The 57671-nt window shown below is 49.7% G+C and carries 41 protein-coding genes and 5 tRNA genes (2 of these 46 running past the window's edge); 26 read left to right on the top strand and 20 right to left on the bottom strand.

Annotation, left to right across the window (positions count from 1 at the left end; all coding sequences use genetic code 11):
- From pdxJ to rpoE, 12 genes are all read right to left on the bottom strand, one after another.
- Positions 1-352, bottom strand: partial view of a pyridoxine 5'-phosphate synthase gene (gene pdxJ, locus ACO6UX_RS13395; protein WP_422448350.1) — the 5' end (the start) only. 398 nt of this gene lie to the left of the window's left edge; the window shows 352 of its 750 coding nt (coding positions 1-352); the start codon lies at positions 350-352; its stop codon lies beyond the left edge, outside the window.
- A 246-nt stretch (positions 353-598) separates the two neighbouring features.
- Positions 599-1354: a DNA repair protein RecO gene (gene recO / locus ACO6UX_RS13400; RefSeq protein ID WP_422448352.1), complete on the bottom strand. Its 756-nt coding sequence runs from the start codon at positions 1352-1354 to the stop codon at positions 599-601.
- Positions 1351-2322 carry a GTPase Era gene (era, locus tag ACO6UX_RS13405; protein WP_422448354.1) on the bottom strand — a complete coding sequence of 324 codons (972 nt, stop codon included), beginning with the start codon at positions 2320-2322 and terminating at the stop codon, positions 1351-1353. Before era ends, recO begins: the two co-directional genes overlap by 4 nt.
- A 15-nt stretch (positions 2323-2337) precedes the next feature.
- Positions 2338-3024, bottom strand: coding sequence for a ribonuclease III (rnc, locus tag ACO6UX_RS13410; RefSeq protein WP_422448356.1), 687 nt, complete (start codon positions 3022-3024; stop codon positions 2338-2340).
- Positions 3021-3395, bottom strand: a complete 375-nt coding sequence (locus tag ACO6UX_RS13415; protein ID WP_422448358.1) for a DUF4845 domain-containing protein — start codon at positions 3393-3395, stop codon at positions 3021-3023. Before ACO6UX_RS13415 ends, rnc begins: the two co-directional genes overlap by 4 nt.
- Positions 3396-3416: 21 nt before the next feature.
- Positions 3417-4226, bottom strand: a complete 810-nt coding sequence (gene lepB, locus ACO6UX_RS13420; protein ID WP_422448360.1) for a signal peptidase I — start codon at positions 4224-4226, stop codon at positions 3417-3419.
- Positions 4227-4258: 32 nt separating this feature from the next.
- Positions 4259-6058, bottom strand: coding sequence for a translation elongation factor 4 (gene lepA / locus ACO6UX_RS13425; RefSeq protein WP_422448362.1), 1800 nt, complete (start codon positions 6056-6058; stop codon positions 4259-4261).
- A gap of 252 nt (positions 6059-6310) precedes the next feature.
- A complete protein-coding gene (locus tag ACO6UX_RS13430) occupies positions 6311-7753 on the bottom strand; it encodes a DegQ family serine endoprotease (RefSeq protein WP_422448364.1) in 1443 nt (480 codons plus the stop codon).
- A 123-nt stretch (positions 7754-7876) separates the two neighbouring features.
- The gene (locus ACO6UX_RS13435) at positions 7877-8341 is read right to left on the bottom strand and encodes a SoxR reducing system RseC family protein (protein ID WP_422448366.1); all 465 of its coding nucleotides are present in this window, start codon (positions 8339-8341) and stop codon (positions 7877-7879) included.
- Between the two features lie 110 nt (positions 8342-8451).
- A complete protein-coding gene (locus tag ACO6UX_RS13440; RefSeq protein WP_422448368.1) occupies positions 8452-9453 on the bottom strand; it encodes a MucB/RseB C-terminal domain-containing protein in 1002 nt (333 codons plus the stop codon).
- A gap of 4 nt (positions 9454-9457) precedes the next feature.
- The gene (locus tag ACO6UX_RS13445; RefSeq protein WP_422448370.1) at positions 9458-10183 is read right to left on the bottom strand and encodes a sigma-E factor negative regulatory protein; all 726 of its coding nucleotides are present in this window, start codon (positions 10181-10183) and stop codon (positions 9458-9460) included.
- A gap of 38 nt (positions 10184-10221) precedes the next feature.
- Complete coding sequence (rpoE, locus tag ACO6UX_RS13450; RefSeq protein WP_101746214.1) at positions 10222-10809, bottom strand: RNA polymerase sigma factor RpoE; 588 nt, start codon at positions 10807-10809, stop codon at positions 10222-10224.
- A 581-nt stretch (positions 10810-11390) separates the two neighbouring features.
- Between rpoE and nadB the strand changes: the two genes are divergently transcribed.
- A complete protein-coding gene (gene nadB / locus ACO6UX_RS13455; protein ID WP_422448372.1) occupies positions 11391-13016 on the top strand; it encodes an L-aspartate oxidase in 1626 nt (541 codons plus the stop codon).
- 84 nt (positions 13017-13100) lie between these two features.
- Here nadB and ACO6UX_RS13460 read toward each other — a convergent pair whose 3' ends face one another.
- Complete coding sequence (locus ACO6UX_RS13460) at positions 13101-13568, bottom strand: protein YgfX (protein WP_422448374.1); 468 nt, start codon at positions 13566-13568, stop codon at positions 13101-13103.
- Positions 13540-13806: a succinate dehydrogenase assembly factor 2 gene (locus ACO6UX_RS13465; RefSeq protein ID WP_422448376.1), complete on the bottom strand. Its 267-nt coding sequence runs from the start codon at positions 13804-13806 to the stop codon at positions 13540-13542. The genes ACO6UX_RS13460 and ACO6UX_RS13465 overlap by 29 nt, the downstream gene beginning before the upstream one ends.
- Positions 13807-13928: 122 nt before the next feature.
- Here ACO6UX_RS13465 and ACO6UX_RS13470 point away from each other — a divergent pair, with 122 nt between their 5' ends.
- On the top strand, positions 13929-14975 hold the full coding sequence (locus ACO6UX_RS13470; RefSeq protein WP_422448378.1) for a YgfZ/GcvT domain-containing protein: 1047 nt from the start codon (positions 13929-13931) through the stop codon (positions 14973-14975).
- Between the two features lie 56 nt (positions 14976-15031).
- On the opposite strand, the gene ACO6UX_RS13475 is transcribed toward ACO6UX_RS13470, so the two are convergent.
- Positions 15032-20839 (bottom strand): response regulator, encoded by a 5808-nt coding sequence (locus ACO6UX_RS13475; protein ID WP_422448380.1) that lies wholly within the window; start codon positions 20837-20839, stop codon positions 15032-15034.
- Between the two features lie 133 nt (positions 20840-20972).
- Between ACO6UX_RS13475 and ACO6UX_RS13480 the strand changes: the two genes are divergently transcribed.
- The 4 genes from ACO6UX_RS13480 to recD all read left to right on the top strand — a co-directional run bounded on the left by ACO6UX_RS13480 (position 20973) and on the right by recD (position 30355).
- Positions 20973-21260 carry a hypothetical protein gene (locus tag ACO6UX_RS13480; protein WP_422448382.1) on the top strand — a complete coding sequence of 96 codons (288 nt, stop codon included), beginning with the start codon at positions 20973-20975 and terminating at the stop codon, positions 21258-21260.
- A gap of 79 nt (positions 21261-21339) precedes the next feature.
- Positions 21340-24651, top strand: a complete 3312-nt coding sequence (recC, locus tag ACO6UX_RS13485) for an exodeoxyribonuclease V subunit gamma (protein WP_422448384.1) — start codon at positions 21340-21342, stop codon at positions 24649-24651.
- Entirely contained in the window at positions 24648-28358 is a 3711-nt protein-coding gene (recB, locus tag ACO6UX_RS13490; protein ID WP_422448386.1) for an exodeoxyribonuclease V subunit beta, read from the top strand. The genes recC and recB overlap by 4 nt, the downstream gene beginning before the upstream one ends.
- Positions 28352-30355, top strand: coding sequence for an exodeoxyribonuclease V subunit alpha (gene recD, locus ACO6UX_RS13495; RefSeq protein ID WP_422448388.1), 2004 nt, complete (start codon positions 28352-28354; stop codon positions 30353-30355). Before recB ends, recD begins: the two co-directional genes overlap by 7 nt.
- 82 nt (positions 30356-30437) lie before the next feature.
- Here the strand turns inward: recD and ACO6UX_RS13500 are convergent, their stop codons facing one another.
- Positions 30438-31667: a cation:dicarboxylate symporter family transporter gene (locus ACO6UX_RS13500; RefSeq protein ID WP_422448390.1), complete on the bottom strand. Its 1230-nt coding sequence runs from the start codon at positions 31665-31667 to the stop codon at positions 30438-30440.
- A gap of 281 nt (positions 31668-31948) precedes the next feature.
- Here ACO6UX_RS13500 and nhaC point away from each other — a divergent pair, with 281 nt between their 5' ends.
- The 8 genes from nhaC to ACO6UX_RS13540 all read left to right on the top strand — a co-directional run bounded on the left by nhaC (position 31949) and on the right by ACO6UX_RS13540 (position 41736).
- Positions 31949-33379, top strand: coding sequence for a Na+/H+ antiporter NhaC (gene nhaC, locus ACO6UX_RS13505; RefSeq protein ID WP_422448392.1), 1431 nt, complete (start codon positions 31949-31951; stop codon positions 33377-33379).
- 175 nt (positions 33380-33554) lie between these two features.
- Positions 33555-34568, top strand: coding sequence for an asparaginase (gene ansA, locus ACO6UX_RS13510; protein WP_422448394.1), 1014 nt, complete (start codon positions 33555-33557; stop codon positions 34566-34568).
- 642 nt (positions 34569-35210) lie between these two features.
- Positions 35211-35381 carry a hypothetical protein gene (locus tag ACO6UX_RS13515; RefSeq protein WP_422448396.1) on the top strand — a complete coding sequence of 57 codons (171 nt, stop codon included), beginning with the start codon at positions 35211-35213 and terminating at the stop codon, positions 35379-35381.
- A 396-nt stretch (positions 35382-35777) separates the two neighbouring features.
- Complete coding sequence (locus ACO6UX_RS13520) at positions 35778-36035, top strand: hypothetical protein (RefSeq protein WP_422448398.1); 258 nt, start codon at positions 35778-35780, stop codon at positions 36033-36035.
- Between the two features lie 91 nt (positions 36036-36126).
- Positions 36127-37431 (top strand): homoserine dehydrogenase, encoded by a 1305-nt coding sequence (locus ACO6UX_RS13525; protein WP_422448400.1) that lies wholly within the window; start codon positions 36127-36129, stop codon positions 37429-37431.
- Between the two features lie 77 nt (positions 37432-37508).
- A complete protein-coding gene (gene thrC, locus ACO6UX_RS13530) occupies positions 37509-38897 on the top strand; it encodes a threonine synthase (RefSeq protein ID WP_422448402.1) in 1389 nt (462 codons plus the stop codon).
- Positions 38898-39278: 381 nt separating this feature from the next.
- A complete protein-coding gene (recJ, locus tag ACO6UX_RS13535) occupies positions 39279-41015 on the top strand; it encodes a single-stranded-DNA-specific exonuclease RecJ (protein WP_422448404.1) in 1737 nt (578 codons plus the stop codon).
- Between the two features lie 100 nt (positions 41016-41115).
- Complete coding sequence (locus tag ACO6UX_RS13540; RefSeq protein ID WP_422448406.1) at positions 41116-41736, top strand: paraquat-inducible protein A; 621 nt, start codon at positions 41116-41118, stop codon at positions 41734-41736.
- Here the strand turns inward: ACO6UX_RS13540 and dinB are convergent.
- Entirely contained in the window at positions 41720-42847 is a 1128-nt protein-coding gene (dinB, locus tag ACO6UX_RS13545) for a DNA polymerase IV (RefSeq protein WP_422448408.1), read from the bottom strand. The genes ACO6UX_RS13540 and dinB overlap by 17 nt on opposite strands.
- A gap of 194 nt (positions 42848-43041) precedes the next feature.
- Between dinB and ACO6UX_RS13550 the strand changes: the two genes are divergently transcribed.
- On the top strand, positions 43042-43689 hold the full coding sequence (locus ACO6UX_RS13550) for a lysophospholipid acyltransferase family protein (protein ID WP_422448410.1): 648 nt from the start codon (positions 43042-43044) through the stop codon (positions 43687-43689).
- A gap of 103 nt (positions 43690-43792) precedes the next feature.
- Here ACO6UX_RS13550 and ACO6UX_RS13555 read toward each other — a convergent pair whose 3' ends face one another.
- Entirely contained in the window at positions 43793-44521 is a 729-nt protein-coding gene (locus tag ACO6UX_RS13555) for a hypothetical protein (protein ID WP_422448412.1), read from the bottom strand.
- A gap of 168 nt (positions 44522-44689) precedes the next feature.
- Between ACO6UX_RS13555 and ACO6UX_RS13560 the strand changes: the two genes are divergently transcribed.
- Positions 44690-45358, top strand: coding sequence for a response regulator (locus tag ACO6UX_RS13560; protein ID WP_422448414.1), 669 nt, complete (start codon positions 44690-44692; stop codon positions 45356-45358).
- Here the strand turns inward: ACO6UX_RS13560 and ACO6UX_RS13565 are convergent.
- A complete protein-coding gene (locus ACO6UX_RS13565; protein WP_422448416.1) occupies positions 45355-48858 on the bottom strand; it encodes a PAS domain-containing hybrid sensor histidine kinase/response regulator in 3504 nt (1167 codons plus the stop codon). The genes ACO6UX_RS13560 and ACO6UX_RS13565 overlap by 4 nt on opposite strands.
- Positions 48859-49192: 334 nt before the next feature.
- Between ACO6UX_RS13565 and acs the strand changes: the two genes are divergently transcribed.
- The 9 genes from acs to ACO6UX_RS13610 all read left to right on the top strand — a co-directional run bounded on the left by acs (position 49193) and on the right by ACO6UX_RS13610 (position 54179).
- Positions 49193-51142, top strand: a complete 1950-nt coding sequence (acs, locus tag ACO6UX_RS13570; RefSeq protein WP_422448418.1) for an acetate--CoA ligase — start codon at positions 49193-49195, stop codon at positions 51140-51142.
- 124 nt (positions 51143-51266) lie between these two features.
- Positions 51267-51343 (top strand) — tRNA-Met (locus ACO6UX_RS13575).
- Positions 51344-51393: 50 nt separating this feature from the next.
- Positions 51394-51470, top strand: a tRNA-Met gene (locus tag ACO6UX_RS13580).
- A gap of 57 nt (positions 51471-51527) precedes the next feature.
- Positions 51528-51604: transfer RNA gene (locus tag ACO6UX_RS13585), tRNA-Met, on the top strand.
- Positions 51605-51661: 57 nt separating this feature from the next.
- Positions 51662-51738, top strand: a tRNA-Met gene (locus ACO6UX_RS13590).
- A 58-nt stretch (positions 51739-51796) separates the two neighbouring features.
- Positions 51797-51873: transfer RNA gene (locus ACO6UX_RS13595), tRNA-Met, on the top strand.
- A 34-nt stretch (positions 51874-51907) separates the two neighbouring features.
- Positions 51908-52789 (top strand): patatin-like phospholipase family protein, encoded by an 882-nt coding sequence (locus ACO6UX_RS13600; RefSeq protein ID WP_422448420.1) that lies wholly within the window; start codon positions 51908-51910, stop codon positions 52787-52789.
- 278 nt (positions 52790-53067) lie between these two features.
- Positions 53068-53646 carry a DJ-1 family glyoxalase III gene (locus ACO6UX_RS13605; protein ID WP_422448422.1) on the top strand — a complete coding sequence of 193 codons (579 nt, stop codon included), beginning with the start codon at positions 53068-53070 and terminating at the stop codon, positions 53644-53646.
- Between the two features lie 134 nt (positions 53647-53780).
- Positions 53781-54179, top strand: coding sequence for a hypothetical protein (locus ACO6UX_RS13610; protein ID WP_209275073.1), 399 nt, complete (start codon positions 53781-53783; stop codon positions 54177-54179).
- Between the two features lie 148 nt (positions 54180-54327).
- Here ACO6UX_RS13610 and ACO6UX_RS13615 read toward each other — a convergent pair whose 3' ends face one another.
- Positions 54328-56010 (bottom strand): AMP-binding protein, encoded by a 1683-nt coding sequence (locus ACO6UX_RS13615; RefSeq protein WP_422448425.1) that lies wholly within the window; start codon positions 56008-56010, stop codon positions 54328-54330.
- 306 nt (positions 56011-56316) lie between these two features.
- Here ACO6UX_RS13615 and sctD point away from each other — a divergent pair, with 306 nt between their 5' ends.
- Positions 56317-57671: the 5' portion of a type III secretion system inner membrane ring subunit SctD gene (sctD, locus tag ACO6UX_RS13620; RefSeq protein ID WP_422448427.1), read on the top strand. It continues 82 nt past the right edge of the window; the window shows 1355 of its 1437 coding nt (coding positions 1-1355); it begins with the start codon at positions 56317-56319; its stop codon lies off the right edge, out of view.

Here is a 57671-nt window from a genome sequence, read left to right on the forward strand (position 1 = left end):
TGTCAAACAGGCCTTTCACATCCAGTCCGCCTTCAGTGGTGACTTCTTCCCGCTTCTCCGGAACCAGGCAGACATGTTCAGGTTTGAGCTTTTCCGCAATGCCAACCATTTCATCGGTCACTGCCATCTCCAGATTCATTCTGGTCTGCAGAACGTCACAAATCCGGAATACATCATGGTCCTGAATATGTCGGCGATCCTCGCGCAGGTGCAATGTGATGCCATCTGCCCCGGCCTCTTCAGCTTCAATTGCCGCCTGAACAGGATCAGGATAACGAATCCCCCTGGCCTGCCGGATGGTTGCAATATGATCAATGTTGACACCCAGCAAAATACGCTGATGAGGAATCATAAATACACCTGTTGTAGAAAATGTAGAAAATGGCGCAGTGAATTGTGCGACCGTTATCGGGGTTTGGAGAGTGCGCCATTTTCTACTAATGGCCTCTCCGGTGGCGATTGAGATTTTCTGCTGGGAGGCTGACCGAGAATAGCGCCCGTCTAGGCGACCCCGTAGCGAGGATGGCAGAAAATTGAGGATAAAAAGTCGGAAATTTTTAGCGAATAGTGGTTCTATTTGCTAAAAATTTCCGGCTTTTTAGACCAATTTGCTGCCACCGCAGTAGGGCAGTCTATTCTCGGTCAGCCTCCTGGTAAACAGCATGCGGCTCTGCATCGGCCTGTCTCCGATAAGCGGTTTCATGGCCTGCCTGGTAAAACGCTTGAAACCAGGATAGAAATCAGCATTGGTGAAATCCCTGGCCGAGAGTGCTTGCAGCAACTCTGCGGTGTAGCAAAACGGTCTCTCATGGTAGCTGACTTGTCCATGGGTCGGTACCAGCCCATGCTCAGGTTCAAAGCGGTAAACCATGCCTTGTTTTAAAGGCGCGCCGCTGACCACGTCCCAGTCAAGCGGTGGAGCATAGCCGCAGAGTTCCAGCAAATCCAGTTCAAAGGAACGGAGCAATGGCTCAAGAGGCACGTTCTGATGAAGATGGGCCAATAGGTCCCGGTATAATTCCGTCACGCCATCCACCAGCTGCCCCGGAATCATTGATCGCATCAGCAACTCATTGGCATAGAACCCGCAATAAAGCCGTTCACCAGTCAGAAAGGTAAAGCGATCAAGCTCCAGATCAACCAGTGTTTTCAGCTCACTTCGCCCTTTCCAGCGCACCAGTACCTGATGAAAAGGCTGTAACAGCGAAGCCAGCCGGGACTTTGACTGCCTGACTCCCCGAACCACCATGGCCACACGGCCATGACCTTCCACTAAGAACTCAGCAATCACTGAGCGCTCTTTATAAGAGCGCCGATGCAGTAACCAGGCTTTATGGAATTCATTACCAATCACAGGTTGTGATCATACCCCAGACTTTTCAGGGCACGCTCATCGTCAGACCAGCCTGCCTTGACCTTAACCCAAAGGTTCAGCATGACTTTTGAGTCGAACATGTGCTCCATATCTTTGCGGGCCTCCTGTCCGATTTTTTTCAGTCGTGCTCCCCGGTCACCAATAACAATGGCTTTCTGGCCCGCTCTCTCCACAAGAATCAAGGCACTGATGGTCAACAGTGGACCTTTCGGCCGCAACTCATGCTTGAACTCTTCAATCTCCACCGTCACGTCATAAGGCAGCTCATCACCCAGCTGACGCATGACCTTCTCCCGCACCAGCTCAGCGGCAAGAAAACGGGAACTGCGGTCCGTCAGCTGATCTTCAGGAAAATGATGGACGCCTGCCGGAATCAGCCGGGTAATCATTCCATCCAGCTGTTTCAGATTATGGCCGTGCTGCGCAGAGATGGGCACCACCCCATGAAAATCCATTTTTGTTGACAGAGACTCAAGGTGCGGGATCAATTGCCCCTTATCCGTGATCTTGTCCACTTTATTAATCGCAAGAATAACCGGACAGCGGGCACCCTGTACCTTTTCAAGGACCATCTGATCCTCTTCATTCCAGGTCAGGCGGTCAACCACAAAAACAATGGCATCAATACCCGCCAGGGCACTGCTGGCCGCTTTATTCATATAGCGGTTGATCGCTTTTTTCTGCACCTTGTGCATGCCCGGCGTATCAACATAGACCGTTTGAACCCCCTGCTCCGTCTTGATACCCAGAACCTGATGGCGGGTAGTCTGGGGGCGGCGGGAGGTAATGGAAAGCTTCTGGCCGAGAAGGTGATTCAACAGGGTTGATTTGCCAACATTGGGTCTGCCAACAATGGCGACGTAGCCACAGCGGCTGTGTTCCGAAACGGTATCGGAAAGGCTGAGTTCATGAGCAGCTGGCTCTTCTCGATTTACATCAGATGTCATCTGTTTTCTGCGCTCTTAATGATCAACGCCAAGCAACTTCAATGCATTGCGAGCCGCCTGCTGTTCAGCACCACGACGACTCGACCCTTCCCCCTTCGACGGCTCATCCAGACATTCCAGTTCACAAATCACTGAAAAGTGCTGGTCATGAGCTTCCCCCTGAATATCTGTCACTTGATATTTTGGCAGTGACTGCTGCCGCGCCTGCAGATATTCCTGCAAGCGGGTCTTCGGATCTTTATTCTGCTCATCCGTCGTGGTCAGTTGATCCAGACGAGTGGTAAACCAGATGCGAATTCGCTGGTGACAAACGGCCATACCGGCATCCAGGTAAATCGCACCAATAATGGCCTCAACCGCATCCGCAAGAATGGACTCCCGCCTGAAGCCACCACTTTTCAACTCACCGGAGCCAAGACGAAGAAAGTCGCCCAGTTCAAACTCCCGGCCAAGCTCGGCCAGGGTTACACCGCGCACCATTCGAGCCCGCAGGCGGCTCAACTGCCCTTCTTTGGCATCGGGAAAGCGCTCATAGAGGGCTTCAGCAATAACAAAGTTGACAATCGAGTCGCCAAGGAACTCCAATCGCTCATTGTTACGACTGCCAAAGCTGCGATGGGTGAGCGCCAGCGCCAACAGGCTCTGATTGGAAAATTCATGCCCTAACTTTTTCTGCAGTCGGGCAAGTTCAAGCGTTTTCACTGAGTTCCAGCTTTCCAGTTATGTTCAAACGTTAATACCAGATCAACGTTATGGAAAAAATGAATCCGTCGCTCGTAGTCAATATCGACAACGACAACACCGTTTTCGCGGGTGACCTTAACCTCATTGCGATCAAGCTTGATCAGGTTTAGCTGCAACCCTTTATTTATCCAGGTTCTCACCTGGGTAACGGATGCAGTGGCAGAGCCTGGCCGGTCAGTTAATGAAGATACCACCTGCTTCACAGAGTGATCATCCATATAAAAGGGCACAACCTTAACCGCAAAAGACAACAATAGTCCACCAATTAACAGGTAAAACAGCCAACTGACTGCACTACTGCCTCGTTGTCGGCTCTTCATACCATACATAAGATTCTCTCCTTGGACAGCTTACTCAATCACCCCGTTGTTCTTAAAGCCGGGAAGTTGAGTCCAGCTCGGCCAGTGCATCCAGATGTAAACCGCCTTACCAACAATATTCTGTTCAGGAACATAGCCCCAATACCGGCTGTCATTGCTTCGGTCACGGTTATCCCCCATGACGAAGTACATGCCGTCAGGCACAACCCACTCACCTTCAGCCCGGAAATCATGACTGGTCAGCTCTTTACGAACCTGGTAGCGCTTGCCTTCATCACCTTCGTTATAGAGACGATAAATGGATCGGGCATCACTGAGTTGTGCCACAAACTCTTCAGGAACCGCCTGGCCGTTCACCGTCAGCCGCTTGTCCATATATTGCACAACGTCGCCAGGCAAACCGATCACACGCTTGATAAAGTTGATATTTTCTTTCCCTGGCTGTTTAAACACCATCACATCACCACGATCAGGCTCACCGATGGCAAGCACCTTGGTACCTGACACGGGCAAACGCAAACCGTAACTGTATTTATTAACCAGAATAAAATCACCCACTTCCAGGGTCGGAATCATGGAGCCAGATGGAATTTGAAAAGGTTCGAACAAAAAGGATCGAATCACCAGAACAAACAGCAAAACCGGGAAGATAGACTTGGAGGTCTCAACCACGGTAGGCTCCCTGGCCAGCTTCTCAAGGGCGTCATCGTCTCCGCCCTCGGCACCGAGCATGGCAACAGCAGCCTTTCGCCTTGGTAACAAAAAAAGTCGGTCAATCAGTGCGATGATACCTGTAACAACAACCGACAGTACCAATAGCAGCGGAAAGTTAAAATCCATGGCTGTTTTTCTCTTATGTAATCAATGGTGAATTATTTGTCGACCTTTAGAACTGCCAGGAAAGCCTCCTGAGGAATTTCCACACGCCCAACCTGCTTCATCCGTTTCTTACCGGCCTTCTGTTTTTCCAGCAGTTTACGCTTACGACTCACGTCACCACCATAGCATTTCGCAGTGACGTTCTTTCTGAGCGCTTTTACCGTGGTCCGGGCAATAATCTGCCCACCAATGGCCGCCTGAATGGCAACATCAAACATCTGGCGGTGAATGATCTCTTTCATTTTTTCCGTCAGCACCCGTCCGCGGGAAACGGCGTGATCCTTATGCACAATAACCGCCAGTGCATCGACTTTTTCACCATTGATCAGAATATCCACCCGAACCATTTTAGCGGTTTCAAAACGATCAAAAGAGTAGTCCAGAGAAGCAAACCCCCTGCTCACCGATTTCAGTCGGTCAAAGAAATCCAGCACCACCTCGTTCATCGGAATATCGTAGGTCAGTGAGACCTGACCACCCGTGAACTGCATATCTTTCTGTACGCCGCGCTTTTCAACGCAGAGAGAAATCACATTACCGAGATATTCCTGGGGTACCAGAATATTGGCCCGGGAAATGGGTTCACGAATTTCGTCAATACCTGCAGGGTCAGGCAGTCTGGAAGGGTTATCAACTTCCACCACACTGCCGTTTTTCATATGACACTGATAGATTACCGTGGGAGCCGTGGTAATCAGATCCAGGTCATATTCCCGCTCAAGTCGCTCCTGAATGATCTCCATGTGCAGCATGCCCAGGAAGCCACAACGGAAACCAAAGCCCAGCGCGTCACTGCTCTCCGGCTCGTAAAACAGGGAGGCATCATTGAGACTCAGTTTTTCCAGCGCATCACGAAAATCTTCAAAGTCATCCGCACTGACCGGGAACAAGCCGGCATAGACCTGCGGCTTAACATGTTTAAAGCCTGGCAGCGCTGCAACATCCTGGGTTTTCAGATGAGTCAGGGTGTCACCGACGGGAGCACCTTGAATATCTTTGATACCGGCAACCACATAACCAACCTCACCGGCTTTAAGAACTCCGGTGGGCGTCCGCTTGGGCGTGAAAATACCGACATTATCCACAACATGAGACTGTTTGGTGGATTTAACGACGATCTTTTCTCCCTTGCGCAACGTACCGTTTTTCACCCGCACAAGAGACACCACACCCAGATAGTTATCAAACCAGGAATCGATGATCAGTGCCTGCAATGGCCCATTGATGTCACCTTCAGGAGCAGGAATAGTGGACACCAGTCGCTCAAGAACATCCTCAATGCCCAAACCACTCTTGGCAGAGCAGCGGACAGCATCGGTTGCGTCAATACCGATAATCTCTTCAATTTCCTGGGAGACCCGGTCTGGCTCTGCCTGGGGCAGATCCATTTTATTCAGCACGGGCATGACTTCCAGCCCCTGCTCTATGGCGGTGTAACAGTTAGCAACGGATTGTGCCTCAACACCCTGGGCCGCATCCACCACCAGAAGCGCACCTTCACAGGCCGCCAGGGAACGTGAAACTTCATAGGAAAAGTCAACGTGTCCTGGTGTATCGATAAAATTCAGCTGATAGGTATTACCATCTTTGGCATGATAATCCAGCGTCACACTCTGGGCCTTGATGGTGATGCCACGTTCACGCTCAAGCTCCATGGAATCAAGCACCTGGGCCTGCATTTCACGATCACTGAGCCCACCACAGGTTTGGATAAAACGGTCAGCCAGGGTTGATTTCCCATGATCAATATGGGCAATGATGGAAAAGTTCCTGATTAAGCTTAGGTCGCTCACGATAGTATCTACTGTAAAAACGTCACAAAAAGCGATCCCCGCAATCGCGGGGACCGTCTTGAATTAGGGAATTGGCCTGCGGATCAAACTGACTTACCGGCTGTTAAACAGCATGAATTGATTTTATTCATGCCTGTGGCTAAAGCTCCGGCAGCAATTAACACGTGTCTGACCTGCATAAATGATTCCATAATATTCTATAACATGTCAGCACACTACTCCATGGTCATATACCGTGCTATCCACATTTGATCACCCCTGTAACCGGAAGGTGATGTAGCCGGGATTCCCACCGCGAATAACCCGCATTGAAATTGAGCGGTTCCTGGGCAGTTTGGCTACCACTTTTTTGAATTCCGCTACCGTTGTCACACTGCTATTATTCAGGTCCGTGATAACATCGCCCTGACGCAACCCAATGGAACGGCCAGCACCCCGGTTAACTCCAATCACCACCAGCCCCTGAACATCCTCATCCAGGCGCAGCTTACTGCGATAATTCTCATCAAGCTCAGCTACCTGAACACCCAGAGGGTTTTTATCAGAAGGCGTCTTATCTCCCCTATGTTCAGGGGCACCACTGTTTTCATCCGGCAGCTCACCCACTACAACATCTACGGTCTTGCGCTTGCCATTGCGGATATATTCAAGCCTGGCTTTTTCGCCGGGTTTTATCACCCCCACCGACATTGGCAATACGCCTGAGCTGCTGATGACTCTTTCATTAAATCTGACAATAATGTCGCCGGGATGAAGCCTTGCCTTATCAGCCGGACCACCGGGAACCACCTGACTGATCAGCGCCCCCATGGGTTTTTCCAGACCAAACGATTCGGCAAGATCCCGATCCACATCCTGAATGGCGACCCCCAGCCATCCCCGGGTGACATAACCCTTCTCTTTCAGTTGATCAACCGCCCACATAACATGATCAACCGGTATGGCGAATGACAGCCCCATAAAACCGCCAGAGCGGGTAAAAATCTGGGAGTTAATTCCGATGACTTCGCCATTCATATTAAACAGCGGACCACCCGAGTTACCCGGATTGATAGGGACATCGGTTTGAATAAACGGGACATAGGAGTCGCTGGGCAGGCTTCTATTCAGAGCGCTGATAATGCCTTTGGTAATCGAGTATTCAAAATTAAACGGAGACCCAATTGCTGCTACCCATTGACCAGATTTAACACTCTCGGAATCACCAAGTTTAACGACGGGCAGACTGCGGTCATTGTTAATTTTTAACAGCGCCAGATCCGAACGCTTATCGGCACCGATAAGTTCTGCAGAACGCTCACTCCTGTCACTGAGTCTGACAATAATCTGATCAGCACCTTCGATAACATGGTTATTGGTCAGAATGTAACCGTCTGACGAGATAATAAAGCCAGAACCGAGTGACATCGGTTGAGAACGTCCGGAAGGGTTTTCATCAGGCAGCGGGATACCAAAGTAACGGCGGAAAATTTCAGGAATCTCCTCCCCGCCCGGCCCATATATTGACGGTCTCGCTTTTGGCGTGGCCAGAGTACTGATATTCACTACCGCTGGTGATGCCTGTTCAAACAATGCCGCAAAATCTGGCAGCCCGGAACCCCTGACTGAAGCATTTGCCAGTGTTGCGTAAAACAAAAGCAGGGAAAACCCAACGTTATAAAGTGACTTTTTGCAGAGAAAAAACACCCTACTCATATTATGTTTTCTCCAGTATTCGACTATTGAAAAAACTCACCGGAGCCATACGCTCCTGCGATATTATTTATAATTACGTGATAACAAGGCGACCCGGCAGCATCAGAAATAAAACAAGAAAACTCATTCCTGCCTGGAAGAAAGCGTTCGCCCGGAGGAGCTGCCTGATAACGACAAATTGTCAGAGGGTAATACCCTTACCACATCAACACGGCACATATCAGCTGACCTCTTCCCAAATAACCTTACTGCACCAAAGCCACATGCCAGGAGCAAACCAGCTGAGACAAGCAGCAGCCAATCTGCTGCCCCCATTACAGAGGACAACCAGATGCCAGCCATCATAAGCAGAAGCGGGAAGAGATAAATCAGAAAAGAAGCCTTTAACAAGGAGCCTTCCGGAATACCGACCACAACCATGTCACCCTCTTTCACTACCCAGGGACAAAGCGCTTTGATATATGAAAAGGATGAGCCGACCCTGTACTTTTCAAAGAGATGCTGCCCACAACCATTTCGGGCACTACAGCTTGAACAACCGGATTGTCTGATGGTTTCAACCCAGACAAAACCACGCTCTACAGCCACAACTCGTCCCTGCTCTTCTATCATATTCCTGAAAACCTGATATAGATCGGTAACGAAATAATACAAAAAAAACCAGTCTTCCAGTCCAGTAAACTTACTTGATCATTACATCAAGGCTTCATTTTTACCGGACGAACAGATACAGCCACCCTTTCTGCCGTACCCAGAGGAATATCACCAACAACCGTCACATGGAAGTACTGATTACCCTCTCTGTAAATCTTTGAAACCGCCGAAAGAGCACCGATTTGTTCAGAAGCCTGACTTAGTACCCTAGTATCATCCTGCTCAACAAAGACAGAGAAACTGGCAATTCCATCAGAAAAAATCAAAGCATCTACATCGTGCTTGCTGACCGGAGAAGGACGGACGGTGCTGTTTTCCAGCACAAAGCCATCAGGCAGCCAGCCCGTTTCCCATTCCGGGGGCACATCAGGTTTCTCTGAGTGTTCCGGGTTGCTTTTTAACTGAATAGTTTCATCGACACCGGAGGGCTTGCGGTCCAGAAGTGCCAGAACATCATCTGACAGCTGACCAATATTCAGGGAAGTGAACTGCAGTCGCTCAATGATTTTACCCTGATCATCAACCAGCACTGATTTCAGCAACAGTGAGGATACCCGATCAAGCCATAGCTGATAGCCATAACGGAAACGATCTTTCGGCAGCACAAGCAACAGCACGGCTTCTCGACCAGCAACGCGGTCAATACCTACAATTTTCAAGTCATAGAAACGCTCAGATACACCAGACTGGAACTTGCTTACTACCGGCATCAATGAACCATGCTGAAACCTGGTCACCCCTTCGTGATAACTGGAAAAGAAAAGTTCATTTCCGGAGCGTATGACTTCCCGGGGAGCACCATCCAGATAGAGAATGCGTTCTTTTTCCGATATATTCTCAGCTTCAGCCTGATGAACAACACTTAATGTCTGCAACTGTGCTCCCTGCTGATAAACAAACTCTCCCTGAAAGCTCAGACTTTTGGCGGAAGCAGCCATTCTTTCAAGCAGGTAACCTGCATCGGGTGATGTTTCCGCAGACACAAAGCCACTGACAAAAAAACATAGAACCAGTAACTTTCCGGTAATCCATTGCATCTGTTTCATAAATTTATTGGTTGTCAAAACTGGTCAATCTGGCAAATGACAAAATACTCTGGCCACTTCCCATTGCAGAAAGCTCTGCATGCTGAAGTGCATAGGCATGAAAACGCTCCCTGGTTGCCCTGTCAGCAAGACTCTGGGCATAAGCAAGTTGTTCAGGGGTAATACCGTCATGCTGCCTTGAGTTGTACCCGGCACGAATACCCAATGCACCGTAATCGTTATGACCCGATTGCGCCAGCTGCACTGGCTGAGTCAGGGTAACCGGTTCATTTTCAGCCAGAACCTGCAAATCAGGAGACGGATTACTGTTTCTGACCCCGACAACAATGGCAAAAGCCACCGAGGCTGCAACCGCAACCTTACCCAAAGAAGCCCATACATCCTCAAAAAAGCGACCGGGTACGGGACTGATCGCGGAAGAACCTTTTGTTTCAGAGACATTCTGCGCACCGGTAGTACCGGCCTCTTCCTGCTCTATGGCATTCATCACGCCCCTGGAAATATCGACATTGGCAAATTTGCTGCTATTACCACGGAGTGTCTCACCAATCAGCTGATAACGACCCGCAAGCGCCCGGAGGTCATCGTCCTTGCCGATGCTATCAATCACTCGACGCAATTCCAGCTCACTGGCCTGCCCATCCAGAGAAACCGATAAAGATTCTTTCAAATGTTCTCTGGCACTGTTTTGAGAACTCTTTTCACTCATAGACAAACCTCTGGTATTCATGCCGACCTTCACTCTGTCGCACATGAGTTAAACCCTGTTTAACCACTTTGCCCTAATAACGGTCTGATCTCACGATCAATGGCTTCACGAGCCCTGAAAATTCTGGACCGTACAGTACCTACCGGGCAATCCATAACATCGGCAATTTCTTCATAGCTGAGGCCATCAAACTCCCTCAACATTACTGCTGTTCTCAGTTCATCGGGTAAACGCTGAATGACATCATGGATAACCTGCTCGATTTCATTACAGTACAGGTTGCGCTCAGGGGTATCAACGACCCTCAAGGTAGTCGCTGTTTCCAGGAAGTCTGCATCATGAACATCGATATCAGACTCTGGCAATCTTCGCCCCTTGGATACCAGATGATTTTTGGCTGTATTGACAGCAATACGGTACAACCAGGTATAAAAAGAGCTGTCACCACGAAACTTATCCAGTGCACGGTACGCTTTTATAAAAGCCTCTTGCGTAACATCCTGAACTTCCTGAAAGTCACTGAGATAACCACCAACCAGCCCAAGAATACGGTGTTGATATTTAATAACCAACACATCATAAGCTCTCTTGTCACCCTGCTTTACACGATCAACCAACTGCTGATCAGTATCCGGACTATCAACCATTCAGGCATCTCCACCCATGCATGGCAGGAACACCATAAAAGGCACCATCGTGCAATAAAGGGTTTAGCTCAGCAGCAAGTATATAGACCATCAAAATGAAGAAAAGTTCCTGATATTTTCAATTTTTTACTTCAAAAGGTATCTGTCCACCACAACCCGGTTTATCCGGGTGTTGTAATTATATTGGAAAACCGACAGGTTATTTTTAGCACGTCAACGACACTACAGTAACTTCCAGACATTCTATATAATGCCCTGACAATGAACATTCCAGGTACCCGGCTGGCCCGGTGGAGAAAATACACAGGTCAGACAAGTTTACTCGGGCCTCTTGATTCAGGTCAGCAGCAATTTTAACATCGACCCGTAAAATAGCCTCTTTAGCCCGATGCACATAACCAGTAACTGTCATTAATCATACCGATAAATAGCTAAGCCACTCAATAAAGAACTCATCATGTTACTTATCCAGACATGTACAGTTCCACAGGCTAGCACATTAAAACCACACTGCATGCATTTTCCTGTGGATTATAGGAAGGATAAAAGATGTCGGAGTGACTTGATGACCGGGGAGCCTTATGCAACAGCCCTATAATTACGATGTAATCATCATTGGCTCTGGCGCAGCCGGACTGACCACGGCACTGCAGCTGCCTGATGATGCCAGAATAGCCATTTTCAGCAAAGACTCATTAAGCGCTGGCTCAACCTATTGGGCGCAGGGAGGCGTGGCGGCGGTATTGGACCAGACCGGTGACAATATCGACCAGCATGTGAAAGACACCCTGACCGCAGGCGCAGGCCTGTGTAACGAGTCGGCTGTTCGACATATCGTGGAGAATGGCAGAGAGAGTATTGAGTGGCTGATCAGCCAGGGCGTACCATTCACACCGGACCATACCGCTGACCGGCCCTTCGACTACCACCTGACACGGGAAGGTGGGCACAGCTCCCGCAGAATCATTCACTCCGCAGATGCCACTGGCCGGGCTATTTCAGACACCCTACTGGAACAGGCAAGGTTAAAACCGAACATAGACCTTTACGACCATCACCTGGCTGTAGACCTGATCACCACCAGCAAACTGGAACCTCAGATTCACCAGCATGAACCGCGCTGCGTTGGTGTCTATATACTTGACCTTCTATCAGACCAGGTGCATGCCTTCAAGAGCCGCTGTACCGTGCTTGCCTCCGGAGGTGCCAGTAAAACCTACCTTTATACCAGTAACACCGATGGTGCGTCCGGAGATGGCATTGCCATGGCCTGGCGGGCAGGCTGCCGGGTTGCCAATATGGAGTTTAATCAATTTCACCCGACCTGCCTCTACCACCCAAATGCCAAGTCATTTCTGATTTCAGAAGCCGTTCGTGGCGAAGGCGGCCTGCTCAAACGAGCCGATGGCAGCCGGTTCATGCCAGACTACGACCCCAGGGAAGAGCTGGCTCCCAGGGATATTGTGGCACGGGCCATTGACCATGAAATGAAGCGTTTGGGGTCAGACTACCTTTACCTGGATATCAGCCATAAACCGGCGGAGTTTATTCGCTCTCATTTTCCAACCATTTACGAGCGTTGCCTCAGCTACGATATCGACATCACCAAAGACCCAATCCCTATTGTTCCTGCTGCCCATTACACCTGTGGTGGAATACTGGTTGATAAAAACGGTCAAACCGACGTACAAGGCCTTTTTGCCGTTGGTGAGTGCAGTTTTACCGGCCTGCATGGTGCTAATCGGCTGGCCAGCAATTCACTGCTGGAGTGCTTTGTCACTGCCAAAAGCTGCGCCCGGATGATACGCGATACCATTGATCAATACCCACAACCACCCTCTCTGCCGAACTGGGATGAAAGCCAGGTAACAGATTCCGATGAAAATGTGGTTATCTCTCACAATTGGGATGAACTTCGCCGCTTTATGTGGGATTACGTGGGTATTGTCCGCACCACAAAACGTCTGCAAAGAGCAATGAATCGCGTTGAGCTGCTCCAATCGGAAATTCATGAGTTCTACAGCAATTTCAAAGTCAGCAATGACCTGATAGAGCTGCGCAACCTTGCCCAGGTATCTGAGCTGATTATTCGATGCGCCATGGCCAGAAAAGAGTCCCGCGGTTTACACTACACGCTGGATTACCTTCATACGAATCCTGTTCCTGAAGACACGATTCTGGTTCCAGAGAACTTCAGGGGCTGTTGACGTTTTATCGATGCTCAGCGTATCCAACCCTGGTGAATACCTCCATGTACTTGATAAAGGCAGGTCGAACACGATGGGCATAAACTATATGTGCCCCTCGCCCTTGCCACCAAACAGAGAGTGAGACTCAAGCATCAGCCTCAGCCTGAAACCATGCAGCTCAACCGGGTCAGCACTGTCTGGAAACAGAATCAGGCAGGAAGGGTGCGGCTTACCCTCAACTCTCAACTTAAAGCAAATCAATATTGAGGTGACAACAATCTCACCCTCAGGCCAGGCGCGATACCAGGCACCGGCAAGATTCACTCGCCACTGATCTTCCAGCAAACGAATTACAGAAATACTGGTCGGAAGACTCTGAGCAATAAATTGAAGGTAGCGTCGATAGAAATGCAAGGCGAGAACCATGGCCAAGGCAAACTTGACAACAGGCCAGACTGAACAAAGCCACAGTGCAATACAAGCTGCACCATGGCAGATAAGCATCAAAACAAGGTGGTAACGGGAACTTCTTACATTAACTTCACAAAGACTCGCCTTTGTAGCGCCCACGCTCCAATACTCTGTCAACCATGCAGCTAAGAGCCTGATCTTCAGGCCTTGTACCACTCATAAACCAACTGAAGAGGTCCGGATCTTCACACTCCAACAGGCGAACATAGGTTAGCTGATCAGCTTCACTCAGCTCAGACAGCGCCTCCCTGGTAAAAGGTTCCAAAAGCACGTCAAGCTCAAGCATCCCACGACGACTTCGCCACTGCAGGCATTTCAGCTCATTTTCACCCAGCATCTTAGAATAACTCCTATTATGGATTTTGCCGGTTATTATACCTTTAAATTCGCAGCAATAATCTTCTATTATGCCAGCAACTATTAAATGCAATTGCGGCAACCAGATAACAAGGTAATCAGATGGCCACCGACTGGAAGACCTATTTAACAACTCAGGGCGCTGTTTATAAAGAAGAGCGGTTGACAGGCTTTGCCAAAACACCACAGGCACTGGATGAAAATTCTGTCTCAGTACTCTCTGGCCACAGCATTATCAAAATCGATGGCACCGATCGCCAGAAGTTTTTGCAGGGACAGATTTCAACACATATACTTCAGCTGGCTGCTCATCATTACAGCACCGGGGTGGCATGCTCCCCTAAAGGACGGATGTATACCAGTTTCAAAATCATGGACAATGGTGAAGACTACCTGTTGACCATGAACTCAGGTCTGACTGAAACCACTCTCGACACTCTGAAAAAGTACGCGGTTTTCTTTAAGGTTAATCTCACCAGTCAATCAGAGCACGTGGTTCTCGGCCTGTCCGGAGCCCATATAGACACCCTGCTGACCAATATTTTCCCCGACTCATCACTTCCAGAGCAAAACGAAGTTATCAAAGTCTCCGGCAATGGCTACCTTATAAAAGCCGCTGGTGTCAGGACTCGCTATGAGCTTTGGCTTCATCAGGATGACCTTCCTCTTTTATGGCCAGAACTGACCAAAGAGCTTACACCTGCAACGGAAGATTTCTGGTCGTTACTGAATATTGAGTCAGTCATTCCAGAGCTTTGCCAGGAAACCATCGATAAATACATTCCCCAACACCTCAATCAACCCTCCCTTGGCGGGGTCAGCTTCAGAAAAGGGTGCTATACCGGGCAGGAAATTGTGACCCGAATGCAAAACCTTGGTCAGCAGAAAAGCCGGTGTTACTGGTTGAGTCTGGAAAGCGCCGAACAACCTGACATTAACACCCGACTTTACAGCAGTAATGGTAAACCGGTTGGTGAAGTCATCCAGCGTGCCTGCAATGTCGAAAACGGCAACATTGAATTACTGGCGGTTATTCGGATTGAAGCGGCTGAAGCCAACGATGTCTTTCTGGATGCAGAAAAAAGCCATCAGCTGCAGGTTCATGAAATACCCTATGCAATAGATCCAAAGGCCGAACTGCAAAAATAGTCGCCCCAGCCAATGCCACTCACCCAGAGTCATGACTCTGGGTGAGTGGCAAGCTATCAGCTGATTTTCTTTTTGATTTCCACCAGCACCCCATAGGCTTCGTCAAAGTCGTAACTGATAACCGCATCCTGAAATAACGTCAGCTCTTTGTGGTCAATCTGATCATTCAGTCCATGAATAAGCGTTGGCAGCAGAGAAACCACATCCACATCGCCTTCACTGAGCTTTTGCTCCATCTCATCAAGCAGTTCATTCAGCTCACCAACGGCAATAGCCCCCTCCCCGGCGGGTTCCAAACCTTCTTTTACCGGAGGCAAATGTTCAAGGCCTTCCATCACCTGTTCAAAGGCCAGCACAAACGAGTCCATCAAGCTGTTGTCAGGCATTTCAAATTGTCTGCGTAAACTATGCTCAAGTTGAGCAGCCTGATCATGCAGGCTGCTTGCCCCTAAGTTACCGGCAACCCCTTTCAATGCATGCACCAACTGGCAAGCCTCATGCCATTTGCCGGTTTCCAGAAGCCCTTCTAATTGGATCAGATCTTCCCGCTGGCCATGATAGAAGTCTGTCAAAAGCTTTTCATAAAGCGCCCGGTTGCCCTGAAGCCTCTGCAAACCATCGTCTACATCTATTCCCGGCAGTTTCAGGCAGGACGTATTCTCTGATGCCTGTGGCAAAGCAACAGTCTGATGCACATCGGTTTCTCCTGCCTGCAACCAGTGACGCACCATCTGCTTGAGAGCAGCAGGACTTAATGGCTTGGAAATATGATCATTCATTCCAGCCTGCAAACAGCGCTCCCGATCACCGGTCATGGCGTGTGCAGTCATGGCAATAATTACCAGCTTATCCTTGCCAAGCTTTCGCCTGATCTTCCGTGTTGCCTGATACCCATCCATTTCAGGCATCTGAATGTCCATAAAGACCAGGTCAAAGTCTTCGTGCTTCACCCGCTCTACTGCTTCGGCACCGTTCGTGACCATGACGACCTCAAGCCCCATGCCCTGTAACAGCTCACGGGCAACCTGCCGGTTGATTTCATTATCCTCAGCCAGCAGTATGCGGCCTTTAGGCATAATCTCGCAAAATCGAGCTTCTTCGATGATTTCAGTTTTCGGATTATTCTGACACTGCAACAGGCGCAAAATAGTCTCTATCAAAACGCTGTGATTGACCGGTTTAATCAGAAAAGCATCCACTGTACCTGAGGCTTTTGCCATCAGCTCTTCCCGACCATAGGCCGAAACCATCATCAGTTTGGGTTCCGGGGCAAGATTGAGTTTATGAATGCGTTCTGCCAGTTCAATGCCATCCATATCCGGCATTCTCCAGTCAAGCAGCACCAGAGAAACGGCCTTATCAGCACCGGAATTCTTCTCTTTCAGCAACGCCAGCGCTTCGTCACCATGGTTACTTTCCAGGGTTTCGCACCCGGATGTTTGCAAATGACTGATCAGAAGTGCTCTTGCTGTCGGGTTATCATCCACCACAAGCACACGAACCCCGGCAAGTGACCGCTCCAGAACCTGAGTCTGATGGGCAACACCCAGTTCAACGGTAAAACAAAAAGTACTGCCCTTGCCGGGCTCTGAGGCAACAGAGATATCCCCATTCATCATGTACACAAGGTTTTTACAGATAGCCAGCCCCAGCCCGGTACCACCAAACTTCCGGGTTGTTGACCCATCAACCTGAGAAAATGACTGAAACAACTTATTCTGCTGCTGTTTACTGATACCAATGCCCGTATCGGCCACCGAGAACTGAAGTCTGACCACATCCTGCCTGCTGCTGACCAGTCTGACAGACACATTGACTTCGCCTTCACTGGTAAACTTGAGGGCATTATGGGTCAGGTTGATCAGTATCTGCCCAAGCCGGAGCGGATCACCCCGCAGATGTCTGGGCACATCCGACTGAATATCGTAAGTCAGTGTCAGGCCCTTTTCCCTGGCCTTGATACTGCTGAGGTTATAGACGTTGTCAAAAACGCCCCCAAGGTCAAATTCAATATTTTCCATATTGAGTTTGCCTGCCTCAATTCTTGAGAAGTCAAGAATGTCGTTGATGATACCCAGAAGGTCATGGGCAGATGACTGAATTTTACTGATGTAATCCCGCTGCTGATAAGAAAGCCTGGTTTCCTGAACCAGATGACTCAAGCCAATAATGGCATTCATCGGCGTACGGATCTCATGGCTCATATTGGCCAGAAAATTACTTTTTGCCTGATTGGCCTGATCAGCCACTTCTTTCGCCTTGCGCAACGCTTCTTCAGTCTGTTTTCGATCGGTGATATTGCGCCCGGAAGCAAAGAGGTACCCTTCTCCCTCATACTCCATATAGTTCGCAGTAATCTCCACTGGAAAAACAGTGCCATCGGATGTTTTTCGCAGCGTTTCATAGGTCATACCTTTTCTCAGCTCCAGCTGCTCCCAGAGCTTTTTCCAGGAACTCCGGGTAACCGCCGGGTTAATGTCCATGATGGACAGTTTCATCAACTCTTCCTGGGAAAATCCCAGGGCTTTACAGGCAGACTCATTGACATACTTGTGGTAACCATCCCTCCTGAACCAGTGAATATGATCACCGGCACTATCGAGGGAGAAACGGGCCATCGACAGCTCACGTTCCCGTTCAATCTGGTGAGTAATATCCACGGTTGTACCAATGACCCGAAGGGGTTTCCCCAGCTCATCCCTGAACACCACCTTCCCTTTGCTGCGAACATTACAATAACTGCCGTCTTTCCTGCGGATACGGTAAACAAACTGAAACGATTTATCGGAAGTCTCCAGCTGTTGTTCAAAAAAATGAATGGTGGAAATTTTATCCTCTGGATGAAGCTGCTGTCGCCAGGTCCTGATATTGCCCAACAGTTCCCCGGGCTGGTAACCCAGCATGGTTTGATATCGGGGGCTTAAATACATGTTATCCCTGAGGACATCCCAGTCCCAGAGACCATCGGAAGCCGCATCCATTGCCAGCTGGTAACGTTCCTCACTGACTCTTAAGGCATCTTCCGCATGTTGACGATCACGGGCAACCGCCACCAGCTCACCCATTCGATGCAGCAAATCCATTTCATGGATATAGACCTGATATTTTTCCGGCGTATTGATCAATCCAATACCACCCACCACACGACCAAACAGCAACATAGGGGCATAGACCGCGATGGAAACCCCCAAATCATCCAGAATGGCAGCACCTTCAAGGTCCCCCTTCTGCAATATTTCATCACGAATAAGAATGTTGCCCTGATGTTTTTTCACCTCGCCATAAACACCGGAAAAGTCATGGTCAAACAGTGGCTCAAAAGCTGCGGGATCAGGATCAGGTCGGCATGACCAGTAATGCTCAATACGGGCCTTGGGCTCCCAGGAGAAGATGCAGACGGCTTCAGCGTTGAGATAGCGCCCAAGCCGACTCAGAAAATAGTCATTGGCCCGATGCACCGGCTGGTCCATGAAATGCCTGGAAATATCACTCAGCAGGCGGTCCAGTTCGGAACGAACCCGCAGCCCTTCTTCTGCTTTTTCACGGTCAGCAATCTCGATGGTTAAACGACGATTCCAGTAAACAATGAGAATCAATGTCACCAGAATCAATACCAGACCAATAAACAACTCTTTATTAGGCCGCCACATGCCTCCCTGAATCGACAGCCAGCTGCTTTCAAGAGCCTCCCGGTCTTCCGGAGTAATGGTATCCACCGCTTTTTCCAGGATAGAGGCCAGTTCAGGAGAGTTGTTTCTTGATGCCATACTGAAGTCATAGTTAAAACCCGCTTCAGCAACCACCTGCAAGTTGGTTATTTTCATGCGCTCTATTTCATAACTTGCAGAAGCCAGGTTGACCACTATGGCATCAAGAACTCCACTGGCAACCTGATTCAAGCCTGTGGCAATATCCGGCATCTTGACAAAATTGATACCCGGGTAGTTCTGTTGAAAGATTTCATAAGTGACATAACCTGGCGTAAAACCAACCCTTTTCCCATTTAAATGGCCCGGAGAACGGATGCTTTTATCGGAATCACGGGCGAGGATCACGGCCGGCACACTGACAAATGGTTTGGTAAAATTCAGATAACGGCTGCGCTCTTCCGTTTTCTGTAACATCGCAACGGCATCAACATCATGGCGATAAGCCTGAATCAAGGCATTGGTCCATACGGGGTCCTGATGAAGCTGAAAGGTGATGCCCAGCCTGTCTTCCAACAGCTTGAGATAAGCTATGGTCATTCCCTGCCATTGCCCTCTTCTATCAATATAAGAAAATGGCGGTTTATTATTATCAACCAGAACACTGATCACCGGATTTTCAGCTAACCAGCGGCGCTCGGAATCACTCAGTTCAACCACTGAGCCGCTGTGGCGAAAATAGCGATCTCGACTACTGATAATCCAACGGTTTTCAATGGCACGGTACTCATCCGGTGTGATGGCCCGAAATCCATTATTCAACTCCGGCAATAAGTCTGCCGACCTGTTCAGCAAAAGGCCGGCCCCAACCGCCTCATTCAGATTAAAGTACTCGCTGGAGTTCACCTCCCCCACCAGACCATGGCGATTCAGGGCAGACCGGACAATCACCGGTTCGCCAAGAAATGCATCTATTTCTCCGGAGAACAGGCTCTCAATCATCTCGGAGACAGTACCATGTTCAATGGGATAAGCATCCGGCAACCAGCGCCGGACGAACTCCTCAGGGCTTGAAGAACCGATCACACCCAGCTTTTTACCATTTAAATCCGCCCCGGGATCACCCAGGTTGCTGTCAGGGCGAAAGTAAATTCGGGTATTCAATCCATAGTAAGGATTTGACAGCGCCATCCACTGGCTTCGTTCCATCGTCGGAGACACGGCAGCAATAACGTCGACCTTACCTTTTTGCAAAGCAGCTATGTTTTCACCAATAAGACCCACTCTGAATTTAATCAGTGTTCCTGTTTTTTCTGACCATAAGTTCCAGATATCAACAAACAGGCCTGAGGGTTTACCCAGTGCATTGATAAAAGACAGCGGGGAAAGGTCGGTCTCCAGGGCAACGACCAGACTTTCAGGGTGACAATGCGTAAACCTGAACAGCTCTTCAATAAGATCTGCTTTGTCCTGATCAGAAATTTTCGCCACCCCATGCTCAATAACACGCACAAGATCCGTTCGACCCGGGGCAACAATGGCCTTGACTTCAACGGGTGGCAAAGGCGTTGGCACCACCTGAAATTCATCTTTAACACCCAGATTATGCAAGTAGTAGCTCAAGCTTGAACGACCGCCAAGTATCGCGTCGATCTCACGTTTGGATACTGCTGTGGCCATAGATGAGCCTGAAGTGAAGGGCACGACAACAGCTTCTGCATTAAAGCTTTTGAGGCAGGGCTGACAGTTATAACCTTTGATGTAGCCAACCCGGAGTTTCGCAATTACCTCCTCAAAGCTGCTTATCTGACTGCTTTTTCTGACAAAGAGAACAGGAACAAACGAGTGAATCGGTACACTCTCCAGACCGTTCTTGCGCAACTGATCCTCCATGCCCGGTGGCAGGTAAGCCAGAACATCAACTTCAGACCCCTTAAGCTGGGCCTCAATTTTTTCCGGAGAAGACACCACAAACTGGATATCAACGTTGCTTTTTTCCGACCACAGTTCCCAGAGGTCATGAAACACACCGTCGGCCTCTCCCTCGCTGTTGGTAAACATCCAGGGCGCATCATCGGCAAAATAAGCAATTCTGATCGGCTTTTTATTACCCTCTGCATAAAGCCCCGTGCTAATGGGCAATATCAGGAAAAACAGCAGGAGTGATATCAAAGTCCGGGAAATCGTTCGGGAATAACGGCTCAGTGCGAAGGGCATAGTAATTCGGGATAAGTCAGGGAACCGGAAAGCGGGCTTATCTTACCCTGTATCCAGACAATCAACTATCAAAGAAAAGGTAAATTCGGTTATTTGCTAAAATAAGCGTGAGAATAACTATCAGGTAAATACCATGGCAACCGAACAATTTTCCACCGAACAACTTGATGCCAGTAAAAAAGCCATTGCCCGGGCTAAATCATTGATGGATTCAATGAAAATGCTGAAGAAAAAACTGCACCTCAGTGAAGGCTGCGGGCAACGCTTCCTGCAAAAGACCAATCCTGACCTCGCGCTGTTACAAAAAGCCGAACAGGAAATTAATCAATCCTACAGCGGCAAACCGGGGAATAGTCGGCCGACCAGCTCAAAAAATAAAACGGGGTTGTTAAACAATATTCTCCGCAGGGGACAGGCCTGAGTTTCCACCAATCCGGTTGACAGCACGGTGGATAGCGCCGACAGTAGCCTTATCTATCGGTTAATGACGACGTTTCCCTGTGCTGACCATATACCATTCCAATCATCTGGATGTGCTTAAAGACCTTCTGGTCGAGCTTTTTCGCCAAACCCCTCCGAGCAACCCCCTGGAAGATGAACAGATTCTGGTACAAAGCCCCGGAATGGCCCAGTGGCTCAGACTGGAACTGGCGAAAGGGCTGGGTATAGCTGCCGGTGTCAATTTTCCTCTGCCGGCCAGTTTCCTCTGGCAAATGTATACCCGCATCCTGCCGGACGTTCCACGCCGATCCGCGTTCAATAAGGAGTCAATGACCTGGAAGCTGATGGATCTCCTTGACTCCCTGAAACACGACCCGGACTTCTATTCATTAACCCAATACCTGGCGAGTGATGATGACGACATTCGGAAATTTCAGTTGTCCGGAAAAATTGCTGATATTTTTGACCAATATCTTGTCTATCGCCCTGACTGGATTCTGGACTGGGAACAGGGGAATGACACCAGCACAATCACCTCTGACCAGCCCTGGCAGCCCAAACTATGGCGTGCCCTGGTCTCAAGAACAGCTGAACTGGAACAATCCCCCTGGCACAGGGCCAATATGCACCACCGCTTTCTTGAGGCTATGGCCAATAATGATTGCAGCTCACAGCTGCCACTGCGGTTGTTTGTCTTTGGTATTTCTGCCCTGCCCCCGCATTTTGTCGAATCCATCGAGGCAATGTCCAGCCAGTGCGATGTGCATTTAATGGTCGCTAACCCCTGCCAGCACTACTGGGGAGATGAACGGGACCCAAAATATCTGCGCAAGCTGGCAGCCCGTAAACTGCTGGATCAAAAGAAGCAGCAGGATAAAGGCTGGTTCAGTAAAGAGGGATTGTCTCTGGACAACCTGGACGCCATTGGCAATCCGCTGCTGGGCTCAATGGGCAAGCTTGGCAGAGACTACTTCCACCAGCTCCACGGCCTGGATGCGTTTGATATCGATGTCTTTGTCAGCGATCACAAGGATACCCTGCTGGGCAATCTGCAAAAGGACATCTTCGAGCTGCACGACCGGACAGCCCAGGGCCAGAAAACGGCGATGCCAAACGATCAGTCCCTGCAATTCCATAGCTGTCATAGTCCACTCAGAGAGGTGGAAATACTGTATGACCATCTGCTTGATATGTTTGAACAGAACCCGGAACTGACCCCCAAAGACATTGTCATCATGCTACCGGACATCGACAGCTATACCCCGTGGATTCAAGCCATATTTGGCAGCATGGATGACCAGCGTCGTATCCCATGGGCCATTTCAGATGTCAGTGCAAAAAACGAGCACCCTGTCCTGTCAGCACTCCTTAAACTGCTGGAGCTGGACAAAAGCCGCTGCTCCGCCCCGGAGCTTATGGAGCTGTTGGAAGTGCCCGCCATTCAATACCGTTTCAACCTGACCACCGGTGACCTGGACATTCTGAGACAATGGACCCATGAGTCAGGTATACGCTGGGGTTTAACCCCTGCCCACCAAACCCGGTTTGACCTGCCAGAGCTGCAGGCTAACTCCTGGTCATTCGGGCTCAGAAGGATGCTGCTGGGCTATGCCATGCCGGAAAATACCGGCGTCTATGATGATATTTTGCCGATGGATGCGGTTCAGGGCATGTCTGCAGTGCTGGCAGGCTATCTGGCCAGTTTTATTGATAGCAGTGAGCAATTACTCAATGAACTGGATAACACACGAACCATTGAACAATGGATCCAGTTCACTCATCAGCTGCTGGATCGCTTTTTCCTTACCCGCTCGGAAGAGGACGAAGCAGCGCTCACACTGGTCAGGAATACCCTGTCTCACCTCTATGAACAGCTGCAGGAGGCAGGGTACCAGCAAACATTATCACGCAGAGTCTTTATCAGTTATCTGACCGAACGTTTGACTCAGGAGCGCAGCAGTCAGCGCTTCCTCGCTGGCCAGGTCAATTTCTGCACATTAATGCCCATGCGCTCCATCCCGTTCAGGGTTGTCTGCCTGCTGGGTATGAATGACGGTGCCTATCCCCGCAGTATTGCCCCCGCCGGATTTGACCTGATCGCCCGCCATGGCAGGCGTGGTGACCGCTCACGTCGGGTAGACGACCGTTACCTGTTCCTGGAGGCTCTGCTGTCTGCCCAGGATACCTTATACATCAGCTATGTTGGCCGACGGATACAGGATAACAGTGAGCGCATACCTTCCGTACTGGTCACCGAACTGCTCAACTACTGCGAACAGGGTTTTGACCTGAAATCAGAGCAGCTGGTTATCGAACACCCTCTGCAGCCGTTCAGCCACAGAAACTTCTTGAATCAGCCTGAGTCAGGCCAGCGAGGGCACACTTTTCACAGTTACATTAAAGAGTGGTTACCGGCAGCCAGTCGCACTGAAGAAAGGCCAGGCCAGTTTATTCAGACGCGCCTGCCGGATGAAGAGGGAGTTAACCTCAATGACGTTGAGCTTGCCGAGCTGTTGAGATTTTACAGCAACCCCAGTCGCTACTTTTTTAATCGCCGCCTGAAAGTCTATTTCTCCGTTCAGGACCAAGCCCTGGAGGAGACCGAAACATTCGCCATGGAGCCGCTGGAGAATTACCAGCTGAAAGCCGGGATTCTTGACAGTCTGATTAACGAAGAAGCCCCTGAACGTCTTCTCAGCCGACTGCACTCTTCCGGCAAGCTGCCACACTCCGCTTTTGGCCAGATTCTGCTGGATGAGCAGATAAAAGACCTTACCCCAATGGCTGACCGATTAAGCCTACAGTTGGAAGATAGTGCTGACGACCGGGAAGTGAACCTGCAGCTCCCCCACCTCGAACGCCAGCACCCTCCGGTGCATCTGACCGGCTGGCTGAAAGGCTTCTCTGCGTCCGGTATGCTTCGCTACCGCCCCGCCAGTTTTAAAGGTAAAGATCTGATCAGAAGCTGGATTGAGCACCTGTGTCAGTGCACGACCGAAAATCCAACCGTGACCCGGATTCATGACCCGGAGAAGGAGCGCCTGTTGCCGGTCATCCCAAAACAGGAAGCAGAACAACACCTGTCCACACTGATCCATTACTTCCAGATGGGTCAGAACCTGCCGCTGCCCTGGTTCCCGGAAACGGCCTATAGCTGGTTAAAGGCCGATCCGGATGATAACCCGGACAAGGCAGAAAAAGCCGCCGAAAAAGCCTTTGCCGGGGATGATTTCCATGTGCGGGGAGAGTGCAGTGATGACTATATACAGCGGGTCTACCCTGAGCTGACGCCGGTATTTACTGAAATGACCAGCCTTACCAGAGAGATTATGGCTCCTGCGTTTGACTGTTTGCAGGAGGAACAGCCATGAGCCAGTCAACAGCCACTGACCAGAACCACCTGGTTCCGGAAACACTAAACCCACACGCCCTGCCACTGCACGGCGTCCGCCTGATCGAAGCCAGTGCCGGCACGGGCAAAACCTATACCATTGCCAATCTCTATCTGCGCATACTGCTGGGCCATGGCAGCGATAAAACACAACATGAAACCCCGTTAACCGTTGATCAGATACTGGTGGTTACCTTTACCGAAGCGGCCACCGGCGAATTGCGGGATCGTATCCGGGCCAGAATTCACCAGACCCGCGATGACTTTATTGCGGGAACATCCAGCGACCCGTTTATTCAGCAGCTGATTGAGGATATGGATCAGCCAGAACAGTGTCAGGCACTGCTGCTGGCGGCAGAACAACAGATGGATGAGGCGGCGATTTTCACCATCCACGGCTTCTGTCAGCGCATGTTGAAACAGCATGCGTTTGAAAGTGGCACACTGTTCTCCAGTGAGCTGATTACGAATACCGAGCCCATGTTGCAGCTGAGTGCTGCGGACTACTGGCGCCGGCATTTCTATCCCCTGGAAAAACCGCTGGTGAAACTGATCCGCAACCTCTGGAAAACACCCAACGACCTGCTGAGTCATTTGCGCAGCTGGCTGCCCCTGTCAGATCTGAAACTGGCCGGAGACCAGGTGCCGGAATCCATGGAGGAGTTCAACAGGGTCTATCTGTCATCCGCCAGTGAGTTGAAGACACTCTGGCAAAACGATCAGGACACCATCGCCGACCTGTTGCGTAACTGTGGCCTGCGCAAAGACCGCAAACCGCTGAAGCGTCTTGGCCAAATGAACAGTTTTCTTGCCTCTGACGATCTGATTCCCAATCTGGAAAAAGACAGTTGGGAGATCTACGGCACCGAAGTGTTACAAAAGAGCCTGTTAAAAACCGGCAAGCTGCCCGAGCACCCGATTTTCCGGAAAATTGATGAATTCCTGGATTTGCCACTCTCTCTCAAGGAGGCGCTTCAGGGCCTGATTACCCGGGATGCACTGCAACATATCAAACACCAGCTGACACAATTGAAAGCCAGCCGCTATCAACTATCCTTTGATGACCTGCTGACCAACCTGGCCAATGCGCTGTTTCCTGAAGGCAATCTTGAAGGCAATTGCGAAGAGAAGGCCGGTGACGGCGAACTGCTGGCCCAGGCGATTCGCAGCCAGTATCGCATTGCCATGATTGATGAGTTTCAGGATACCGACCCTCTCCAGTATCGCATTTTCAACAAGATCTACATGGAAGGCGGTGACCCCGGCGTCGGCCTGTTTATGATCGGCGATCCCAAACAGGCCATCTATGCCTTCCGTGGTGCCGATATCTTCACCTATATGCAGGCCAGGGAACAGGTACACAGCCATTACACGCTGGCTACCAACTGGCGTTCAAGCGATGCCATGGTGTCTGCGGTGAATACGGTATTCCAGCATTCACCGTCCCCCTTTATCTACAACGACAGCATCCCTTTTGAACCCGTTCACCCATCACCGGGTGCCGCACAGAAGCGCCTTTATCATGAGGGAGAAGCACTACCGGCAATGACCCTGTGGCTGCAGCAGCCCGTTGATGGCCCCACCATCAATGCCGAGCGCTATCTGGATACCATGAGCCAGGCAACCGCCACCGAGATCAACCGCCTGCTCACCGCCGCAGACCGGGGAAACTGCCAGATTCACAACGGCGACCGGCAAACACCTCTTCAGCCCGGTGATATTGCCGTACTGGTTCGCAGTGGCCGCCATGGCCAGAAGATTCGTGAGGCCCTGGCCGCACAGAATATCGCCAGTATCTACCTGAGCAACCAGGACTCAGTATTTGCTGCACGGGAAGCGTCTGACCTGGAAAAAGTCCTTCAGGCCTGCCTGCAACCCACCAGCGAACGGGTGTTGAAAGCGGCGCTGGCCACCACGCTTTTCCATCTTGATGCCCGGGCCATGGATGCACTTAATGTGGATGAACAAGCCTGGGAAAGCGCGGTGGAAGAGTTCACTCACTATGGCGAACTCTGGCAGAAAAAAGGCATCCTGCCCATGTTACGCCAGCTTGTCTTCCAACGGAAAATCGCCGAACGACTGCTCTCATTCCAGGATGGGGAACGGCGTTTGACCGACCTGCTGCACCTTGGCGAGTTGCTGGCGGCCGCCAGCCTGGAACAGCAGGGATCATCCGCCCTGGCTCGCTGGTTTTCCGAACAGGTCATCAGACCTGATCAAAACGCCGATGATCAGCAGCTGCATCTGGAGAGCGAGCGGAACCTGGTCAAGATCATTACCATTCATAAATCCAAAGGGCTGGAATACAAGGTGGTCTTTATCCCCTTTCCATGCCATCTGCGTAAAGCGGAATCCCCCCTGTACCATGACCCGCAAACCAGTGAAACCTGGCTGGCATTAACCCCCTCGGAACAAGCCTCAGCCCTGTCAGAAAAAGAGCGTTTGGCGGAAGACCTGCGCCTGCTCTATGTTGCCCTGACCCGCTCGGTGTACTGCTGTTACCTGGGCATGGCACCCTACAAATCGGGAAAAGCCGGTAAAGAGGGTAAAACTGACCTGCATCAGAGCGCGATTGGTTATTTGCTCAACCAGGGCTCAGAGATCATCAGTCAGGATCTGAACCTGTCGCTGGAGCAAGTGGCCGGGCAATGTGATCATCAACAGATCATGGTTTCTGCACCACCAGCCGACACTCTCCCACCCTATGCTCCAGTGAATACACAAGAAGCGTCGTTAAGCGCACGGAATTTCACAGGAAATATTGAAAGAAACTGGTGGACCACCAGCTACTCGGCACTTTCACGGCATGCATCACATCGCGCTGAGACACCGGCCGTTGCCAGTAATGAATCGCCAGGGTTTGATACTGATGCCATCAATGAACAACATACGGCCCCGGATAACCCGCAGTCTGAAGCCAACCCTTTAAGCCTGTTCAACTTTCCTAAAGGGGCTCAACCGGGAACGTTTATGCACAGCCTGTTTGAAGAGCTGGATATGAACGCATTGCGCTGTGCAGACAATGACGCCTATCTCGACAGCTTTCTGGTCGATAGCCACGCCCGGGCCGGTTATGGCGAAGAGTGGCTGCCCGCTACCAAAGGTATGTTGTTAACTTGCCTCAACGCGCCGCTGGATAAAGACAATCTTCGCCTTATAAATCTGCCAGATTCCGCTCGACGGGTTGAAATGGAGTTTTACCTCCCCATCGAACAGCTTAATCCCCAGAGCCTTAACCAGCTGATTGCTCAACACGATTCACTGAGCGCCAGGGCCGGAGAGCTGCAGTTCCACCGTATGAAAGGCATGCTGAAAGGCTTTATTGACCTGACCTTTGAATATCAGGGGCGCTGGTATGTGCTCGATTACAAATCAAACTGGCTGGGAAATAACATCAGTGATTATTCCAGGGAAGCCATGGAGAAAGTCATGATAGAGCATCGTTACGATCTGCAATACCAGCTGTACTCTCTGGCATTGCACCGACTGCTCAAACAACGTGTACCGGATTATGACTATGACCGGCATTTCGGTGGCGTTATCTATCTGTTTCTGCGCGGCGTGCAGATGAATGATCCTGAGCAACACGGCATATTCAGCCACAAGCCCTCCTTCCAACTCATTAATGGTCTGGATCAGCTGTTCCGTGGTAAAGATAATCAAAAAGAGGAGCTGATAAGATGTTAAATCAGCTGCAGATACTGGAACAACAGGGGATTATTCGAGCCCTGGATTACCAGTTCGCCAAACTGATCCACTCCTTGAATCCCGATCCATTGCTGACTCTGGCCGCCGCCAATGTCAGCTTTGAACTGGGCCAGGGCAATGTCTGCATGTCTCTGGCATCGGACTTCAGCCTTTTTGGTCTGGATGGGCAGGAATGTTCCGAACTGATGGATACCGTTGCCATTCCAAAAGACCAGTGGCTAACCCGCCTCAAACGGACTCAGGTTGTGGGTGAAGGCAGTGAACCAACACCCCTGGTTCTGGATGATGGGCGTCTCTACCTTTATCGGTACTGGCAATACGAACGCAGTGTCGCCGGTTTTCTCAACAGCAGAAGCACCGAAACACTGGATACCGATGAAGCCCTGTCGATTTTGCAGAGACTCTTTAACAGGGATTACCACTTTGTTCTCCAACAGTGTAAAGGGAAGTCCGAAGCCGCTCAGAAAGCTGAGCTTATCAAGTGGCTGGATATTGAGTCCGTTGATACGCTTGACTGGCAAGCCATTCTAAACTCGGTTAATCATTGCGCTGATACCGATACCCTTGATTCATTGATTCCCGAGTCGGCGTGCCTGAACTGGCAGAAAATTGCTGCGGCACTGGCCGCCAGTCGCTCGTTTTCCGTGATCAGTGGAGGCCCGGGAACCGGCAAAACCACAACCGTTACCCGACTGCTTGCCTTGCTTACAGAGCTGGGCCTGAAACGCCAATCCCCTCCGGACATCAAACTGGTTGCCCCAACGGGTAAGGCAGCAGCTCGTTTAACCGAGTCCATTGGCGGCGCACTGGCAAAAATAAACTGCAGTGACACGGTAAGAGAAAAGATCCCGACTCAAGCCGGAACACTGCACCGTTTACTGGGCGTCATTCCCGGAAAAACCGGTTTCATCCACAATAGAAACAATCGGTTGCACCTGGATATTCTGGTAGTAGATGAAGCTTCCATGATTGACCTGCCACTGATGAGCCACCTGCTGGAAGCACTGCCAGATCATGCCCGGTTAATTCTGTTAGGTGACCGTGATCAGCTTTCGTCAGTGGAAGCTGGCAGTGTCCTCGGTGATATCTGTGCAGCCGCCAGCTTTGGTTACTCAAATGAACAACGCAATCTGCTGGAAAAGTTAACCGGACATGATCTTGCTAAAATGGAGCCTGCACAAACCAGGACAAATCTTGCCGTTTCCGACAGCCTTTGCCTGCTGCGCAAAAGCTACCGCTTTGATGCCCATTCCGGTATAGGGAGTCTGGCCAAAGCCGTAAACAACAATGACCTGCGATCTCTGAAGTCGGTATTTACCTCAGGCTTTGACGATATTGAGCGCTTTTCCATCGCCGGGGACTCTGATTATCAGCAATTGATACAGCAGTCCGTTGAATCCTACCGACACTACCTGGAACTCATTCAACTGACATCAGCACCTCACCATATTCTTGATGCCTTTAACCGGTTTCAGGTGTTATGTGCCTTGCGGGAAGGCCCCTACGGTATTTCAGGGCTGAACGAAGCAATACAAAAAGCCCTGCAAGAAAAAGGCCTGATCGACGTGACTGGACAATGGTATGAAGGCCGCCCCGTTTTGATCACCCGCAATGATCACGGGCTTGGCCTGTACAATGGTGATATCGGGATTACCATCAGAGGCCCTGATGGCCAGCTCCGGATCGCTTTTCAGTTGCCCGATAAACAGGTCCGGCAGTTTCTACCCAGCCGACTTCCTGAGCATGAAACCGTGTTCGCCATGACCATTCACAAAAGCCAGGGTTCTGAGTTTGCGGATGTTGTCATGGTGTTACCGGATAAAGACAGCCCGATCATCACCCGTGAGCTTGTCTATACGGGGATTACCCGGGCCAAATCCAGACTTACGCTCTTCGCCGAAATGGATATCCTGATCAAAGCTGCAAAGTCGCCCACCAAGAGGCAGTCGGGCCTTTATCAGCGGCTGGTTCAATAACAACCAAAACCACAGAGATCACAAAACCCGAAAAGCAAGAGACAAGCTTTTCACAATGTGCTTCATGATCTCTGCGGCTCCATCAAGCCACACTACTTTCAGGCTCCTGCTTACCATCCTCATTGCCATCATCACCGTTAAGGCCAAGCCTCTGGCACAGCCTTGAAAATATAATGGCGAAAGCTCCATTTCCACTGACATTCATGGCAGTACCAAAGGGATCAAATATCATATAGACAGCGGTAATTAACCCCAGCATTTCATCTGAAAAGCCCATCAAACTCTGTAAGATTGGCCCTACCACAAGAATGACGCCCCCGGGCACAGCCGCTACCGAAAATTTGGCCAATGCATAATAAAAACCAAAGATGGCAAAACCCGCCAGATCGGGCATTGGCATATGGAATGTATTCAGGGTCACCAGCGCCAGAATGGTCAAACCGATCGCACTGCCAATGGTATGAATATTGACTGTGGCAGGCACGATGGTTCTTGCCATGATGGGATTACCGATATTTCTTTCAGTACTGTCGATTAACACCGGCATCGTGGCGGCGCTGGAGACCGTGCTTAAACCCGTTAACCATGCAGGAAATACGTTGCCAACGTAGGTAATAAAAGTCCGAAATGAACACTTTGCTGCCACAAAAAAGTAGATAAAGAGGTAAGCCAGCTGCGAAACAATAACCAGCAGCAAAATCCTGCCATAAGCCGAGATAGCCTGGCTCAAAATTCCATCCGCATGGAGTTTGTAGGCAAATCCGAGGATAAAAAAAGGCAGTATCGGAATAAAAAAATGTTTCAGGAACCCGCTGGAAACATCACCGGCTCTGAAACAAAGCGCCCTTAGCGGTTGCATATCCAGCAGGTTCACCAGCAGGCCTGCAATGAATCCCACAATCAAGGCATTCATATTTGTGAATAGAGGGGGTAATTCAAACACCCACATGGTCGCCAGACCACTGCCATCAAGAGCATCAAGGGTGATAGGCATGGATATCAGCGGCACCATGACACTGCCAATAGTATATCCGGTGAAAATGGCCGTGATATTGGAAGCAAATACCATCATGATCAACAACAGGGCAAACAGCAGAGCATTCTTACCCATTCTGGCGAGACAGGAGACCACAAAGCTGAACACAATAAATGGCAGGACAAAAACCAACAGTGACTTAATGGTCAGGCTCAGGGTGAAAAAAAATGACTTAACGTCATAGCTCATCCAGGGATCTGTCAGAAAAGGGATCAACAACACCAACAGAAGTGTGGTCGGCAGTTTAATGTTGGCAAGATGCTCAATAATTTTCACGAATCTCCTCTTTCCCGGTAATAAAACTGACTGTGATGAAAACATAGACTTTTTTTCTGCATCGTCAAAATGTGACCGCTCTCTCAGCCTGAAAACTCACAATTTCGAACATATGTTCCAAGAAAAAATTGTCCCAGCTCATTATTTTTCGCTTTTCCGAGGGGACTGTAAGGATTCGCTGTCATTTTCTGACACAGATCAAAAAATATACTTGCCAAATCATTAGGATATGCGCGTTCGATAGCGCATTGATTAAATTAATAACCCCTCGGAGTTCATTCATGGAGCAGAAGATCACGTTACCTTCTATGGGACAGGTGTCCCTGGTATTAGGTACCTTTCTGGTTCTCGCTTTTGCGTTTACCGCCAAACTGAACCTTCCTATTCAATTGGCGCTCTGCATCGGCTGGTTCCTGGCCATGGGACTGGGTGTCAAACTGGGCCACCAGTACAAAGATCTTGAAGCGGCTGCCGCAGAAGGTATCTTCAAAGGCACCGGTGCGATCCTGATTCTGATTGCCGTAGGCGCACTGGTGGGCACCTGGATTGCCGGAGGTATTGTTCCATCGATCATTTACTACGGCCTGAAAACTATCCATCCTTCCATCTTCCTGCTGGCCACCATGGTGATCTGTTCCATGACCGCCCTGGCAACCGGTACCTCATGGGGTGCAGCCGGTACTGCGGGTATCGCCATGATGGGAATTGGTCAGGGTCTCGGCGTTCCTGCCCCGGTTACTGCCGGTGCCATCCTGTCCGGTGTTTACTTCGGTGATAAACTCTCTCCCCTGTCGGACAGTGTTATCCTGGCTTCCTCAATGTCCGAGGTTGAAATTGTTGACCACATCAAGGGCATGCTGCCCATCAGCCTGACTGCTTATGTCCTGACGGCCATCGCTTTCACCGTGTACGGTTTCCAGTTTGGCGGCAGTGCTGATATGGCCCAGGTGCAGGAAGTTATGAACCTGATGGATGAGAACTTCAGCATCTCTTTCATGGCTTTTGTTCCGGTAGTTATCATTCTTTTCCTGCTGGCCAAAAAGTTCCCGTCCTACCCGGTTATCATGCTGGGTGCTGGCCTGGGTGTGGTCTGGGCAGTTCTGTTCCAGGACCGCACGCCCATCGACGCTGTGAACGCCCTGTGGGCACCGTTGACGGTTGATTCCGGCAACGCTTTTCTGGACAACATCCTGAACCGGGGCGGTATGGTGAACATGCTGGGTTCCGTTGCGGTTGTTATCTTCGGCCTGGGCTTTGGTGGCCTGCTGGATAAGGTGGGCATCCTGGAAACCATCGCCCGCACCTTTGAAAACCGCATCACCAATGAAGGCAACCTGACTGCCTACACTGTGGCTACGGCATTCCTGGCCAACGTATTCGGTTCTGCCATGTACGTATCACTGATCCTGACACCCAAGATCATGTCCGGAAACTACGACCGCATGGGTGTTGACCGTCGTATGCTCTCCCGCAGCTCGGAATTTGGCGGTACTCTGACTTCAGGTATGGTGCCATGGTCTGACAACGGTATCTTCATGGCGGGCCTGCTGGGAGTATCTACTTTCGCCTACGTGCCTTACATGTGGATGAGCTTCATCAGTATCGGCCTGGTTGTTGCCTTTGCTTACCTGGGTAAATTCCGCCCGGTGGATAACAAGTATGTGAAACAAGTGGAAGATCATTCAGTCCACGGCCAGATGGCTACCGCCTGATTACTCTCTTTATCATTCATTCCCAGTGCCGCCCGGGTTGCTATCAACAGGGCGGCGTTTTTTTTCAGCCTCTGCCCCACCTGACCGTGCATTGCAGTGATAGACTTGATCAAAGCCCATCACCCAATGACAATCGCCGTTTATACTGTGAGGCTGATCTTAATCAGGAACATTCATGAGCAAGAAAATCTACGTTGCCTACACCGGTGGAACCATTGGTATGCGCCATTCAGATTCCGGCTATGCGCCCGGGGATAACCTGATGGGGCTGCTGGAAGAGAAACTTTCTCCTGATGTGATGGCCAGCCTGCCAGCATTCGAACTGTTTGAATACCCTCAGCTGATCGATTCCAGCAATATCCGCCCGGGTAACTGGCAGCAAATCGCCGCTGATATCGCCAGCCGCTATGAGCAGTTTGATGGTTTTGTCGTTCTGCACGGTACCGATACCATGGCTTATTCCTGCAGCATGATCTCTTTTATGCTGCAAAACCTGCAGAAGCCGGTCATCTTTACCGGCTCCCAGATTCCTCTGTGTGAAGCCCGCACCGATGGTCTGGAAAATCTGGTTGGTGCCCTGACCGTGGCGACTGATGACCGAATCAAAGAGGTTTGCCTGTATTTCAACGGCCGCCTGTTGCGCGGCAACCGTGCCCGTAAACTGAACGCCTACCTCTTTGATGCCTTTGACAGCCCCAACTACCCTTGGCTTGGCCGGGCAGATATCCATGTAGAACTCAATGAAACGCTCCTGTGGCGGCCAAAGGAAGCTGAAAAGTTTCAGCTTGATTGCGACGGTGAAACCCATGTTGGCATTCTGCAGCTGTTCCCTGGCATTACTGCCAGGTGGATGGAGTCTGCGCTGAATCAACCCATGGATGCCTTTATTCTGCGCACTTATGGTACAGGCAATGGCCCTGATGCTGACCACGCCCTGCTGGACACCTTTGCCAGGGCAACCGCTTCAGGAAAATTGATTGTTAACCTGACCCAGTGTCACCGGGGCACCGTTCACCAGGGTAGCTATGCAGCAGGCTCAGCACTGGCCAAAGCAGGTATTGTGGGAGGCCTGGATACCACTACCGAAGCCATGTTCTGTAAACTTCATCACCTTTACTCTCTGGGTCTCGGCACCGACGCGGTTAAAGCCATGCTCAGTGTCAGTCTGGCTGGTGAAGTCTCTATCTGATTGCCATTTCTTCTTGTGATAAGGGTGTCCAGACCACCCTTATTCTTTCCTGCCTTTTCAGCTATCTCCTTCTCCTCAAAAATATCAGTGAACTCTTGCCAAAAAATTCTGTCTACATGGACATTAAATTCAGAATTGCGATGAGGAAACAGGATAATGCTGACAGCACCTACTCCACAAACTATCAGCAGACAAATGACCGAGCCAAAAGTCTGTGTCTATGGAGGTTTCCAATGCGGAGCTGCTGCGGGCTTAGGTTCCGGTATTTTCACAGGGGTCAAAGTCACATCCTGTACTTGCACAAACTTTCTCAAAGACTGTTGCTGCTGTCTCGGAAATATAGATCAGGCAGACCGCTGTCTTAAATTAGGTCTAATGACGGGCAAAGTATGCGCTACCTTTGGCATATGCTCGGGAATGACAGTCGCCGGGGGTCTGGTTGGGGTATTGACTATGGGCTCTTTGGGGTATGCGTGTGCAAATAAGGAACAGCGATCTCGCTACTGTGCCAGTGCTAGCGGCCTTCCCAGTGCATGCTCCACGCTAGCCAAATTTCTGTGTTGTTATCTAGGCCCTTTCTCTGACAGTCGCTGTAGTCATCCGGAACAGCAGGAGCAATCAGCACCGGGTAAGGATTCTGCTGTGATTGATGTTGAGCCCCTGCTGCACGATACCCATTTGCCTGCACCTGCGGGCTCAATGGCTCCGCCACCCTACAACACCCTGAACTATCCCCCCAATCATGCCCCCCCCAATTATGAAGAAACCATTAACTCGCTGGCCGATGGTGTCCAATCCAATAACCCTGACTGACAGCGCTTACATTGCCTGTTGTTTTTAAAACCGTTAAACGGAGTAAATCGCAAAATGCTTAATGCACCCATACCACAAACCATCACCAGATCTATCACCAACCCGAAAGCCAACTGTCATAATTGCACAGGCTGCGGGGCCACTGCTGGCCTTGTCGCTGGTAGTTTCCTGGGGACCAAAGTCACCGATTGTAGCGGTGCACAATGCATGCACTGCCTGCTACGTGGAAATACAATTGATTGCCAAAAATGTATTACAGCAACAGGCTTCTGTTCTCTAACCACTGTGGCAATAACAATTGTCACTGGGTTGGCTTTCGGTGGTGTAGGATATTTGTGCGCGAAACATCTGCAGGGATCATCATGTCTTGCTAATAATGACTCCGAGGAAGACAATTTGCCACCTGATCAGGACGATACACCTGCCAGAGACATTACCGGCACAACAGACCAGGAAACAACACAACCGGTAACAACAGCCCCGGTTACGGCCACTGGAATGATTGACAAGAAGTCCCTGCCTGACAAGGCTGGTTGTGCATCTTCGGACTCAATGGATCCCCTTAACGTTCCACCATCCTACAAAGACCTGTTCCCGGATCCCCCCAATTATGAAGAAGCCATGAAATTACTGCGAGACAGTGCCCGCGAATGACACCGCCCATATCGCATCAAAAAACTGTTTAAGGTTATAATCCCCACCGGTATTACCGGGAATGATCATAACAATGAATATGGGGAACACCTTGAAACCGGTCAAAGTAGGTATCTGTGGACTTGGTACTGTTGGTGGTGGCACCTTCAATGTACTTCAGCGTAACGCCAGAATTATTACTGCCCGGGTCGGCCGTCCTGTGATTATTGAGCAGGTTGGTGCCCGCCGGGATAATTCTGACTGCGACACCGGGGACATCAACGTCACCCGGGATATTTTTGCAGTGGCTCACAACCCTGAGATTGATATTCTGGTAGAAACCATTGGTGGCTATGATGTCGCCAAAGAGCTGATTCTGACGGCAATCGACCAGGGAAAACATGTGGTCACTGCCAATAAGGCCCTGATTGCCGAACATGGTAACGAGATCTTTCAGGCTGCCCGTGATAAAAATGTCATTGTCGCCTATGAGGCAGCGGTTGCCGGTGGCATTCCCATCATCAAGTGTCTGAGGGAAGGGCTGTCGGCAAACAGCATCAGCTGGCTGGCGGGTATTATTAACGGTACCGGCAACTATATCCTGACGGAAATGGGTGACCATAACCGTCCGTTTGCCGATGTTCTGAAAGAAGCACAGGCACTGGGCTACGCTGAAGCAGACCCAACCTTTGATGTCGAAGGTATTGATGCCTGTCACAAGCTGACTATTATGGCGTCCATCGCTTTTGGTATTCCTCTGCAATTCACCAAAGCCTATACCGAAGGCATCAGCAAAATCACGCCCAGTGACATTCAGTATGCCGCTTCCCTTGGCTTTAGAATCAAACACCTTGGTGTTGCCCGCAAGGCAGCCAATGGCATTGAACTGCGGGTTCACCCGACCCTGATTCCTTCTGATCGTCCACTGGCCAACATCAATGGTGTGATGAACTCGGTTGTGATTCAGGGAGATGGGATTGGCCAGACCATGTACAGTGGCCCCGGGGCTGGTGCTGAGCCCACGGCATCTTCCGTAATCGCCGATATCGTCGATATTGCCAGAACCATTGACGCTCCAGACGCTGCTGTTCATGCCCTGGGTTTCTCAGCGGAAAGTCTGAGCGATACCCTGCAGGTACTGCCGATTACCGAGACAGTGTGCAGTTTTTATCTGCGCATCCATGCCGACGATCACCCCGGAGTAATGAATGCCGTTACCCGGGTGCTGAGCAACCACGGCATTAATATCGATGCCATTACCCAGAAAGTCACTCGTGAAGATGATGGTTGTGCGGATATCGTTATCCTTACCCACCGTACTCTTGAAGGCACCATGGACAAAGCTATCTCTGAACTCGAGGCGTTGGAGGATATTAAATCCCCCATCACCCGAATTCGTGTTGAAACCATGGCCTGAAGCTATTTGCCCACCCGCTTACTCTTTGCTGGGTAAGCGGTGCTGTCAGAGTAATAAACAGATATACGGAATTCCCAGTGAAATACATCAGTACCCGAGGACAGGGACACACCAAAGATTTTCAGGATGTTCTGCTGGCCGGGCTGGCGGATGATGGTGGTCTTTACGTACCAGAAACCCTGCCACAGTTCAGCGCTGAGACCATTCGGTCACTGAAGGGACTCCCCTACCATCAGCTTGCCTTTGAAATCATCCAGCCTTTTGTCGGCGGAACCATCCCGGATGATAAACTCAGGCAGATGATTGATGACAGTTACGCCGGGTTCAGCCATCAGGCTGTCGCACCACTTCAGCAACTGGGTGCCAATCAGTGGGTTATGGAACTTTTCCACGGCCCAACCCTGGCCTTCAAAGACTTTGCACTGCAACTGCTTGGTCGCCTTCTGGACCACACACTGACAGATCGTAATGAAAAGGCCATAGTACTGGGTGCAACGTCTGGTGATACCGGATCGGCAGCCATCGAAGGCTGTCGCCATAGCGATCATCTGGATATATTTATTCTTCATCCTTATCAACGGGTATCAGAAGTTCAGCGTCGCCAGATGACGACGGTTCTGGACAGCAATGTTCACAACATTGCCATACAGGGCAATTTTGATGACTGCCAGGATATGGTGAAAAGATGTTTCGCCGACCAGTCGTTCCTGCCGGAGAACACCCGGCTCGTTGCCGTTAACTCCATCAACTGGGCCAGAATCATGGCCCAGATTGTCTATTATTTTCACGCGGCCCTGGCCCTTGGTGCGCCGGATCAGCCTGTCAGCTTTGCAGTGCCTACCGGCAACTTTGGCGATATCTTTGCAGGCTATATCGCCCGGGGAATGGGCCTGCCCATAGAGAAACTGATTGTTGCCACCAATCACAATGACATTCTCCACCGTTTCTTCCAGAACAATGACTACCGCAAGGAAGCACTGCAGCAGACACTGTCGCCCAGTATGGACATCATGGTTTCCAGTAACTTTGAACGCCTGCTGTTTGATATGCATAACCGTAATGGCGACACCCTGACGGAATTGATGTCTGGTTTCAGGGAAACAGGAAATATCCGTGTTGATAATGATGTGTGGCAGGCCATCAGAGCACTGTTTGATAGCAGCCGTTCTGATGATCAGCAGGTCTGCGATACGATCAGTGCCCTGTATAATAACACCGGGTATCTTGCGGACCCCCATACAGCAACCGGTATCCGGGCAACGGAAGAAGTTGGGTTGGCCAGAGAAACGCCAGTGGTAACCCTGGCAACCGCCCACCCGGTGAAATTCCCTGACGCGATCGTCAAAGCGGGCCTGGATGCACCCGCACTGCCAGCTTATATGGCTGATTTGTTTGAGCGGGAGGAGCGTTACGATATTCTTGACAACGAACTTTCATCTCTCAAGTCTTTCATCCAAAGCACCTGACGTTCAAAACCATCACACCTGCAAAGTGCATGCTGGTGTCGCCTTCAAGCAGTTGTGATTCTGCCGATCCAGAACAGGGAGTGTTCTGGAAACTGTCACCAATGAAACCCGATTTGGCTATAAGCGATGGCATAAACGCCTGGCTCCAACCATCCTTGGTCGACGGGCCATAATTCACGCTCATAAGGCCACGGGAAAAAATACATTGTATGGCCGTCATAGTCGGTCACATGTGCATTATATGGCTGAACTGAGACGGAAGATAAACGCGTTAAAGTAATCCATTACGGTACTTTGCAGGCTCTCTATTTATCGCCCCCGCTAAACGGAAACTGTGTTACCCTGACACTTCCTTTCGCTTCATCGCCTGTTGTTTCATTTATGCCTGTGAATATAATCCGCCGCACCTACGACCTTTCAACCTGTTGCTTCACGCCCGAGATGGATCCTCTGCTGGCCAGAATATACAGTGCCCGGGGCGTTAAAACTCAGGATGAACTGCCACGTCAGCTGCAACAGTTAAGCGACTACCGGCAACTCAGGGATATCGATAAAGCCGCTGACATTCTGGCTGAGGCTATTATCAACCAGCAGCGCATGCTCATTGTTGGCGACTTCGACTGTGATGGTGCCACCAGCAGTGCTCTCGCGGTTCTGGCGTTGAGAAGCATGGGTGGCCATGCTGATTTTCTGGTGCCCAACCGCTTTGACTATGGTTATGGCCTGACCCCTGAAATTGTTGAAGCCGCCCTGCCCTTTCAACCGGATGTATTAATCACCGTTGATAATGGCATCTCCAGCCTTACCGGTGTCCTGGCAGCAAAAAACAAAGGTATGAAAGTGGTGGTTACCGACCACCATCTGGCTGGTCGCGAACTGCCCGAAGCCGATGCGATCGTTAACCCTAATCAGCCAGACTGCCCGTTTCCCGGCAAAAATACCGCCGGGGTAGGCGTTATTTTCTACCTGATGTGTGCCTTGCGAACTCTGTTGCGGTCACGGGAGTATTTTCAGGGGAGCACAGAGCCCAATCTGGCCGAACTTCTCGACCTTGTTGCCCTCGGCACAGTGGCTGATGTGGTCAAGCTGGACAGCAATAACCGCATACTGGTTTTCCAGGGACTTGCCCGTATCCGCTCCGGCCGCTGCCGACCGGGTATTACAGCGCTGATTGAGGTATCCGGTAGAAATGCTGAAAAACTGGTCGCGTCTGACCTGGGCTTTGCCCTGGGTCCAAGACTTAATGCGGCTGGACGTCTGGATGATATGTCGATTGGTATCGAACTGCTCCTTTGCGACGATATAAACCGGGCAAGGGAGTTGGCCGTTGAGCTGGATGGTCTTAACCGTGACCGAAAAGCCATTGAGGGCAGCATGCACAGCCAGGCCATGGCAGAGTTGGAGAAAATCCGCTTTAACCAGCAAACAGACCTGCCATGGGGCGTCAGCTTGTTTCAGGAAAGCTGGCACCAGGGCGTGGTTGGCATTCTGGCGTCCCGGGTAAAAGAGAAACTGAACCGTCCGGTGATTGCTTTTGCTGAAGCCGATAATCCTGTGGGAGAGCCAGAACTGAAAGGCTCTGCCAGGTCGATTCAGGGACTGCACATGCGTGATGCACTGGACAGTATTGCCAGGGATAACCCCGGACTTATTATTAAATTTGGTGGTCACGCCATGGCCGCGGGGCTGTCCATACCAAAAGCAAAATTCAACGAATTTCAAACGGCTTTTGACCTTGAGGTCAGAAAACAACTGACCGCTGAAGACCTTCAGGCAGAAATGCACACTGACGGTGAACTGATGCCCGGTCAGGTAACCATGGCAACCGCCTATACCCTTCGCGAGGGCGGGCCATGGGGACAAAGTTTTCCTGAGCCCTGCTTTGATGGTCAATTCCAAATCATTCAGCAGAAACTGGTGGGAGAGAAGCACCTCAAAATGGTACTCAAGATACCCGGCAGCGAACTCTGGCTGGATGCCATTGCCTTTAATATTGACAACAGAGTGTGGCCTGATCCCAATATTCGTCAGATCAAGGCTGTCTATAAACTCGATATCAATGAATTCCGTGGTCAGCACAACTTACAACTGATGGTTGAACATTTTGAACCAGCATGAAATAGACCCATCATGATTAGCAAGCTGACAAACGTCGCTCCTTAGACCAAACTGAGCTATCAGAATCTATTCCTTATTAAGAAGAACAATGAGGTCGTTGATGACAGCTTCCAGGTGGCTACTCACGCTGATGATAATCACCTCCCTTTGCCTGCTGATTCCGGGAGTGACTCAACCCATGATGACCATCAAGGCCGATCTTGATCGTCAGGCAATGCTGAATGAGGCAAGGCATATCGTTCAGCAGCAGAACCTTCATCCTGCCATGGCGGGTCTGGCTACCCAGTTCCTTGATCGTCTGGAAGTTAAAGGGACATCCACTGTTTATGAAAAGAAGCGTTCCATTCTTGGTACCGCTGAAGACCTCTGGAGCAGTGGCTATTATTTTGTGGCAGTACTGATTGTCACCTTCAGCCTGGTGATACCGGTGATAAAACTGGGCTTCCTGTTGCTGGCTAATTTTGTCAGGGAAAACCAAATACTGCTCAGGCTGAACAGTTTACTGGGCAAATGGTCCATGGCTGATGTGTTTGCTATTGGAGTACTTATCGCCTTTCTGGCGGCCAATGCCACTGCGGCTGGACATGACGAATCCAGGCAGATTGTGCAATTTGATGCAGCATTGCACTCTGGCTTTTATTGGTTCGTGGCTTATTGTCTGGTCAGCAATATGATGGGACAGCTGGCAGAAAAAAAACGGGAGCCTAAGCCAGCCCCATAATTTTCTTTTCAAAAAGCTCCAGCTGCTCAAGCGCTCTTTCTTCACGGAGATCCACAAGCCTGACCCCTAAGCCAAGAAGCCTGACCGGACGACCTCCCCGTTCCCAGGCTCTTACCAGCAACTGAGTAAAATGCTCCTTAACACTTTCACCGGTTGTCGGCAGACTCTCCTCAAGGGTGGTCTGGGTAAAATCAGCAAACTTTACCTTAACAAAGTGCTTATGCACCTCGTATTCCTTTTCAATACGCTGGTAGCGTTCCTGAAGTTCTTCAAGCAACGGGATAACCTGTGCAGTAATATCCGCAAGCCCCGCCAGGTCTTTATCATAAGTATGCTCAACAGAAAGGGACTTCCTGCGCCGACTGGTCTGCACCTCACGATCATCCCGCCCCCGGGAAAGCTCCCACAACCGTTCACCAAAACTGCCAAACCAGCGACTTAACTCAAGAATGGAGTACTGGCGTAATTGCCCGCAGGTATTGATGCCTTTTTTATGCAGTTTCCCGGCGGTAACCCGACCTACCCCATGAATTTTTTTCACAGGCAGATCGAAAATAAAATCATCCGCCTGTTCCGGAGTGATCACAAAAAGGCCATTGGGTTTATTCCAGTCACTGGCAATCTTCGCCAGAAACTTATTGGTGGCAACGCCGGCAGAGACGGTGACATGCAATTGTTGAAAAATTTTCTGCCGGATTTCCTCGGCAATCAAGGTGGCACTGCCTCGGCAAAGATGAGTTCCGGTGACATCGAGATAGGCCTCATCCAGGGACAAAGGTTCAATTAAATCAGTATATTGGCGAAAAATGGCATGAGCTTCAGAAGACGCGGCACGATAAACAGAAAAGCGGGGAGGAATGATCTTCAGCTCCGGGCAGAGCCGCATCGCCTGGGCTGAAGACATGGCTGAATGCACACCAAATCGACGCGCCTCATAGTTACAAGTGGCAATCACCCCTCTACGATCCGGAGCCCCCCCGACAGCAACCGCCTTTCCTGACAACCTCGGATTATCACGTATTTCAATACTGGCAAAGAAGGCGTCAAAATCGATATGTATGATTTTTCTCTGGACCACCTTTTGCTCAAGAATGGCATTACTTTCCATCATGTTCCAATTAGCTCCGGGATAAGCACTGTATATACATACAGAATGCTTTTGGCAAGCAATTCCTTGCCTGTTAACCAGTCGTTAAGGCTGCATACATTCATTTTCTGTTATGAAGCTGTGCTCAAAGCGATCGCTCTTTTGATAGCTTTCAACACCGCTTCCTGTAAACGGGATAGCAAGGCACCCTCTGAACTATGCAAATCACAATTTTCAATACACCCATTGTCAGCCAGACCCTTTCTATATTCGCAAAACTGTTTCTCAAAGTGATGGGCTGGAGGATTCAGGGCAGAGCCCCACGCCTGGCCAGGTACGTGCTTGTTGGTGCTCCCCATACCAGTAACTGGGACTTTGTCTATGGCATGGCGATTGGCCTTGCTACCGGTGTACAGTGTTACTGGGTGGGCAAACACACCCTGTTCTGGGGGCCGTTCAACTGGGTTATGCGCTGGATGGGAGGGATTCCACTGGATCGGAATGGCAGATGCAGAAGAGGCAGCCTGGTAGAACAGGCGGTCTGTACTTTCAAGCAACACAGAAAGCTGGGCCTGGTGATATGCCCTGAAGGTACCCGGGCACTCGGCGAGCGGTGGCACACAGGCTTCTACCATATGGCAAAAAATGCCGGCATCCCCATTGTACTTGCCTTTCTTGATTTCAAGGACAGAACCGGAGGATTTGGTCCTGTTATCGAGCCAGGGGAGGACATCGAAAAAGACCTTTCGGAAATACAGGCATTTTACTCAGACATTTATGGCAAACATCCGGAATGCTTTAGTCCGGTATCACCAAAATGCACAAAGCAAAGCCTTCATGGGCCATACCAGGCACCGACTTCATAATGCCTGTGATTAATTTTCGCCCTGCTGAGAATGGGTGTAGTGCTTTGCAACAGGCGTTATTGAGCGCCTGTAAAGCAGTCGGGGAAATGAATGCCCTTTATCATCAGCCAACCAGATCAGCCAATTCCTTGATAGAAACCTGCTCGGCAACCACTTTAGCTGCAATTCGATCATGAAGAGCTAAAGGGGTTCTTTTAATGCCCGCAGCCCAATCATCAAATTTTTGCCATAAATAGTGTTGTGCACTGAGCTTGACTGAAAAATTTCCCGGACCATCGATGAAATGCTCGACATTATTGGATTTATTATGTTTAAAGTCATTGTAAATCAGTGGGGACAATAAAGTGCCTGCTGCCAGACCGCCGAGGATGATATTCACAGGTTCCACAACCGCAACCATAAGCCCGAAACCCACAACATATCGACAGGCAAGGTCGGTAACCCGGTTATAGATAAAATTACTCAGTATGTTTGCTGGAGTAATCGTATATTCCAGGAACGACTTGGTGTTTTCTCTCCCCGAAAGATGATCCACAGCCTTCATAAAGGGCGCATAAACACAAAAGCCGAAAACCCCACCCACCAAGGCAGATGGGAGCGCAAAGACAGTATGGCCAAAAATGCTACCAACCAGTTGTCCGAGCTGGGAAACTGCCGCAAGGGAAGAAACCGCAACCGTCTTGACTGTATTCCATCCAGGACTCTTTTCCCGGTCCTCTTTTAATTCAGCCAGGCTTTGAGCCTTTGATTCATAATCTTCAAAATATTCCTTAGTGTATTTACCCTGATCAACAGCAACTGGAACTGAAGAAAAATTGACCGAACCAACCATTTAGTGCCCTTATTTCAGTAGATATCCACTAATTATGACCGCCCCAACAGAGAATAGTTCCATCATATGAAATCGATTTACTTATACTTTAATAAACCTCTGAGTCTTTGAAGGGTTCACAGAGGTTATTTAATTGACCGATCAAACAGATAATGGCAACCTCAAAAAATGGACTACACAATAATAATTGCCGATGACCACCCCTTATTCCGGACTGCTCTCAAGTCCTCTGTTGGTCACGCACTCAAGGAACCTGTGATCCACGAAGCTGGTTCAATCGCTGAACTGCAAATGCTTCTGGACAACAATGCCTCACCGGATCTCATCTTGCTGGATCTGCACATGCCGGGAGCGCACGGGCTGTCCGGGTTGATATTTCTCAGAGGGCAATATCCGGATGTTCCTGTTGTCATTGTTTCAGCTTCTGATGACCAGCAGATCATACAGAAAACCAAAAACCATGGAGCCAGTGGCTTCATTCCAAAGTCTACGCCGCTGGATGTCCTGAAAGTCGCCATTATCAAAGTTCTGGATGGAGAAAACTGGTGGCCTGATAATTTCCAACCTGTCGAATCCCGGCAAAGCAGTGATATGGAAGCCAGACTGGCAACCCTGACACCACAGCAGTTCAGGGTTCTGGGCATGATCAGTGAAGGCCTGTTGAATAAGCAGATTGCCTATGACCTGAATGTTTCGGAAGCGACGATCAAGGCCCATGTGACCGCCATTTTCAAAAAACTGGGGGTCAGAAGCAGGACCCAGGCGGTGATCGCCATCAAAGCGCTGGAAATTGAGATGCCCGGGCAGGATCCGGAAGATCATAAAACCGAAGACTAAACCGTTTCTAACGGGTGTTTTTCAACGTCATAACGGTTCAGAATGGCCCTCATGGAGGCTGGCTTGACGGGCTTTTTCAAATAGCTGATATTCAGCTCCCGGCATCGTTGCCGCAGTTCATCCTGTTGATTCGCGGTGACCAGAACAGCACCTGTTTGATAACCTGACCTTTTACGGATACGTTCTATCAACTCAATACCGCTGGCCTGATCGCCCATCTGGTAATCCACCATCAATAAATCAGGCGTCATGACCTCAAGCGAATGAATCGCTTCATGATGACTTTGTGCAGTCTCCACCCGACACCCCCAACGAGTTAACAGACTGGCCATACCTTTGATAATGTCCGGTTCATCATCCACACACAGAACCTTCAACCCCATGCTCCCCTGATCAGGATCACAAGGTACCACTGCGGGATCCACAATACTTCCAGAGACCAAAGGAACCACAACGGAAAAAACAGCCCCCTCTCCCGGCGACGATGACAAGGAAATTTTTGCCTCAAGGATCTGAGCTATACCTTTAGCAATGGAGAGCCCAAGCCCCAGCCCATTCACGGCTGTCGATAACCGCTCAAATTCTGCAAAAATCAGTGCCTGCTTGTCTTGGGGTATGCCCTGCCCATTATCCCTTACCTCAAGTCTCAGCTGTTGATTGTTGATAAAACGACATCCCAGCAGCACTTTTCCTGTTTTATGGGTGCTGGCAACATAACGAAACGCATTGGTCAGGAAATTTTGTAATATTCTTCTCAGGAGCACCGGATCGGTTTTAATGCGCCGATCAGAACTGACCACCCTGAACATCAGCCCATTCTCTTTCGACAACAGCGAAAACTCGGACCTCAGGGGCTCTAACACCTCCATTACAGGAACATCCCGAAGATTCACCGCCACCTTACCCGCTTCGATTCGCGACATATCCAGCAAATCTGTCAACAAATGCTCCGCAGACCTTAATGAGTTGCTGATATTTTGCGCCAGTTCTTCATGCACGGTGCCTTTTGCTTCCAGTTCCATGGAGGCAGTAAATAGTCGAGCCGCATTCATTGGCTGCATAAGGTCATGGCTGATTGCCGCAAAAAAACGTGAACGCAAGTGGTTCGCTTTCTCTGCCTGTGACTTTGCCCCTAAAAGTTGCACATTTAACAATGACAGCTCTTTTGTCCGCTCCTGCACCCGATGCTCCAGGCTTTCATTTGCTTCTTTCAGGGCCTGCTCAACCTGACGGAACCCGGTGATATCGGTGAAAGCCATAACAAATCCACCACCGGGCATGGGATTCCCCTGAATCTGAATCACCCTGCCATCCTGTCGCCGCCTTTCTGAGCGATGGGCCGTCCCATTCCTCATATATGACAGTCGTTTATTGACGTGATGGTCTACATCACCGACTCCGCAAAGTCCATTCAGGGCATTATGCCGAATAACATCTGCAATGGGACGACCCACCTTAATCAGGTCATTCGGGTAGTCAAACAACTGCAGATATTGCTGATTCCAGGCAACTAACTCCAGGTTACGATCAACCACACTGATCCCCATGCTGATATGCTCAATCGCTCCCTGCAGCAGTTCCCGGTTGAACTGAAAGACTTCCGAGGCCTCATCCACCATAGCCTGAACTTCTTCAAGCGCGACATTCCCATGTGCCAGAGACTTCATCACAATACGGGCCGATGACGCCCCCAGCGTTCCTGCAAGCAACCGTTCAATCGCGGCCACCAGTTCTGGCCCTGCCTGCTTATGACCATTCAGCGCTCCGAATAGCAGCCCTCTATCCCCGGACTCAAAGCGTTGAATAACACCCTGCACCCGGTTTTTACTGACAAAGCGGCTGGCCAGCTGTTCAAGCTCTTCTACCGTAATGGCTGCATTCGGGAAAACACCATCTTCAGACAGGACCGCATCAACAAACTTCCGGGACTGCCTTCTCTCTTCAATACCCGGCCTCAGGTAAAGACAGCCACAAAGATAGACAAAGGTATTCAGCGACAGCGCAACCAGTGTTGCTCCGGTGACCGTACCGGTAATACCCAGACCAAAAAGATTATCCGGCTTAAGCCACTCATAACCAAAAACACCTTGCTGAACAACACTGGTACCCAGCCATGAAACATCAACCAGCACAGGTACTATCAGGCAGAAAAGCCAGACCATAAAACCCACTAACAGGCCACCGGCGGCTGCCCGGGCATTGCTTTCCCTGATGTAGAGACTACCCAGCAACACCGGGGCGAGTTGAGCAACGGCCGAAAATGACATCTGACCGATAGCAGCCAGAGAACCAGCGCCTTCCAGCAGTCGATAAACAACCCATGACAACATCAATAAAATGACAATCGTCGTACGTCTTACCGTCAGCAACAGGCCACTGAACCGGTAAAAGTCATTACTGTCGCGGTAACTGTGATTATTTCTGCGCAGCAGTAATGGCATTAAAATTTCGTTGGATACCATGGTGGTCAAAGCCAGTGTTGCCACAATCACCATGCTGATGGCAGCAGACACGCCCCCCAGAAAAGCCAGCACAGCCATGGGTAAGTTGCCCATCAGTTTTGGCAGTTCAATCAAATAGGCATCACCGGGCACAGTGCTGCCCAATAGCTGATTGCCAGCCAGCGCCAGGGGTATCACAAACAGAGCCAGTAACAACAAATAGGCAGGAAACAGCCATCGAGCCTTATGGAAATCATCAATGCTGCTGTTTTCTACCACCGTGACATGAAATTGTCGGGGCAGACACAGTATGGCTGCCATGGCCATTACCGTAGGCATGATAATACTATCAAACCAGCTGACCCCGGCATTCCCGTCACCCGGCTGGATGATGGCATCAAGACTAATATGATCCACAGCAGCCCACGAAACCCAGATTCCCACCAGCAGGAAAACCGAGAGCTTAACCAGAGACTCAAAGGCAATAGCCGTCATAATGCCATTCTGGTGCTCGGTAGCATCCAGCTTTCGGGTACCAAACATAATGACAAAAACACTCAGGGTTAAGGTGATGGCTAATGCCAGATCTTCCCGAGACCATCGGCCAGACTCTGGACTGTCATCCGTCAGCTGAGCAAAGCCCATCACAATAGCTTTTAGCTGCAGCGCTATATAGGGAAGCACACCAATGACCAGAATGAGGGTCACCAGAATCGCCATAAAGTGGGAACGACCATGGCGGGAAGCGATAAAGTCGGCAATTGACGTAATGTTCTCCTGTTTACTGACAGTAATCAGCTTGACCAGAAGCTTCCAGAAAAGAACAAAAACCAGGATGGGACCAAGATAGATGGGAAGAAATGACCACAGGTTTTCACTGGCCTGCCCCACAGCACCGAAAAAAGTCCAGGAAGTGCAGTAAACAGCCAGAGAAAGACTGTAAATCAAGGGCTGCCAGCGTTTTCTGAAAGCAGCCCCCCGATAATCACCAAACCAGGCGGCAACAAAAAGACAGGCGACGTACACTGTGGCAATAAGGGCCAGTATCCATCCAGACATAGCTATTATTCTTATAAGTCATCCTCAGCGAAATATACACCGGTGCCCGTGGAATGTCGCCCTTGATCGTACGTTAGTCAGAAGGCTGATACTTTCGATATCAGTCAAAATAGCGATAGGGTTATTAAATGCACAAAACCGGGACCAGATACTTTATCTGATAGAAGTTAAGACCAAAGTCTAATACCAGAAATCCCTGCAAATCCTAAACTGAGAACACTTCAATAAATACGTTCACAGTCGTTTTATTGAGCAATCACTCAACCTCAACAAAATAACAACCGCCCTGAGTCATTTTGAACTAAATAATAATAACAACACTAAGGGAAGTGATATGTCTGACACCTCCGTTTATCCAGTTAAACCTGCTGCTCTTGAGAACACACTGGTTAACAACGACCAGTATCTGGAAATGTATCAGCAATCCATCATTAACCCTGAAGGCTTCTGGCGCGAACACGGTCAACGCATCCACTGGTTCCAGCCTTTCTCCAAAGTGAGAAAAGTCTCTTTTGACGACCACTTCGTCAGTATCAACTGGTTTTATGATGGTACCACCAATGCGTCCTACAACTGCCTTGACCGGCACCTGGAAGAGCGAGGTGACCAACTGGCCATTATCTGGGAGCCGGATGATGAAGGTGAAGCCAGAAAGGTGACCTACCGGGAACTGCATGAACTGGTATGCCGCTTCGCCAATGCATTGAAGAGTCAGGGTGTTCGCAAAGGTGATGTGGTAGCGATCTATATGCCCATGGTCATCGAAGCCACCGTCGCCATGCTGGCCTGCAGCCGTATCGGGGCCATTCATTCCGTGGTGTTTGGCGGATTCTCACCGGAGGCTCTGGCAGGAAGAATCATTGACTCAAAAGCAAAGATTGTCGTGACTGCCGATGAAGGTGTTCGAGGCGGGCGCACAGTCCCTCTGAAAAGCAACGTCGATGAAGCACTGACACACCCCGACACACACACCATTGAGAAGGTCATTGTTCTCAAGCACACAGGCGCTGATATTGCCTGGCATCGTCACCGTGACGTCTGGTGGCAGGAGCTAACCGCACTCACTTCGCCACACTGCGAAGCCAGGGAGATGAATGCCGAGGATCCACTCTTTATCCTCTATACCTCAGGCTCTACCGGAAAGCCAAAGGGTGTCATGCATACCACAGGTGGCTACCTGGTATACGCTTCCATGACCCATCAATATGTATTTGACTATCAACCCGGCGAAGTCTTCTGGTGCAATGCTGACGTTGGCTGGATTACCGGACACTCATACGTCACCTATGGCCCTCTGTTGAATGGCGCAACCATTGTGATGCATGAGGGAGTGCCTAATTATCCTGAAACCAATCGCATCAGCAAAATCATCGATAAACACGCTGTGAATATTCTTTATATTGCACCAACAGCTATCCGCTCATTAATGGCAGAAGGCGATGCAGTGGTCAAAGACACTCATCGAAACTCACTGAGATTGCTGGGCTCTGTCGGGGAACCCATTAACCCGGAGGCCTGGAGCTGGTACTACTCAACCATTGGTGAAGAGCGCTGCCCTATTGTCGACACCTGGTGGCAGACCGAAACAGGCGCTGCGATGCTGACTCCACTTCCGGGAGCCACTGACCTTAAGCCAGGTTCAGCCACGCGACCATTCTTTGGTGTACAACCTGCCCTGGTAGATAACATGGGTCGTCTGATCCATGGCCCCGGAGAAGGCAATCTTGTCATCCTGGATAGCTGGCCCGGACAAGCGAGAACCGTCTATGGAGATCATGAACGGTTTGTTCAAACCTACTTCTCATCGTTTAAAGGTATGTATACAACAGGTGACGGAGCCCGAAGGGATGAAGATGGCTATTACTGGATCACCGGTCGTGTGGATGATGTCATTAATGTTTCCGGCCACCGTATGGGAACGGCAGAAATAGAATCGGCAATGGTAGCCCATCAGCAGGTGGCGGAAGCTGCGGTTGTCGGTTTCCCACACCATATCAAGGGCCAGGGGATCTATGTTTATGTCACGCTCAATAGCGGGACAGACAGCAGTGAAGACCTGAAAAAGAACCTGAAGGAATGGGTAAGGAAAGAAATAGGGCCAATTGCTACCCCGGATATTATTCAGTGGGCCCCGGGACTTCCCAAGACCCGGTCTGGAAAAATCATGAGGCGGATTCTTCGGAAAATAGCTGCTGACGAGTTCGAAAACCTTGGCGACACATCAACGCTGGCAGATCCTGAAGTCGTGAACCAGTTGATCGCGAATAAAGCGGTGGCCAGCTAATAATTGTCAATTGTCGTGCGGTATCCGTGCATAACCAATACCGCACTCACTTTCACCCTCTCCTTTTGCCGCAGGTAATCCTTGACATTATAACCAGCGTCCCTATAATTCGCCTCTCTTTCGACGCGGGATGGAGCAGTCTGGTAGCTCGTCGGGCTCATAACCCGAAGGTCGTTGGTTCGAATCCAGCTCCCGCAACCACTTTTGTAAAGCAGTTGATGTTTTTTAAAGAATCAGCTGAACAGTTTTGTCGCGGGATGGAGCAGTCTGGTAGCTCGTCGGGCTCATAACCCGAAGGTCGTTGGTTCGAATCCGGCTCCCGCAACCACTATTGTAAAGCAGTTGATGCTTCTTTATTTTTAAAGAATCAGCTGAACAGTTTTGTCGCGGGATGGAGCAGTCTGGTAGCTCGTCGGGCTCATAACCCGAAGGTCGTTGGTTCGAATCCGGCTCCCGCAACCACTTTTGTAAAGCAGTTGATGCTTCTTTATTTTTAAAGAATCAGCTGAACAGTTTTGTCGCGGGATGGAGCAGTCTGGTAGCTCGTCGGGCTCATAACCCGAAGGTCGTTGGTTCGAATCCAGCTCCCGCAACCACTTTCATAAAGCAGTTGATGTTTCTTTATTTTTTAAAGAATCAGCTGAGCAGTTTTGTCGCGGGATGGAGCAGTCTGGTAGCTCGTCGGGCTCATAACCCGAAGGTCGTTGGTTCGAATCCAGCTCCCGCAACCATCTTATCTCAATTAAGAACCTCATCACTCCAACCATGCAACACATCGCCCCCTCCTCATCCATAAAAAGAGCGCTGGTTGTTGAAGGTGGAGGTATGCGTGGCATTTTCACCGCTGGTATTCTGGACGCTTTTCTTGATAAACGAGTCCAAGCTTTCGATGGCTACTATGGCGTCTCGTCTGGCGCGCTGAATCTCAGTTCATTTATTGCGGGTCAACGTGGACGCAATCTTGATATCTATACCAAGCTATGCCTTGACTCTGAGTTTATCAGTATTCTGCGCCACATCAGGGGTGGGGATCTGTTTGATCTTGACTGGTTTTTCCAAAAGCTTTCACAACAAAACGCTTTAAACTTTGACCGTTTCAGAAAGAGGCTGAACACTCAACGCTTTACCGTTGTCAGCACATGTATTGAAAGTGGAAAACCCGTTTATCACAGCATTGACAGCAACACACCAAATGAGGTCATCAACGACACATTGAAGGCAAGCAGCGCCTTACCCATGATTTATCGAAAGCCGGTATTGGTTAATGACCACGCCCTGACCGATGGCAGTTTATCAGACCCCTTGCCAATACAAAAAGCGATTGATGACGGCCATAATCAGATTGTTGTACTTAGAACCAGGCAAGCAAACTTTCGTAAAAGCTCAGCGACCGGGTCAAAAATTTATGCCTGGCAAAATCGTCAAATGCCAGCCGTGTCAACGCTGATAAAAGATCAGAACATCATTTACAACCAGGCGGCAGATCTTGCGGAATCAGTTGCACAAGACTCAAGCGTACATCTGGTTCATATCTCGCCACTGAAGCCACTGAACACCTCCAGAGGAACAAGACACAGAAACCACCTTGTGTCTGATTACCACAGTGGCTACACCCTCGGCTATAACCTTGCCGGGCAACTGGCATAATACCAATTCATTATCAAATTTATCTCACCAGCCCTAACTATCTGCTAGATTAAAATTCTGTCGGCATAAGAGCCTGTTTAAATATCTTAATGCGAACTGAAAGCGACGATAAAACAATCCTGTTATTCATTTTTTCTCATTTTGTAGTCTGATTCTGTGCAGAAGAGAGCCAATATACAGAAGCTTTATCTCTCAGTTTTAACTACCCGCACAAGATCCCATACGGCCTTAAGCTGCAGACATTTACTTAACACCCCACCTTCTAAATAGGGTCTACCATGCCAAGACAGGTTCTCATCCCAATTGCTGATGGCTCTGAAGACATTGAAGCTGTGACCATCATAGATACACTCAGGAGAGCGGGCGCACAAGTCACTGTAGCCAGCTGCCTTCCTGATGGCAAACAGACCATCACCACCTCACACAAAACACAGATCACAGCAGATGTGCATATAGAAGCCTGCACAGGCAAGCCGTTTCACCTGATCGCCCTTCCTGGTGGCATGCCCGGTGCCGACAACCTGAAGAACTGCAAAACGCTGATAACACTGCTGCATGACCAGCAAAAAGCCGGAAAATGGTATGCCGCTATATGCGCCTCGCCTGCGGTTGTTCTTGCTCATCACGGTTTACTGGATAACGTCCACGCGACTTGCTACCCCAGCTTCATGGAGCAAATGGAAGGTGCCCTGACACATCCCGGAAACACCGTAGTCGTGGATGAAAAGAAACGGGTTATAACAGCCCAGGGCCCGGGCAATGCCATGGGATTTTCATTTAAATTAGTTGATGCACTCTATGGAAAAGATGCTTTTCGGCCGATAGCCAAACAGATGATTGCTGACTGGGCCTTGTGATCCTTCTCCAGTAAAAACCCCAACCTCATCAGCGATGTTAATTGAACGTAGTTGTACAAATGCGTATAGAATACATATAAGGGTTTTCCGAAGCCGCAGGGAAGCCCAGTGCATTAACCCACGAGGTATGAAAAATGGAAAGCTTTATCCTGATTGTGGCTGGCATTTTTGCACTGTATTACCTGAGTCAAAAACAGGACATTATGGCAAACAAGATGTTTGGTCACGAATTCAACCGTTTCGAGCGGATCTACCACAACACCACCTACTCTTGTCAAAATTCCACCATTGTCAGAAAGCAACTAACCAGTGGAATGCCCCTGCCCTTCATTCCAGCGACCAGCTATTCAGTAAGAGCCTTATGCCTTACCGAAGACAATCACTGGTTCTGGTTTGATGCCTCTATACATCGCATGAAACTGGATCGCACCAGCATCACCCCCACCGATGCCAAAGACGCATTTAACGCCTTGAAAGACGACCCTGAAATACTGCACCGTTACTTCTCAAACCATGACCAGCAATCAGCATAACTGACTGCCAGAAACGCCTTGACATATAAACGACAGATAAAAAATATCCTGTAACCCTGATTACCAGGGATTACAGGACTTGTGATAAAGAGACCACCCTTCCGAATGGATCCCACCAAAGCATAACAGGTTAACTCACAACCTATGACTACCGAAGGTCTTTGCGCAAAATCTTACCAACCGGTGTCATCGGCAATTCATCACGAAATTCACACACTTTGGGCACTTTATAGGCCGTCAGATAATCACGACACCAGTTTAGTAACTCGTCAGCTGTAAGACTGTCATCTGACTTGATAACAAACAACTTGACCTTCTCCCCGGTATTCTCATCGGGCACTCCAATGGCTGCACAGTTTGCCACCTTCGGATGGCCGGAAACAACATCCTCAATTTCATTCGGATAGACATTAAAACCGGAAACCAGAATCATATCCTTGATGCGGTCAACAATTCTGACAAACCCATCTTCCTGGATCACAGCGACATCACCGGTTTTCAGCCAACCATCCGTACTGAGTACTTCGGCTGTTGCTTCAGCTCTCTGCCAGTATCCGGACATAACCTGCGGCCCCCTGACACAAAGCTCCCCAGGCTCACCTATCGCAGTCTCACCACCATTCTCGTCTATGGTTTTCAGCTCTGTGGAAGGTATTGGCAGGCCCGCTGTACCTGGCTGTGACAAATCACCGGCTGGATTCATACAAACGGCGGGAGAACACTCTGTTAACCCATAAGCTTCAGAAATAATACACCCGGTCTCTTTATGCCACCTTTGAGCCGTTGCCTCCTGCAGCGCTGTCCCTCCGGATAAAGTTACCTTTAAACCTGAGAGATCACATTCTTTAAATTTGGGATGATTCAGCAAGCTGGCAAATAGGGTATTCAGGCCAATAAAAGCAGTAAAACGCCACGGTTTAATAAACTTAATAAATGTATCTGTATCTCTCGGGTTAGCTATCAGAATACTGTGATTCCCCATAAACGGCATACACATTAAATGCACTGTGAAGGCATATATGTGATAAAGCGGTAAGGGTGCGATAAGCGTTTCGTGCCCTGTTTTTAAAATTTTCTGCCCCTGTTCATCCACTTGAGACAGCATCTCTTTGGACTGAAGCATATTTGCTATCAAATTCCTGTTAGTCAAAATGGCACCTTTGGCCACCCCGGTAGTACCACCAGTGTATTGAAGTACCAGGGGATCAGAGAGCTTACCCTCCGGAATCGGTTGATAGTCAGAGGCTTTTGCAGCCCTGAAGGAGTCAAGCAGCGGAACTGCTTGGGGTAAGGAATACCGTGGCACCATCTTCTTAACATATTTGACCAGGAAATTAACCACCTGCCGTTTCGGAGCCGGGACCATATCAGCAAGCCGGGTCACAAAAAGATGCTTGATTTCTGTCTGACCAACCACCTCTTCAACGAGATCACCAAAGTTTTCAAAAAATACTAACGCCTTTGCTCCCGAGTCCTTGAACTGGTGCAACATTTCCCGGGCAGTATAAAGCGGGTTGGTATTTACGATAACCAATCCGGCTCGCAACGCGCCATAAACGACAATCGGGTACTGTAGAAGATTGGGCATCTGAATCGCAATTCGATCCCCCGGTTGCAGATCAGTATTTCTTTGGATGTATGCTGCAAACCGCTGACTGTAAAGATCAATGTCAGCATAAGTCAGTGTATGTCCTATGCCTGTAAATGCGGGGAGCGAGCCATTCTCATTTAAAAAAGCATTGATCACAGATAAAGCACTGGAATACTCATCAGGGTTAACAGAATCACCAACCCCAGCAGGCCTTTTACCATTCCAGAATGATGCATCCATAACACTGCGCCTCTTATTTTATGGTTATTGTTATCAGGGCTATTTAACCTTTTCAGGGAATTTTACCCAATATTTTAACGACAGGCATCTAATTAGTGACGAATTTGCCGAATAATTATCATGTAATCTCTGGCAATGACGTTTTTTTTACCTTAATCTATTTTTTAAGACACAATTTACGCAGATAGTCAGAGCACGTAAAGACACCAGTACTAACTACGGACAGAATCAACAGGATGTTGACCATAAAACCGTCTACGAGCCCAGTCAGATCATTTTCTGCTTTACCATGGCAGGAGGTCATTGATGACTGAATTTTACCTGAAAATACTCTCCGGCAACCATATTGGTGCCGAGATCCCCATCGAGCCGGGCAGGTACTCCCTGGGTAAAGATGATGGTTGTGACCTGGTATTAACCGACGACAACCTGAATGATATCGAGCTCATTATTGAGATTTCCAATGATGGCCAGATCAAAATCCAATCAAGCACAGTGGATACGCCTTTATATGTAAATGGCGAGCCCGCAGGCTCGAGTATTCAGTACCGCCACTTTGATATTGTTACCTCAAGCAGCCTGTTTATAGCTATCGGCCCCGCTGATGCAGAGTGGCCACCTCTGGCACTGCCGAACATAGCCCCTCCCCCAACACAGGAACTGACTGTCAGCGAGGAAGAGCTGCCATCCCCTGACCCAGATGAGCTGGATCTATCTGGATCTGACTTTCAGCAGCCACTGTCAGATGAGGATGAAGAGGATGACGAAGAAGATGAGGACGATTTTGATGATACATCCTTTTTAGCAAGTATTGATAAAAGATGGCTTGCCGCCATTCCAGTCATACTGCTGATTATGATAGCCGGCGTGAGTCTGATGATTTCCAACACGGATACCGAAGTACAAAAAGTAACAAGCATCCCGGGAGTTCTCGAAATCTCGGCAAAGGCCAGGGACCAGCTTGGACTTAAAGAGGTAAAGTTCAAACAGCTGCCCGATAAATCATTACTCGTGTCGGGTTATACACCAACGCTTCAGGACAGACTTGAACTGCAAAAATTTCTCAGAAAGCAGGGCATTCCTTTTAATTTGCAGATCATTGTTATGAATGAAATGCGTGATAACGCTGAACTGCTTCTCAGAGACCGTGGTTATGACAAACTTGAGCTGGAGCTGGATAACACGCCCGGATCTCTGGTGATAACCGGATATGTTTCAACTTCTGATGAGCTTGATAACATTATCAGCATGCTCAAACAGGAGATTTATGGGCTTACGTCAGTTGTTGATCAGGTTGAGAACCAGATTAGCCGGGTCAATACCCTCAAATCCATGCTGCGGGAAAAAGGGTTGATACCAAGAATTCATGTCGTCACCCGGGATCAAACGGTGATCCTGAAAGGGCACCTGCTGGATGAAGGACAAGTTTATGACCTGCAAACGGTAGTAGCCAAATTTCAGAAAAAATACGCCAACAAACCATCCATTGAATTAGCCACCAAGTATGCAGGAGGTACAATAACGGACAGTCAATCACCTTTATCGTTAAATATACGCGGTATCAGTATGGGCAAAGTGCCTTACGTGATACTGATCGATGGTTCCAAGTACCTCATAGGAGCAAAACTTTCTAATGGGTATATAATTGAAGATATCAACCT

Origin of the sequence: Endozoicomonas sp. ALB091 (assembly GCF_049310265.1) — a bacterium.
Taxonomy (GTDB): Bacteria; Pseudomonadota; Gammaproteobacteria; order Pseudomonadales; family Endozoicomonadaceae; genus Endozoicomonas.

Bases quoted from the DNA above. Each gene is read 5' to 3' on its own strand.
- era (WP_422448354.1), bottom strand. From the start codon at position 2,322: ATGACATCTGATGTAAATCGAGAAGAGCCAGCTGCTCATGAACTCAGC.
- ACO6UX_RS13415 (WP_422448358.1), bottom strand. From the start codon at position 3,395: ATGTATGGTATGAAGAGCCGACAACGAGGCAGTAGTGCAGTCAGTTGG.
- lepB (WP_422448360.1), bottom strand. From the start codon at position 4,226: ATGGATTTTAACTTTCCGCTGCTATTGGTACTGTCGGTTGTTGTTACA.
- ACO6UX_RS13430 (WP_422448364.1), bottom strand. From the start codon at position 7,753: ATGAGTAGGGTGTTTTTTCTCTGCAAAAAGTCACTTTATAACGTTGGG.
- ACO6UX_RS13440 (WP_422448368.1), bottom strand. From the start codon at position 9,453: ATGAAACAGATGCAATGGATTACCGGAAAGTTACTGGTTCTATGTTTT.
- ACO6UX_RS13445 (WP_422448370.1), bottom strand. From the start codon at position 10,183: ATGAATACCAGAGGTTTGTCTATGAGTGAAAAGAGTTCTCAAAACAGT.
- rpoE (WP_101746214.1), bottom strand. From the start codon at position 10,809: ATGGTTGATAGTCCGGATACTGATCAGCAGTTGGTTGATCGTGTAAAG.
- nadB (WP_422448372.1), top strand. From the start codon at position 11,391: ATGCAACAGCCCTATAATTACGATGTAATCATCATTGGCTCTGGCGCA.
- ACO6UX_RS13465 (WP_422448376.1), bottom strand. From the start codon at position 13,806: ATGCTGGGTGAAAATGAGCTGAAATGCCTGCAGTGGCGAAGTCGTCGT.
- ACO6UX_RS13470 (WP_422448378.1), top strand. From the start codon at position 13,929: ATGGCCACCGACTGGAAGACCTATTTAACAACTCAGGGCGCTGTTTAT.
- ACO6UX_RS13475 (WP_422448380.1), bottom strand. From the start codon at position 20,839: ATGCCCTTCGCACTGAGCCGTTATTCCCGAACGATTTCCCGGACTTTG.
- ACO6UX_RS13480 (WP_422448382.1), top strand. From the start codon at position 20,973: ATGGCAACCGAACAATTTTCCACCGAACAACTTGATGCCAGTAAAAAA.
- recB (WP_422448386.1), top strand. From the start codon at position 24,648: ATGAGCCAGTCAACAGCCACTGACCAGAACCACCTGGTTCCGGAAACA.
- recD (WP_422448388.1), top strand. From the start codon at position 28,352: ATGTTAAATCAGCTGCAGATACTGGAACAACAGGGGATTATTCGAGCC.
- nhaC (WP_422448392.1), top strand. From the start codon at position 31,949: ATGGAGCAGAAGATCACGTTACCTTCTATGGGACAGGTGTCCCTGGTA.
- ansA (WP_422448394.1), top strand. From the start codon at position 33,555: ATGAGCAAGAAAATCTACGTTGCCTACACCGGTGGAACCATTGGTATG.
- recJ (WP_422448404.1), top strand. From the start codon at position 39,279: ATGCCTGTGAATATAATCCGCCGCACCTACGACCTTTCAACCTGTTGC.
- ACO6UX_RS13540 (WP_422448406.1), top strand. From the start codon at position 41,116: ATGACAGCTTCCAGGTGGCTACTCACGCTGATGATAATCACCTCCCTT.
- dinB (WP_422448408.1), bottom strand. From the start codon at position 42,847: ATGATGGAAAGTAATGCCATTCTTGAGCAAAAGGTGGTCCAGAGAAAA.
- ACO6UX_RS13550 (WP_422448410.1), top strand. From the start codon at position 43,042: ATGCAAATCACAATTTTCAATACACCCATTGTCAGCCAGACCCTTTCT.
- ACO6UX_RS13555 (WP_422448412.1), bottom strand. From the start codon at position 44,521: ATGGTTGGTTCGGTCAATTTTTCTTCAGTTCCAGTTGCTGTTGATCAG.
- ACO6UX_RS13560 (WP_422448414.1), top strand. From the start codon at position 44,690: ATGGACTACACAATAATAATTGCCGATGACCACCCCTTATTCCGGACT.
- ACO6UX_RS13565 (WP_422448416.1), bottom strand. From the start codon at position 48,858: ATGTCTGGATGGATACTGGCCCTTATTGCCACAGTGTACGTCGCCTGT.
- acs (WP_422448418.1), top strand. From the start codon at position 49,193: ATGTCTGACACCTCCGTTTATCCAGTTAAACCTGCTGCTCTTGAGAAC.
- ACO6UX_RS13600 (WP_422448420.1), top strand. From the start codon at position 51,908: ATGCAACACATCGCCCCCTCCTCATCCATAAAAAGAGCGCTGGTTGTT.
- ACO6UX_RS13605 (WP_422448422.1), top strand. From the start codon at position 53,068: ATGCCAAGACAGGTTCTCATCCCAATTGCTGATGGCTCTGAAGACATT.
- ACO6UX_RS13610 (WP_209275073.1), top strand. From the start codon at position 53,781: ATGGAAAGCTTTATCCTGATTGTGGCTGGCATTTTTGCACTGTATTAC.
- ACO6UX_RS13615 (WP_422448425.1), bottom strand. From the start codon at position 56,010: ATGGATGCATCATTCTGGAATGGTAAAAGGCCTGCTGGGGTTGGTGAT.